This is a genomic window from [Clostridium] aerotolerans DSM 5434 (assembly GCF_000687555.1).
Taxonomy (GTDB): domain Bacteria; phylum Bacillota; class Clostridia; order Lachnospirales; family Lachnospiraceae; genus Lacrimispora; species Lacrimispora aerotolerans.
Map to the genome: position 1 here is coordinate 115,343 of NZ_JHWJ01000012.1, position 57,671 is coordinate 173,013.

General features: G+C 43.9%; 43 protein-coding genes (1 of these 43 cut by a window edge). 6 read left to right on the forward strand and 37 right to left on the reverse strand.

Annotated features, from left to right (window positions below; all coding sequences use genetic code 11):
• The 15 genes from T546_RS0116055 to modA all read right to left on the reverse strand — a co-directional run.
• A protein-coding gene (locus tag T546_RS0116055) for a TCP-1/cpn60 chaperonin family protein (RefSeq protein ID WP_026892501.1) crosses the window boundary here: on the reverse strand, window positions 1–714 show its 5' portion. The gene continues 681 nt to the left of window position 1, outside the view; only the first 714 of its 1,395 coding nucleotides appear in the window; it begins with the start codon at window positions 712–714; its stop codon lies beyond the left edge, outside the window.
• Complete coding sequence (locus T546_RS0116060) at window positions 698–1,519, reverse strand: beta/alpha barrel domain-containing protein (RefSeq protein ID WP_026892502.1); 822 nt, start codon at window positions 1,517–1,519, stop codon at window positions 698–700. The genes T546_RS0116055 and T546_RS0116060 overlap by 17 nt, the downstream gene beginning before the upstream one ends.
• Window positions 1,494–2,477: a homocitrate synthase/isopropylmalate synthase family protein gene (locus tag T546_RS0116065; RefSeq protein WP_026892503.1), complete on the reverse strand. Its 984-nt coding sequence runs from the start codon at window positions 2,475–2,477 to the stop codon at window positions 1,494–1,496. Before T546_RS0116065 ends, T546_RS0116060 begins: the two co-directional genes overlap by 26 nt.
• A 31-nt stretch (window positions 2,478–2,508) precedes the next feature.
• Complete coding sequence (locus T546_RS0116070) at window positions 2,509–2,817, reverse strand: 2Fe-2S ferredoxin (RefSeq protein ID WP_026892504.1); 309 nt, start codon at window positions 2,815–2,817, stop codon at window positions 2,509–2,511.
• Between the two features lie 14 nt (window positions 2,818–2,831).
• On the reverse strand, window positions 2,832–5,477 hold the full coding sequence (locus T546_RS0116075) for a nitrogenase component 1 (RefSeq protein WP_026892505.1): 2,646 nt from the start codon (window positions 5,475–5,477) through the stop codon (window positions 2,832–2,834).
• A gap of 18 nt (window positions 5,478–5,495) precedes the next feature.
• Window positions 5,496–6,851, reverse strand: coding sequence for a nitrogenase iron-molybdenum cofactor biosynthesis protein NifE (gene nifE, locus T546_RS0116080; RefSeq protein WP_026892506.1), 1,356 nt, complete (start codon window positions 6,849–6,851; stop codon window positions 5,496–5,498).
• Between the two features lie 84 nt (window positions 6,852–6,935).
• On the reverse strand, window positions 6,936–8,309 hold the full coding sequence (locus T546_RS0116085) for a nitrogenase component 1 (RefSeq protein WP_026892507.1): 1,374 nt from the start codon (window positions 8,307–8,309) through the stop codon (window positions 6,936–6,938).
• Complete coding sequence (locus T546_RS0116090; RefSeq protein WP_026892508.1) at window positions 8,309–9,907, reverse strand: nitrogenase component I subunit alpha; 1,599 nt, start codon at window positions 9,905–9,907, stop codon at window positions 8,309–8,311. Before T546_RS0116090 ends, T546_RS0116085 begins: the two co-directional genes overlap by 1 nt.
• 15 nt (window positions 9,908–9,922) lie before the next feature.
• Window positions 9,923–10,306 carry a P-II family nitrogen regulator gene (locus T546_RS0116095; RefSeq protein ID WP_026892509.1) on the reverse strand — a complete coding sequence of 128 codons (384 nt, stop codon included), beginning with the start codon at window positions 10,304–10,306 and terminating at the stop codon, window positions 9,923–9,925.
• A gap of 28 nt (window positions 10,307–10,334) precedes the next feature.
• A complete protein-coding gene (locus T546_RS0116100) occupies window positions 10,335–10,658 on the reverse strand; it encodes a P-II family nitrogen regulator (RefSeq protein ID WP_026892510.1) in 324 nt (107 codons plus the stop codon).
• A 24-nt stretch (window positions 10,659–10,682) separates the two neighbouring features.
• Window positions 10,683–11,501 carry a nitrogenase iron protein gene (gene nifH, locus T546_RS0116105; RefSeq protein WP_026892511.1) on the reverse strand — a complete coding sequence of 273 codons (819 nt, stop codon included), beginning with the start codon at window positions 11,499–11,501 and terminating at the stop codon, window positions 10,683–10,685.
• Between the two features lie 260 nt (window positions 11,502–11,761).
• Window positions 11,762–11,968: a TOBE domain-containing protein gene (locus T546_RS0116110; protein ID WP_026892512.1), complete on the reverse strand. Its 207-nt coding sequence runs from the start codon at window positions 11,966–11,968 to the stop codon at window positions 11,762–11,764.
• Window positions 11,969–12,084: 116 nt separating this feature from the next.
• Window positions 12,085–13,113: a sulfate/molybdate ABC transporter ATP-binding protein gene (locus tag T546_RS0116115; RefSeq protein WP_026892513.1), complete on the reverse strand. Its 1,029-nt coding sequence runs from the start codon at window positions 13,111–13,113 to the stop codon at window positions 12,085–12,087.
• Between the two features lies 1 nt (window position 13,114).
• Window positions 13,115–13,813, reverse strand: coding sequence for a molybdate ABC transporter permease subunit (gene modB, locus T546_RS0116120; RefSeq protein ID WP_026892514.1), 699 nt, complete (start codon window positions 13,811–13,813; stop codon window positions 13,115–13,117).
• A 29-nt stretch (window positions 13,814–13,842) separates the two neighbouring features.
• Window positions 13,843–14,730: a molybdate ABC transporter substrate-binding protein gene (modA, locus tag T546_RS0116125; protein WP_026892515.1), complete on the reverse strand. Its 888-nt coding sequence runs from the start codon at window positions 14,728–14,730 to the stop codon at window positions 13,843–13,845.
• Window positions 14,731–15,000: 270 nt separating this feature from the next.
• Between modA and T546_RS0116130 the strand changes: the two genes are divergently transcribed.
• Window positions 15,001–16,008, forward strand: a complete 1,008-nt coding sequence (locus tag T546_RS0116130; protein WP_026892516.1) for a substrate-binding domain-containing protein — start codon at window positions 15,001–15,003, stop codon at window positions 16,006–16,008.
• On the opposite strand, the gene T546_RS0116135 is transcribed toward T546_RS0116130, so the two are convergent.
• Complete coding sequence (locus tag T546_RS0116135) at window positions 16,005–17,165, reverse strand: MFS transporter (RefSeq protein ID WP_026892517.1); 1,161 nt, start codon at window positions 17,163–17,165, stop codon at window positions 16,005–16,007. The genes T546_RS0116130 and T546_RS0116135 overlap by 4 nt on opposite strands.
• Before the next feature lie 249 nt (window positions 17,166–17,414).
• On the opposite strand from T546_RS0116135, the gene T546_RS0116140 reads away from it, so the two are divergent.
• From T546_RS0116140 to T546_RS0116150, 3 genes are all read left to right on the forward strand, one after another.
• Window positions 17,415–17,798, forward strand: a complete 384-nt coding sequence (locus tag T546_RS0116140) for a BlaI/MecI/CopY family transcriptional regulator (protein WP_026892518.1) — start codon at window positions 17,415–17,417, stop codon at window positions 17,796–17,798.
• 16 nt (window positions 17,799–17,814) lie between these two features.
• On the forward strand, window positions 17,815–19,590 hold the full coding sequence (locus T546_RS0116145; RefSeq protein ID WP_026892519.1) for a BlaR1 family beta-lactam sensor/signal transducer: 1,776 nt from the start codon (window positions 17,815–17,817) through the stop codon (window positions 19,588–19,590).
• 114 nt (window positions 19,591–19,704) lie between these two features.
• Window positions 19,705–20,742 (forward strand): alpha/beta fold hydrolase, encoded by a 1,038-nt coding sequence (locus T546_RS0116150; protein WP_026892520.1) that lies wholly within the window; start codon window positions 19,705–19,707, stop codon window positions 20,740–20,742.
• Window positions 20,743–20,844: 102 nt separating this feature from the next.
• Here T546_RS0116150 and ascB read toward each other — a convergent pair whose 3' ends face one another.
• The 21 genes from ascB to T546_RS0116260 all read right to left on the reverse strand — a co-directional run bounded on the left by ascB (window position 20,845) and on the right by T546_RS0116260 (window position 53,681).
• Entirely contained in the window at window positions 20,845–22,257 is a 1,413-nt protein-coding gene (ascB, locus tag T546_RS0116155) for a 6-phospho-beta-glucosidase (RefSeq protein ID WP_026892521.1), read from the reverse strand.
• Between the two features lie 15 nt (window positions 22,258–22,272).
• Entirely contained in the window at window positions 22,273–24,123 is a 1,851-nt protein-coding gene (locus T546_RS0116160; protein ID WP_026892522.1) for a beta-glucoside-specific PTS transporter subunit IIABC, read from the reverse strand.
• A gap of 51 nt (window positions 24,124–24,174) precedes the next feature.
• Window positions 24,175–25,029, reverse strand: a complete 855-nt coding sequence (gene licT, locus T546_RS0116165) for a BglG family transcription antiterminator LicT (protein ID WP_026892523.1) — start codon at window positions 25,027–25,029, stop codon at window positions 24,175–24,177.
• Between the two features lie 366 nt (window positions 25,030–25,395).
• A complete protein-coding gene (locus tag T546_RS0116170) occupies window positions 25,396–27,510 on the reverse strand; it encodes a penicillin-binding transpeptidase domain-containing protein (RefSeq protein WP_026892524.1) in 2,115 nt (704 codons plus the stop codon).
• A gap of 12 nt (window positions 27,511–27,522) precedes the next feature.
• The gene (locus T546_RS0116175; RefSeq protein WP_051629897.1) at window positions 27,523–30,387 is read right to left on the reverse strand and encodes a penicillin-binding transpeptidase domain-containing protein; all 2,865 of its coding nucleotides are present in this window, start codon (window positions 30,385–30,387) and stop codon (window positions 27,523–27,525) included.
• Window positions 30,388–30,757: 370 nt separating this feature from the next.
• On the reverse strand, window positions 30,758–31,555 hold the full coding sequence (locus tag T546_RS23765) for a helix-turn-helix domain-containing protein (protein WP_051629899.1): 798 nt from the start codon (window positions 31,553–31,555) through the stop codon (window positions 30,758–30,760).
• A gap of 260 nt (window positions 31,556–31,815) precedes the next feature.
• Window positions 31,816–33,645 carry a family 43 glycosylhydrolase gene (locus tag T546_RS0116190; protein ID WP_026892527.1) on the reverse strand — a complete coding sequence of 610 codons (1,830 nt, stop codon included), beginning with the start codon at window positions 33,643–33,645 and terminating at the stop codon, window positions 31,816–31,818.
• Window positions 33,642–35,180: a carboxylesterase/lipase family protein gene (locus tag T546_RS0116195; RefSeq protein WP_026892528.1), complete on the reverse strand. Its 1,539-nt coding sequence runs from the start codon at window positions 35,178–35,180 to the stop codon at window positions 33,642–33,644. Before T546_RS0116195 ends, T546_RS0116190 begins: the two co-directional genes overlap by 4 nt.
• A 31-nt stretch (window positions 35,181–35,211) precedes the next feature.
• Window positions 35,212–36,300 carry an alpha/beta hydrolase gene (locus T546_RS23770; RefSeq protein WP_051629909.1) on the reverse strand — a complete coding sequence of 363 codons (1,089 nt, stop codon included), beginning with the start codon at window positions 36,298–36,300 and terminating at the stop codon, window positions 35,212–35,214.
• Window positions 36,301–36,331: 31 nt separating this feature from the next.
• A complete protein-coding gene (locus T546_RS0116205) occupies window positions 36,332–37,846 on the reverse strand; it encodes a GH39 family glycosyl hydrolase (RefSeq protein WP_026892529.1) in 1,515 nt (504 codons plus the stop codon).
• Window positions 37,824–39,683: a family 43 glycosylhydrolase gene (locus T546_RS0116210; protein ID WP_034599629.1), complete on the reverse strand. Its 1,860-nt coding sequence runs from the start codon at window positions 39,681–39,683 to the stop codon at window positions 37,824–37,826. The genes T546_RS0116205 and T546_RS0116210 overlap by 23 nt, the downstream gene beginning before the upstream one ends.
• Window positions 39,684–39,932: 249 nt before the next feature.
• Entirely contained in the window at window positions 39,933–41,711 is a 1,779-nt protein-coding gene (locus T546_RS0116215) for a type 2 periplasmic-binding domain-containing protein (RefSeq protein ID WP_026892531.1), read from the reverse strand.
• Window positions 41,712–41,764: 53 nt separating this feature from the next.
• Window positions 41,765–42,685 carry a carbohydrate ABC transporter permease gene (locus T546_RS0116220; RefSeq protein WP_026892532.1) on the reverse strand — a complete coding sequence of 307 codons (921 nt, stop codon included), beginning with the start codon at window positions 42,683–42,685 and terminating at the stop codon, window positions 41,765–41,767.
• Window positions 42,686–42,704: 19 nt separating this feature from the next.
• Window positions 42,705–43,625 carry an ABC transporter permease subunit gene (locus T546_RS0116225; protein WP_024838801.1) on the reverse strand — a complete coding sequence of 307 codons (921 nt, stop codon included), beginning with the start codon at window positions 43,623–43,625 and terminating at the stop codon, window positions 42,705–42,707.
• Window positions 43,626–43,649: 24 nt separating this feature from the next.
• Complete coding sequence (locus tag T546_RS0116230) at window positions 43,650–45,608, reverse strand: right-handed parallel beta-helix repeat-containing protein (protein WP_026892533.1); 1,959 nt, start codon at window positions 45,606–45,608, stop codon at window positions 43,650–43,652.
• A gap of 688 nt (window positions 45,609–46,296) precedes the next feature.
• Window positions 46,297–46,977: a rhamnogalacturonan acetylesterase gene (locus T546_RS0116235; protein WP_026892534.1), complete on the reverse strand. Its 681-nt coding sequence runs from the start codon at window positions 46,975–46,977 to the stop codon at window positions 46,297–46,299.
• Window positions 46,931–48,706, reverse strand: coding sequence for a family 43 glycosylhydrolase (locus T546_RS23775; protein WP_051629901.1), 1,776 nt, complete (start codon window positions 48,704–48,706; stop codon window positions 46,931–46,933). Before T546_RS23775 ends, T546_RS0116235 begins: the two co-directional genes overlap by 47 nt.
• Entirely contained in the window at window positions 48,669–50,189 is a 1,521-nt protein-coding gene (locus T546_RS0116245) for a glycoside hydrolase family 43 protein (protein WP_034599632.1), read from the reverse strand. The genes T546_RS23775 and T546_RS0116245 overlap by 38 nt, the downstream gene beginning before the upstream one ends.
• A 77-nt stretch (window positions 50,190–50,266) precedes the next feature.
• The gene (locus T546_RS0116250; protein WP_026892536.1) at window positions 50,267–51,103 is read right to left on the reverse strand and encodes a carbohydrate ABC transporter permease; all 837 of its coding nucleotides are present in this window, start codon (window positions 51,101–51,103) and stop codon (window positions 50,267–50,269) included.
• Window positions 51,104–51,115: 12 nt separating this feature from the next.
• The gene (locus tag T546_RS0116255; RefSeq protein WP_051629902.1) at window positions 51,116–52,075 is read right to left on the reverse strand and encodes an ABC transporter permease; all 960 of its coding nucleotides are present in this window, start codon (window positions 52,073–52,075) and stop codon (window positions 51,116–51,118) included.
• A 19-nt stretch (window positions 52,076–52,094) separates the two neighbouring features.
• Complete coding sequence (locus T546_RS0116260; protein WP_026892538.1) at window positions 52,095–53,681, reverse strand: extracellular solute-binding protein; 1,587 nt, start codon at window positions 53,679–53,681, stop codon at window positions 52,095–52,097.
• Window positions 53,682–54,002: 321 nt separating this feature from the next.
• Here T546_RS0116260 and T546_RS0116265 point away from each other — a divergent pair, with 321 nt between their 5' ends.
• Both T546_RS0116265 and T546_RS23780 read left to right on the forward strand, forming a co-directional pair.
• Window positions 54,003–56,279: an AraC family transcriptional regulator gene (locus T546_RS0116265; protein ID WP_026892539.1), complete on the forward strand. Its 2,277-nt coding sequence runs from the start codon at window positions 54,003–54,005 to the stop codon at window positions 56,277–56,279.
• Window positions 56,239–57,603, forward strand: a complete 1,365-nt coding sequence (locus T546_RS23780) for a serine hydrolase domain-containing protein (RefSeq protein WP_051629904.1) — start codon at window positions 56,239–56,241, stop codon at window positions 57,601–57,603. Before T546_RS0116265 ends, T546_RS23780 begins: the two co-directional genes overlap by 41 nt.
• The last annotated feature ends 68 nt before the right edge of the window (window positions 57,604–57,671 follow it).

Below are 57,671 nucleotides of genomic sequence, written 5' to 3' on the forward strand. Positions count from 1 at the left end.
TTTTACATTGGCAGTGAGAAGAGACAGTGCCTCTCCTTCTATCTGATCTGCTATTAAAAAGAGTTTTCTATCCCTCAGCCTTTCTAAAAGGGGATAAAGCTCTGTAAAGGAAGAAAGTGTGCGGTTTATGATGAGTACAAAGACCTCTGTCATGGTTGATGCTTCTCCCACGGAAAGAGGGCCGTCAAGGCGCATCCCCCTTGTGATCTCCAGCCTTGTTTCGGCATACATGGATTCCTTTACTACCAGCTCTCCTTCTTTACTGCCTTCCAGTACCATATGGGCAGTTTTATCATCCTTTGTGATCTGACGGATTAAATTCACTTTAGAATGGGGAGAGGAAAAGGCATGGGATAGGATAGCTTCTTCCAGCCTTTCTGATGAATTCCTTAAGTCTCTTGCCAGTACAATCGGGTTTTCCCCGGAAGCTGATTTTCTTTGACAAAAAGTAAGCAGGGAAAGAATCATGGAAGCAGTTTCCTTTGTGCCGCATCCTGTAATGGAATTGATTTCACCAATGGCGGCGGCAGCCAGACGGATTCCCTGATTGAAATAGAGATCCTCTCCCTCCAGCTCCTTTGCCACCTGACTGGCGGAAAAGGTGTAGCTTCCTTTGACTAAAATGCCCCCTTCCAGGGAAAGGACATTGCAAAGGCACCGGATTCCATCCGCCATTTTTTCTCTTCCGTCCTGATACTTAATCTGACGTATCATCCTTTACACCTCCTGCCATAATATTCCTTAATAAATCTTCTGCTTTCCTGATGTCCTGGCTGGTCAAACCCAACTCGAATTTCCGGTTGGCGCCATGGACAAACTCGTAGAGGTTACAGTTTCCAGCCCGCTCCCCTATTCCCAGTAAGGTCCCATCCACCATGTCGGCCCCGGCCAGTGCCATGACCATGGAATTAGCAACTGCCATGCCAAAATCATTGTGCTCATGGACCTCCACCTGGATGCCGGTCTGTTTGATTTCCTGAATGAGGGTTCTTGCCCTTCTTGGAAATAAGACTCCTACGGTATCGGCAAGGCGTATGACCTCCACCCCCTGCTGTTTCATCATTCGGATTAAGGAAATTAGGAATGCAACATCAGCCCTGGAGGCATCCTCTAAGCCAACGGTTAAGGGAATATTATAATCCTTTGCCACCTGAATGCATTCCATTAGTGTATTTTCAATCCATTTTTTGTTCTTTCCGATTTTATTATATATTTGTGAGTAGGAAACAGGAGTTCCAACATGGATCAGGTCCGGTTTTTGTCTGGCGGACTCTTCAATATCTCCTGCATTCAGACGGGACCAGACGGAAACAATTGCCTGTTTTTTCTGCTTCATGATCTCACTTAAGTAATTAACTCCTTCTGTTCCGGTGTCATAGATGCCCGCTTCTATTTCATGGATTCCGATGCGGTCTAAATAAAGAGCCAGTCTGATCTTATCCGATGGAGAAAAAACGATGCCAGGGCACTGCTCCCCGTCACGAAGGGTAGTATCAACTATTTTGATTCGTCTCTTCATATTTATCACACTCGCTCAATATTATTAAAAACTCTTCATCGGTTACTTCTCCGCCCTTTTTCATGCTCTTTCGTTTTACCATATCTAAAAGCTGACCAACATCATATTTTCCCTCGCAGTCAAACTCTTTCAGCTTATAGCGAATGGAGGTGCCGCCGGAGTGCTTACCTAATACCACCTTTCTGGAGGCACCCACCAACTCAGGCGCAAAGGACTCGTAATTGGATGGCTTTTTTAATACTCCATCCACGTGAATGCCGGATTCAATGTGAAATATCTTCCGGCCGATGACTGGCGTATGATCAGGAATTTCTGTCTTTGTCATTTCTTCAAATAAATCTCTAAGGAGGGTGAGCTTTTCAAAGCTGTGATTGGGTTTATACCGCTCCACCACCCTCATGGCCAGGAGCACCTGTTCTGTTGCTGCCTTATTGCCAATGCCTGTAAAGGTGGTCATGACCGTACCATTGTGATGGTACTGGAGATAATCAGCCGCAATGGCTGATGCACAGTAGTAGGAGTCCTCCGGGTAAAGTATAGGGGATACTGCCATTAAAAGCTTCATACCCCGCTCATAGATGTCCCGGCTTTCATAGATCAGCAGATCGTCGAGGCCGGTCAGCCTCAGCTTTTTATCCGCTTCGATGTCTTCTAACCCTTTTAGCTCCCATAAGTCGTTGACCTGAATGTTTCTGATGCTCCTTCCCGTACCGTCGCAGAAGGAAGATAAGAAAAAATGAACTCCAGGATACTTCTGATTTTCCGCCAGACTGGGAAGCTCCATATAATAAACGATTCCCTCCGGCAAATCTCCATTTAACAGGCGGTAGACTTTGGGGGACAAGACTACCCCTGAAACAGAAAGATTTTTAAGCCCTTCGATAAAACCAAAAGCCAGTTCCTTTGTCAGTGCAAAATCATCAAGCATTGTCAGTGTGGCATCAATTATCTTCATCATCCTACAGCCCCTCCTTTTGCGTGTGAATTTCTTAGATCATCAGATCACGGACTGGCACTCCTCCCTCAAAATGTTCCTCCACAATCCGTTCTACATCATCTTCTGAGACACTGCCGTACCAGACTCCTTCTGGATAGACCACTACCACCGGCCCTTTGTCACAGATGCCGAAACATCCGGTATTATTAATGACTACTTCCCCGGACAGATCTCTGTCTTCGATTTCCTGCATAAAGCTCTGGATTATATCCACGCTGCCTTTTTGAAAACAATAGCCTTTTTGTGTTCCATTGATTCTGCAACTGGTGCAGATGAATACATGATATTTTGGCTGTACCATTTGACTCCTCCTCTTTACATGGCAGCGGCTGCCTTTTTCACCGCATCTTCAATCATGTCATAGGTATTCACTGGTTTGATTCCCAGCTCTGCCAGCTTTCTCGTTGGCTCCATACCGATCCGCATGGCAATGACTCCATTGCAGCCCTCAATTGCCGCCATAATTCCTTCCATCTTATTTTCATTTTCCCCGCATTCCTCTTCCCCCATGCAGTATTGTTCGACCTTTCTTTTTCCGGCGAAACGAACCTCTCCGTTTAAGTAATCATAAAGATAAAACTCCTTTGCATGACCGAAATGAGTATCTACGATGACTCCGCTTTTTGACGCTACCGCAAAACGGTACTTTGTGGTGACTGGCTGGGGATTTTTGGGCTCTTCCATTAGGTATCCTTTCAGCTCAATGGATTTATCATCGGTTAAGGTTCCTACGGCATCTGCCCGACAATGCTGGCAGTGATACATCTGGGGCATGATTTCCTCACACTGCTTCCTGATCTCCGTCAGATGCTTATTGGATATAGGCTCTACCTGTTCAAATATACTTCCCTCTACAGGAATCATCTGCATGATGTTGGTAATAAAACACCCCAGGTCTTTTACTGTTTTCACCACTTCTGGTACATGGCAGTCATTGATTCCCCTGACGGTTACAATGTTTACCTTAACAAGGACACCGCTTGCAACAAGGAGACGGATTCCTGCCAGCTGGTTTGCCACCATAATGGCCCCTGCTGCATCTCCCGTATATTCCTTTCCCATGAACCGGATGTACTGATACATCTGACCGCTGATATGAGGGTCCACCGCATTTAAGGTTACAGTTACGTGGGAGACAGAGAGCTTAGCCAGTTCCTCCGCATAAAGGGGAAGCTTTAAGCCGTTGGTGGACAAACAAAAGGTAACATGTGGATCATGAGCCCGGATCAGTTCAAACAGGGACTTTACGCTCTCCCAGTTTTCCAGCGCCTCGCCTGGCCCGGCAATCCCTACCACTGTTAAGTTTGGCATCTTTTCCTTTACCGCCAGATAACGGTTCAGTCCTTCCTCCGGGGTGAGGATCACAGAGGTGACTCCCGGACGGCTTTCATTGGGGCAGTCAAATTTTCTGACACAGTATTTGCACTGGACGTTGCAGGCCGGTGCCACCGGAAGATGAATCCTTGCAAACTTATGGCCCTTGCAGTTGTAGCAGGGATGCTCCAGGGTCTTTCGTCTCATTTCCTCTTCTCTCGTACTTATCATTGGCTCCACTTCCTTTTCCTTGGTGTCGATTAAAGTATCTTTATAATAGTCATTGTAAAGGGTTTCCCGAAAACTTGTTTCTGTGGTATCAATCAGATGGTTGGATATTTCATCCATATATTCCATGGAGCCTTCGTACCCCAGCATCTTTAATCTCTGGCCTCCTACGTGGTCGTGAATGGGAAATCCTCTCCGGACCAGGGGAAGCTTTAAATCCTCTGCGATCCTTCTGCCATCGGAATTCCCAACCAGTATATTCGCCTTGCATTCAACCACCATGGCCTCAATATCTTTAAAATCTGCTTTATCTATAACCTTATATTCTTCCTCCAGATAAAGGTCCGCCAGCTTTTCTATCTCAGGACCAGCTTTTTTCGCCAGCTCCGGACAGGCCGTTCCGGTGGCGCACACCACTGGAAGAATTCCGGATTCACACATGAGCCGGACCGTGGAATACACCATATCCGGTTCTCCAAAGACAGCGGCTCTTCCGGCAGAGTTGTATTTGTGGGAGTCGATCATGGAATCCAGATACCGGCCTCTTTCCTTTTTAAGCTCCTCAGGAATCTCCTTTCCTGAAATCTCTGAGAGAGCATTTAAAAAGGTATCGGTATCTCTTAATCCCACAGGGAGGGGGATTCTTGCAAACGGAACCCCATAGGTCTCCTGCAAATATTCCCCCACAGAATTCTTTCTTTCAAAATCGCAGATCTCCAGGGTAATTTTCGCTCCGCCCATTTTCTTTAACTCGGAGATACTGGTTCCATAGTGGGGAAGCCGGTTATACTCCTTATGGTGCTCCCCATCCAGATTTTCAGAAAGGTCAGGAAGGAGTATGGCTTCCAGTCCAAACAGCTTTAGCATGGATTTTATGTATCTGGTATCCCCAGGGCTTATCGGGGCAGTCACCACATTGACCAGGTTGTTTTTCCCGCCATCCATTATAATAGAAGAAACCATGGAATAGAGTGCTCCGAAATACCCGTCGTACTGACTCCCGCCATATCCTGGGGAAGGACATGAGATGAGTGTGATATCCTTATACTCCGGATACTCCTCTTTAAAATCATCTAAGATTCCGGGTACATCTTCGCCAATGGTCTCGGCTAAGCATGTGGTCATGACTCCAATGATATCCGGATGGTAAAGCTCGATTAAATTTTTCAGGCCTTTCTTTAAATTCTCACTTCCCCCGTAAACAGTTCCTTCCTCTGTGAGGGAAGAAGAAGCAATGTCCACAGGTTCATTGTAATGGGTCGCCATATGTCTGCGGATGTAGGTCGCACACCCCTGAGAGCCATGAAGAATGGTCATGGAATTTTTCAGACCATAAAATGCAGTCGCACTTCCCATTGGCATACACATCTTACAAGGATTGATATTTAGGTTTACCAGAGGTTCTACCTTACTTTTCATTCTCATTCCGCCTTTCTGTCAGCTTACAAATTCCCATACCGGACTGTTTATGCTTTTATTGATTTCCATGGTAAAGTTGTAAACCCCCTCAAAGCCTGCCAAAGGTATCTTCCGCTCGTGATTGTGATCGCAAAAGGCAATGCCCAGCTTATAAGCCAGGGGCCGTTCCTTTACTCCCCCCACCAGGATATCAGCTCCTTTTTCCCGCATAAAGGTCTCAAGCTCCGCAGGATTTGCATCGTCAAGGATTACGGTATCCGGCTCCACCAGACTCTCTATAATTTCGTAATCTTCCTTTTTTCCTGTCTGAGTCCCTACAACCACGGTTTCAATTCCCATGGCTTTAAACTGGCGGATCAAAGATATGGCCTTAAAGCCTCCCCCTACATAAATTGCTGCTTTTTTCCCCTCCAGATGCTTCCGGTACTTTGCAAGAAAGCTGTTTAGCTCCGCCTCTTTTTTAGAGCAGAAGGCAACTGCCTTTTTCCTTGCTTCTTCATCATTCAGGGCTTCTGCCACCCGGATCAATGAAGCCGTGGTATCCTCGATTCCAAAGAAGCTGACCTTTAAAAATGGAATGCCAAATTCCTCCTCCATCCGATTCGCCAGATAAGTGCTGGACCCTGCGCACTGGACAATGTTTAAGGAAGCTTCCGGCGCCTTTATCATCTGCCCATAGCTGCTATCCCCCGTAAGCCCGGATATGACATCAATCCCCATTTCCTTGAAATAATTCTTAATAATCCACATTTCCCCGGCAAGATTAAAGTCTCCTAAGATATTGATGGCCTTTCTTTTCTTCTTCCCCTTAAAAGGAAGAATCACCTTCATAATGGCATCGCAGGCCATACGGTAGCCGGTGGATTTATTCCCGGAGAAACCGGGGGATTTTACAGGAATGACCGGAATGTTATATTGTTCCGACTTCATCCTGCAAAGAGCGTCCACATCATCTCCGATGACTCCTACGATACAGGTGGCGTAGATAAAAATCAGCTTTACCTTCTCTTCTTTTTCCATTAACTCATCCACTGCTGCCTCCAGCTTTCTGATCCCCCCGAAAATGATATCTGTTTCCTGCAGATCCGTAGAAAAGCTGTTGCGGTAAATATCTTCTCCGCTTGTTAAGGACCCTCTGATATCCCAGGTATAGCTGGAACAGCCAATGGGGCCGTGGACGATATGATAAGCATCTGTAATGGGATTTAAGACAACCCTGGCTCCGCAGTATACACAGGCCCTTTGGGACACGGAACCGGATATACTGTTGCTGTCACAGCAGATCCCGCCTTTTGGGCCGTTGCATCCCTGGGTTACGACAATGGAACTTTTCCTGGCATCCAATATATTTTTGTTGCAGCTCTCCGCTTCCATGACCATGCTCCTTTCAAACCGCTGACGGTAAAATACCACAATAGGGAGGGGTCGGCTCCCTCCCTGGTTCCTTTGTTCTCTGGTTTACATTACTACTTCAAAATCTTCATCTGCCACATCCCGGTCCAGACGGTCCATTAAGGTATCTACGATTTTTTCTACGTAGCGGATTCCTCCTGCATAACCAACGGTGGCCTGAATGGGGTTGCCATACCGGTCAAGCACTGGAAATCCCATCCGCACCATTGGAATGTCCTCTGCCTTTGCAATCTGCTTTCCATAGCTGGACCCAAGAAGGAGATCGACAGTCTCGTTCTTAATCAGCTGATGAAGGTAGAATAGATCGGTATCCGCCTTAACCACATACTCGCTTTCATCCACTCCGTACTGATCCATAAGTGCCTTGATTTCCTTCTCCCACCGTTCCTTTGGTGTTCCGGTGATGATATACTTAGGGCTCATACCAAGCTCCAGACACAGGGAGGTAAATGCGTACACAATATCAGGATCGCCGTAGATGGCTGCCTTTTTCTTATAAACATACTGATGGGCATCTAACATTAAATCCACCAGACGGCCCCTCTCATCCTCAAGAGCAGAGGGAACTTCTTTCTTCGTAAACTTCTGAAGCTCCAGAATGTACTGATCGGTAAGCTTCACTCCCACTGGAACCGGAATGTTAGAAAATGGAACCTTATATTCCTTTTTCATATGCTCTGACGGCTCCAGACTGCAGTAAATTCCCATGGAAATAAGCTTTTCACAATCCCCAAGAGCTGCAATGTCCGCACCACTGGTTCCTGCGTTACTATGAAAATATTCATTTTTACCATCCATAGGATGATCCAGGATTCCATCGTGATCCGGGAAGTAGATGTATTCCGCCCCCATAAGACCCGCAATCCTCTTTAATTCTCTGTCATCTCCAGGATTGACCCAGCCTGGGAAAATAGCAACCTTCCCATTTGGCACTCCCGTTTTCTTTGTCATATATTTCATGAAGCCAATCATCATATTGGCATAGCCCTGAATATGAGAACCTTCATAAGAAGGGGTACTGGCATATAAGACGGTCTTTCCTTCCGGCACTTCCACATCGAAAATATAGGAACCAACGTCATCTCCAATGGTCTCGGAAAGGCATGTGGTATGTATTGCCATGATATCAGGATTATAGATATCAAATACATTTTTCACAGCCGTAGTGATATTGCTTCTTCCGCCAAATACGGACGCTCCCTCTGTAAATGAGCTGCTGGATGCAATGGCCGGTTCTTTAAAATGTCTGCTAAGCACGGTTCTGTGATAGGAGCAGCAGCCCTGAGACCCATGGGAATGGGGCATACATTTTTCTGCACCAAGGGCACAGAACATGGCACCTACAGGTTCACAGGTCTTGCATGGGTTTATGGTCATTTTGCGTTTTTCCATAATTTCTTTTGGGGTCAATTCAAGCATCAGCCTACACCTCCTAACGTTCCTTCCAGCATTGGGGTTACCTTCCACGGTGGCTTAACCAGCGCCCAGGCATTGGTATACAAACTCATGGAAACATCTCTTCCAAAAATCACAGCTCCCCGAAATCCAGCATAGGGACCGGAATAATCATAGGAATGCATCTGTCTGGATACCACACCGCCATGCTGAATGGCGTATTTATCCTTGATTCCTGAGAAGAAAATGTCAGGTTTAAATTCTTCGATCAACTGGTCTGTCTCAAACATGTTATAGTCATCCACGACCACATAGCCTTTTTTCATATCTGGTATCATACCATTATAGGTGTCAAGCTCTACTCCTGACGTTCTCATGGTATCCATTACTTCTTCCGAGTAACGATCCTCAAATCCTGGTTCTCGCTCTACTGTGATCTCTTCGATATTTTTGGAATCTGCATCTGCCTTGATCTGAGGAATGATTTCCCGTCCTTCATAATCATCCCGGTGAGCGAACTCATAGCCTGCAATGGTGGTTTCCATCCCAAAATCCCTTAAAAGCATCTGGTAATGGTGGGAACGGGATCCTCCTACAAAGATACCGGCTGTCTTTCCCTTTAATTTGGATTTGTAATATTCCATATCCTCATTGATTTCCGCCAGCTCCTCTGCAATGACTTCCTCTGTCCTCTGTGTAAGCTCCGGATCATTAAAATAAGTAGCAATCATTCGCAAGGATTTACAGGTGGACCCTACTCCGATAAAGTTTACCTTAATCCAGTCCACACCGTATTTGGTCTTCATCATCTCTGCAATATAATTGATGGACCGGTGGCACATGACCAGGTTTAAATCTGCCAGATGGGAATTTTTAATGGTCTCATAAGAACCGTCGCCAGTAAATACGGAAACCACCTCATACCCGATTTTCTTTAAGATACGTTCCTGCTCCCAGCCATCACCGCCGATGTTATATTCCCCAAGCAGGTTTACACTGTATTTGCCCTTTGGTGCTTCTTCCCCTTTTCCGATGACATAGCGCATCAGGCCGTTGTTTGCAATGTGGTGTCCGGCGGACTGGGAAACTCCCTTATAGCCCTCGCAGGAATAACCGATTGCTGTGATTCCATACTTTTCTTCCACCCGTCTTGCCACTGCCTGCACATCATCACCAATCAGACCGATGGGACAGGTGGAGCAGATAAAGATACACTTGGGGCTAAAAAGCTTCATGATCTCGTCAATTCCCTCTTCCAGCTTTTTCTCTCCCCCGAACACGATATCAGATGGCCTCATATCCGTACAAAAGGAATAAGGTACAAAATTTGGCTCTCCTTCATAGGAAGGCTTTGCCTTGTTTCTTCTGGTAGACCAGGAATAAAATGCACAGCCAATGGGTCCGTGGGTAATGACCACAGAGTCCTTCATGGGTCCTACCACAACGCCCTTACATCCGGCATAGCAGCATCCTCTAGCTGTTATAATTCCTGGTATTGCCCTTGTATTGGCAGCAATTTCGTCTGGCTTCTCTGCAAATTCCAGCTGCGTAATGTGACTCTTTCGATTCTTAAATACTCTGGATGAATATTTATCCAGCAATATATCTCGTTCTTTTGCCATTGCCTTCACCTCCTGTCAAAAAGCATCCATGGTGTGCTCGCCGCTTCTTACGGTATAAGCCTCGTATATGGGGAGCACAAATATCTTTCCATCCCCTGGATTTCCTGTCTGGTTCGTCTTTATAAGGATGTTTACCACATCCTCTACCTCTTCATCTTCCACAATCAGAGTGATCAGCCGCTTTGGTATCCACCGAAAGGACTCTGTCAAATGTTCTCCCTGGGAAGACAAGGGAAGCTCACCGCTTTCTATGACCAGACTGATAAGCTCCGGATCAATCCGTTTCTTTCCTCTGCCAAGCACCGACCGGCAGGTAAAAGCTGGAAAACCGCCTTCTGCCAAGGCTTTTTTGGTGGGATTGATTTTATTGACCCGGATAAATGCCATTACCTCTTTCATAATAATCATTCCTTTCTTAAAAGCCCTTTTACAGTCCTTTTTTGCCTGTGCTGACGGTATAAGCCTCTTCTATGGGTGATATAAAAATCCTTCCGTCTCCGTAATTGCCCTCGCCGGTTCTGGCTGTTCTTAAAATCACCTTTACCAAATCTTCTTTATCTTCATCATTGCAGAAGAATAACAACATTTCCTTTGGGATCTCGTCATAGTGAATCTCTCCTACTGTGATTCCCTTTTGCTTTCCACGTCCATAAACGTCCATTTTGGTCACTGCCTGGAATCCTGCTTCTGCTGCCTCTTTCATTACGTGATCCGCCTTCTCCGGACGGACGATCGCTCTCACCAATACCATATTTTTTCTCCTCTCCCTGTCTGGTTAGTCCATAACGCCGTACTGCATCAGAATCTCTTCCAATTCATCGATATTCATCGGATTTGGAATGACGAACATCTCATTGTTATCCACTTTTCTTGCCAGGTTACGGTATTCGTCAGCCTGAAGCTCATCCGGGGAATAGTCAATGACGGTTCTTTTTCTGATCTCTGCTCTCTGTACCGCATTATCACGGGGAACAAAATGGATCATCTGGGTTCCGATTTTAGCAGCTACCGCTTCCACCAGATCCTGCTCCTTATCTACCTTTCTGGAATTACAGATAAGTCCGCCAAGTCTTACCCCTCCGGTCTTGGCATATTTGGTGATACCTTTGGAAATATTGTTGGCTGCGTAAAGAGCCATCATTTCTCCGGAGCATACGATATAAATTTCCTGCGCCTTTCCTTCTCTGATTGGCATTGCAAAGCCTCCGCATACAACGTCTCCAAGTACGTCATAAAATACGTAATCCAGATCGTCGGTATAGGCACCAAGCTGTTCCAAAAGATTAATAGAAGTAATGATTCCTCGTCCGGCACATCCGACGCCTGGCTCAGGACCGCCGGACTCCACGCCCTTGATTCCGCCGTAGCCTTCCTTCATAACTGCATCCAGTTCGATATCATCGCCTTCATCACGAAGGGTATCAAGAACTGTTTTCTGGGCCAGACCTCCAAGAACCAATCGGGTGGAGTCTGCCTTTGGATCGCATCCTACAATCATAATGTGTTTTCCCATTTCGGCAAGACCAGCCGTTAAGTTCTGGGTCGTTGTAGATTTACCGATACCACCTTTTCCATAAATAGCAACCTGTCTCATAGCTAATTCCTCCTTACATTAAGAAAAGAGGCAGAAGGCAGATACATACGTATCCTGCCATTCCACCTCTTCGTGAATAGAATAGAAAACAAAACCACTTAGGTTGCTACTACTATATCTGTTTTAAACGTCCAATTCAATACAGCACTATGTACAAATGAAAGATGGGCTATGGGGAGCATTCTATACAAATATTACTTATATGCCACTGAAGCCTTCGAAAAAAGAGCTGGATCACCAGCTCCTTCTTCTGAAGTTACTTAGACCCCGATCATCACGGAGGTCGCTTTCATTACAGCATAGGCATCTTTTCCTACTTCCAGTTCCAAGTCCTTTACCGCTGCCATGGATATGGTGGCTGATATCAGATTGCCGCCACCGATATCAAGGGTCACAATTGCATTTACAGCCCCTTCTTCGATTCCTATTATTTTTCCTTTTAACTGATTTCTTGCACTTAATCTCATGGGCACCGTCTCCTCCGATTGTCTTAGAAAAAAAAGGGGTCCTTGCATTTTCCTTTTGGAACATCTTACGCACTTTCCTCGTAAAAGTCAATTTATATTCAATAAAACTAATATTATTAAGACAAAAGCAGGATTTCTTCTTTGGGAAACTGAATAAATAATGGTATATCTTCTTTTTTATCCTGTATGAGCCAGATTTGTTTGGAATCGCTTTCCTCCCCGTTATGGAAAATGACCTGACGCTCAAAGGGAGTATCCGTTACTCCTCTCAGCCTGATCTTCATGGTATTCTCTCCTGGCTGGCTTACGGGAATTAAGGTGTGCCCCCTGATTCCAATGTAGCCAATGGAATCCTCTATCCTTTCAGCTGTTTTAAGCCTTATGTTCCAGTCACAGGCATACAGCTCATAATCTCCCAGTCGTTCTATAGCTGAAATATTCTTACAGCCAGTCAGCCTTGCCGCTTCCATGGTGCCGGGATTTTGAAAGATATCTCTTGTATTTCCCTGGAGCAGGCTCTTTCCTTCTGACATGACCACCATTTGATTGCAAAAGGTATAGATTTCGTCTCTGGAATGGGATACCATGAGCACATCCTTTCCATAATCCCGGATAAACTCCAGCATCTCATTTTGTAATATATCCTTTAAGAATCCATCCAGAGCAGAAAATGGTTCATCCAGGAGAATGACTTCCGGAGTGCTTAAAAGCATACGGGCCAGTGCCACCCTCTGCTGCTGTCCCCCGGATAACTGGGAAGGATATCTCTTTTTTAAACCGGAAAGCTGAAACCTTTGTAAAATTTCATCAATGACCGGCCCTTTTTCCTTTTTCTTTCCGGGAATTACGATTCCTAAGTTATCTTCCACCGTCATGGCAGGAAAGAGGGCGTAATTTTGAAACAGATATCCGATGTGACGGTCTCTGGCGGGAACATTGATGCCTTTCTTTGAATCAAAGAGCACTCTATCATTTAACACAATACGGCCTTTATCTGGCTTCTCGATTCCAGCAATGCATTTTAATGTCATGCTTTTGCCGCAGCCGGACGCCCCTAAGATTCCCAGGCAGCCGCCGTCCATCTCAAATTCCACCTTCATCTGAAAGCCGGAAAACTTTTTACTGATATTTACCTGCAATGCCATATTATCTCCACCCGCTAAAATCCTTGCTGCCTTCCCCAGACACCAGATTAATAAGTACCACCATTAGAAACGATATGACAACAATCACAAGCACCCAGAATCCTGCTACCTCCCAGTTACCGGCTGCCACCTCTGTGGCAATGGCCACAGAAATGGTCCGGGTCTTTCCAAGGATGTTTCCTGCCAGCATGGTGGTAGCCCCATACTCGCCAATGGCTCTTGAAAAGGAAAGTACAGTTCCTGATGCAAGTCCCGGCCCTGCCATGGGAACAATGATTTTCCAGAATATCTTCCGTTCCGATAGTCCCAGGGTCCGCCCCGCATAAATCATGGTCACATCCACCTGTTCAAAAGCCGCTCTTGCATTACGGTACATGAGAGGAAAGGCGATGACAAAAGCAGCCATGACACATCCAAGCCAGGTCTGAACCAGCTTCACCTCATAATGCTCCCATAAATAAGCACCAAGGGGCCGCCGCAGGCTGAACAGGAACAGGAGAATAAAACCGGCCACCGTAGGCGGAAGCACCAGAGGGAGGGTAAGGATTCCATCTACAACAGACTTGGCCCGGTGGTTCAGCCTCATGACTCCCCTGGCCGCAGCCGTTCCCAGAAAAAAGGTGAGCACCGTTGCCAGAATCCCCGATTTCAGAGAGAGAAACAGAGGACTGAAATCTATGGTATGTAGTAAAGTCTCCATGGCCTCTTCACTCCTTTCCAAGTATGTATCTACTTATATAATTCAAATCCTGCATCCAAAAACAGTTTTTTCACCTCTTCCGATCCGGTCAAATATTGAAAGAATTCTTCTGCTGCCTCTTTTTCTGCCTGTGATGCCTCTTTATCCTCTGTAAGTCCTACGGGATAAATGGCCGGGTCAAGCATATCTTTTTCCACCGTTGCAATTACTTCCACTTTGTCGGCCATGGAAGCGGCGTCCGTGGCATACACGATTCCTACTTCATTGCTGCCTTCTGCTACGGCTGTGAGCACTGCGGTCACATTTGGTCCCTGGTTGATTTCCATTGCCATGACTTTGTCAAGAATCCCCATTTTCTCAAAAAGCTTTCTGGCATATTGGCCCACCGGCACGTCTTCCCCTGCAAGAGCGAGGCTGGAGGCATTTGTTATATTGTCAAATCCGGTCACTGTGGTTTTTCCGCCCTTTGGTTTTATGAGCACCATCTGATTGACCAGTAAATTCTTTACCGAATCTTCCTTTACAAAGCCACTCTTTTTAAGCTCATCCATCTGTTTGGTAGCCGCGGAAAAGAAGATATCACATCTGGCCCCTTCTTCAATCTGGGTCTTTAAGGTTCCGGAGCTGTCCGAATTGTAAATCACCGTAACTCCCGGATGCTTGCTTTCATATTCCTTTTTCACTTCTTCCATGGTATTTTTCAGACTTGCTGCAATGAATACGTATAGTTCTGCTGGCTTAGAAGCGGTTGTTTCTGTTTCTGTTACTGTTACTGCTTGTGTTACTGCTTCTGTTACTGTTTCTGTTTTCGTATCTGCCTTCCCGGTTTTTACATCTGCTGTTCCCTGACAGCCTGTGACCTGTAAGGCGGCAAATGCAGCCAGCAACAGGGCAAATAGTTTTTTACTTCTTTTCATTTTTCTTCCTCCTGAATTTTATTTGAATAACATAGAAATGTTGTTCATTCTTATTGTGTTTTGTTCTGTCTTTTTCTGTTTCGTTCATTTTAGAAGATAATGGCATCAAAATCAATGTTCATATATTCACAGTATATCAAGTTATAATCAGACACTTTTTATCAATATAGCACAATAGTTCGTCTGAATATCCTTTCATTGACAATGATTCAAAATATGATATAACTAATTATAACTGACAGTAACCATAAGAAATTAAGAGGGTCTTGTATGGAGAAAATATACACGCCACAGGAAGTGGCAGACCGGCTGCTGATAAAGAAAGCAACGGTTTATGAGCTGATTAAACGGGGTGAACTGAACGCCACCAAAATAGGCAGACAGATAAGAGTCAGCCAGGAGCAGCTTGACAGTTATTTAAAAGGATCTTCGAAATCGGCTGAAAGGTCCTACACTGAAAGGTCCTATGCCGAAAGGTCCTATATAGAGGAAGCTCTGCCACAGGTCACGGATATTCCACGCTTTACTTCTGTATCAGGAGGCCAGCAGACGGATTATTTATTAAACAACAGCGGTCTTGTTATCAGCAGCCAGGAGTCCAGAGTGGTGGAACTGCTCCGGGGACAGCTAGGTAAGGAAAGGAACAGCCTTCCCATATTACATTCTTATATGAATGATTATAACAGTTTGTACTCTCTGTATTATGAGAAGACCCATCTGGCTCTTACCTGTTTTTTGTCTGATGGGGAGAGTTGGGATAGGAAACAGATTAAAAATCTAATGCCGGGAAAGGAAGTGGCGGTTCTTTCTGTGTGCAGTCTCTTATGGGGGTTTTATGTAAAAAAGGGAAACCCGCTTCTTCTTCGCTCCATGGATGATCTGACTCGTCCGGAAGTTCGTTTCTTAAACCGGGAGCTGGGAAGCGGCTCCCGTATGTATCTGGATTCTTCTCTGCTGGAAAAGAGGATTTCGAAAGATTTAATTTATGGATATGAAAAGGACTGTTTATCCAATATGTCAGCCGCCCATGGAGTCGCATCAGGGGCTGCCGATATAAGCATAGGGGATATCTCCCTGTTGTCCTCTTACCCTCAACTGGAATCTTTCCCCTTTGCTCATGGATTTCTTGATTTAGTTTTCCTTAAATCAGACTTAGACCACCCTGCGTTCCAGTCCATCTGCAACGCCGTGAATTCTGAAGAATTCAAAAGCAGTCTACAGCATTTTAAAGGCTATGATACAAGTCATACAGGTAACATCACCATAATTACAAATTAAATCTCCAGTCTTCGCCCCTCCCTCCGATAAAACAGATAAAACATCATGGCTCCAGCCAGGCAAAGAATGGCTCCACAGCCCATAGCCCAGGAAATATTTTTTTGTGCGGCCTGTCCGAAGATCACATTGGTGACAACACCCGTCCCCTCAAGAAGCACGGCATAAATACTTAGAGCGGTAGCCCGGTCCTCGGTTTTTATGCGGCGGTTCTGCAACTGGGTGGAAAATGGTGCAAAAAGACTGGCACATAGACGCAACATGACAATGGCTGCTACCGATACCACCGCCTGACTGGTCACAGCCAATACCACACAGGATATCCCTCCGCCAAGAAACATGGTCAGACTAAAAGAGATTCCTCCCATCTTTTTCGTAAACCAGTGAGACCACATCCCAGCCATTCCGCATAAGGTGACCAGAATATAGATAAGTCCCATTGTTTTTACATCTATCCCTGCTTTCACGTATTGAATCTGATTTAAAAATACGGTAATCGTCTGGTTCGTTTCAGCCAAAAGTCCCATGCCAATGACTGCCAGAAGAAACCGTCTATCCGCCACTGTTGCCAAAAATACACGTATAAAATTCTGATTGTTCCCTCTCCCTAATTCTGCAGGTTTCACCTCCCGAATTCCAAAAGCCAGCGCTGCTGCTGCCCCATAAGAGACCATGGTCAAAAATCCAGCCAGCCGGTAATTTTCTCCAATGGATACAGAATACAAAAGAGAAGCACCCAATAGTCCAGCCATATTAAAAAACTGATAAATCCCGAATACCTTCTGGCTCTCCTCTTCCTTACAGGACAAATACAGAAGGCTCACGTCACACCCGGAGAATCCAGCCAACACTACACTAAGTAAAATCCGCTCCAATAAAAAATCGAAAAAGCTGTCTGCTCTCCAGAATACAATTTTTGACAGAAAATAAATTCCTGAGCAGACAATCAATGTTTTCCGATATCCAATCCGGTCAGCCACCATGCCCCAGGGCATCTCAAGGCCAATGCAAAGCGCCAGGCTTAAGCTTTCGATTAAGGTGATCTGTAAAACGCTCACCCCTGCTGCCTGCCGGTAAAGGGTCGCAATTGGTCCATAAAATACCATTCCATGTAAAAAAGAAATGGCAAACATAATATATATATTTCGTCTCGTTTTCATTTTCTCTATTTCTCCCTGTTTTTTCCTACGAAAAATAAGCCCTGCTCTGCAGCGCCTGTTTAGACTCATATTCGCAATCAACTACGTGGGATCGTTTAAGAGAAACATGAAACGTGACATGGTAATCAGACCTTCCTGAATTTTTCAAATATTATAACACACCATACAAGACGTGTAAAGAGTATTGACATCCCCCTCTCCCTCTTTGTATAATGTATGTATTACAGTTGTAAGAATAGGAGATTTTCAATGAACCATCTGCCTCAGATTTCCGAAGCTGAATATGAAGTAATGAAGGTGCTGTGGAAACATGCCCCCATCAACACCAATGAAGTGACAGACATGCTTACAAAGACCATTGGCTGGAATCCCAAGACAATACACACACTTTTAAAGCGTCTGGCCCAAAAGGGTGCCATTACCTATGAAAAGGAAGGTCGTGTCTTTGTCTATACTCCTGTGGTCAAGGAAGACGAATATCTAAAAAAGGCCAACGACCACTTTTTAAACCGCTTTTATAATGGCAAGATTTCCAGCATGGTGACCAATTATATGAACAGTGAGCAACTGGAACAGGACGAACTGGAGGAACTGAGAAAGCTTTTGTTTAACGGAAACAGGGAGGACCGCTGACATGCCCTATTCTTTTATGGCACGCCTTTTCCTAAACAGCCTGGCCATCCCTCTATTCTTCATCCTCATCCTCTGTATGAGGAAATTTCTGGGCAGCCATTTAACCAGCAGAGATCGATACCGTTTATGGTTCCCCTTTCTGCTTCTTTTAACGTTTCCATTTCTCCATTTCCTCCACCTTGAGACGTATACAGAATATCTGCCTTCTCATCTTTTTTGGGGAATCCAGCCTAAGGAAGCCCCTCCCATATCTCCAGACGTTTATGAAACAGCAGTTTCTGGAAAGGACCTGTTTTTAGATTTTTCTATTTCAGTGATTTGCAATACCCCTTCCATTCTGCCTGTGATTCTATTTGTTTTGTGGGCTGTTGGTGTGGTATTTATGACAATGGTCACCTTGTATAGTCATCAACAGGTCAGACGGCTAAAGAAATCGTCCCTTCTGCTACAGAATGAAAGAATACGGGCCTTGTTTGAATCCTGTTTAAGAGAATCCGGTATTCGAAGAGAAATACCTATCTACAGCAGTGCCTATGTGAAATCTCCCATTGCAGTAGGTGTCTTATTTCCTTCCGTCATCGTTCCGATCCATATACTTTCCGATATGCCGGAAAAGGATATCCGCTATATCCTGCTTCATGAACTTTCTCATTGCAGACATAAGGATCTTTTGGTCAGCCAGTTGATGGCCCTGGCCCAGATTGTCTATTGGTTTCATCCTGTGGTATGGCTGGCTTTTAAAACCATGGAACATGACCGGGAAATCGCCTGTGACGCTTCCGTCCTTTCCATGCTTCCACCGGAGCAGTATCTGGACTATGGAAATACCTTAATTAACTTTGCAGAAAAACTCTCCCGTTTCCCCTATTGCGCCACAGGGATTGGAGGATCAAAAAAGGAAATTCGTAAGCGTATTATAAGCATTGCCAGCTTTCAAAAGGAAACCAAGAAGCATAGAATGAAAAGCGGAGTCATTGTTATTGCAACTGCCTTATTCATAGCTTTCTTGTCCCCTTATCTTTCTGCAGGCGCCGCCTATGATGGCAACTATGAATTTCACGGTGAGAATATCAATAAGCTGGAGCTTGAATCCTGTTTTTGCGGCAAAAAGGGCAGTTTCGTCTTATATAAAATAAACTCGGACCAATACTCCATTTACAACGAAGACGAGGTGACCAAAAGAATCTCCCCGGATTCCACCTATAAAATATACAGCGCTTTAGCCGCACTGGAAGAAGGCGTCATTGCCCCTTCCTCCTCTAAACTTCCATGGAACGGGAACGCATATCCCTATGAAGCCTGGAATGAGGACCAGACTCTTAACAGCGCCATGAAATATTCGGTAAGCTGGTATTTTACTGAATTGGACAAACAAACCGGATTAAATACATTAAAGAAATACTTTCAGTCCATGGGCTACGGTAATTCTGATTTCAGTGGTGGCTTAGGACGTTTCTGGGCGGAATCCACCTTGAAGATATCCCCAGTGGAACAAGTAGAGCTTTTGACACGCTTCTACCAGGGAGATTTAAACGTTTCCCCTGAAAATCAAAGAGCCGTTAAGGATTCTTTATTTATCTCTTCCTCAAACGGAGCTTCCCTGTATGGCAAAACCGGAACCGGGGCTGTAAATGGTAAACAGGTAAATGGGTGGTTCATCGGGTTCGTGGAAGCGGCTGAGGAGACCTATGTGTTTGCGACCAATATCCAGGATACAGATTCTGCCAGCGGAAGCGCTGCTGCAAAAATTACACTGGAAATTCTTAATGAAAAAAATATTTATGGGAATTAATAAGGGACAAAGTCAATGATTATAAAATCACATATATGTGTATCAATAATCGATACTATATTTTTATCCTTGCTCATGGTATTTTATAAAAATAAGAATTTGTAGGTATAGATAATGAAAAAGAAATCGTTAAAGATAATTAAAATTATACTCATAATAATACTTTTATTTATAGTCATTCGATTGTTTCATCCAACGTGGACGCCTTTCATTAAAGGTGAAAACAGCATTAGTGAATTAACCAAAGTTACTATAAATGGAGTGGGCTTAGAGGTGATGATACGGGGAAATGATAGAAACAATCCCGTTCTGATATTTGTTCACGGCGGACCTTGTTGTTCTGAAATTCCGTATGTAAGAAAGTATCAGAAACATTTAGAAAAGGATTTCACTATAGTACATTACGACCAGCGAGGGAGTGGAAAATCATATAAGTTTGGAGAAGATTATTCCATGGTGACTGCTGCTACTCATACCAATGATTTAATTGCGCTGACAGAATACATGAAAGAATACCTGGGAAAGGAACAGGTTATCCTTATCGGACATTCCTACGGAACCTATATTGCAACAATGGCTGCATCACAGAGACCAGATTTATATCAGGCATATATAGGAATTGGGCAAATGTCAAACACAATTGAAAGCGAATTAAGCAGCTTGGCAAAATGCCTTACAGCGGCTGAAAATGCTGGAAATGAAACGGATGTTAAATATCTTAAAAGCTTAGAAACGGCAATATCAAATGGCGAAAGCATTACACCAAGAAGTTATGTTCGCAAATACGGTTTCGCAGCAAGAAAAATAGATGATAATGGCGATTATTTGAAAGGCTTTTTATTTGGAACAGAATATAATTTGCTTGATGCCATTCGGTTTTATACAGCTTCCATAAAATATCAGGACGCTTTGATTATGGAAGCATTGGACAATCCTATTACTGGCATAGTAACAGAAATCAAGATACCTGTTTATTTTGTAATGGGTAAATACGATGGCATGACATCTCCTGAGACAGCAGAAAACTATTTAAATAGTATCACTGGAGAAGGAACAAAGGAACTTACACTATTTGATGAATCAGCACATTATCCTCAATTCGAAGAAGAGGAAAAATTTCATCAATGGATGAAAGATATTTTTTGTAATTAGCCGCCAACGAATTCCAATTGAATTTGTTGATAGTCTAAAGGGAGGACCATTCTGGCCCTCCCCTTTATATGATTCTCCCCTTATTTTGTTACATCTGGTGCTTTATTCTATATTTCTTTTTATAAAATCCTTATACCAATAAAAAGATTTCTTCTTTTTGCGTTCTAAGGTACCATTTCCCTCATTGTCCTTATCCACATAGATAAAACCGTACCGCTTATCCATCTCTCCGGTTCCTGCACTGACTAAATCAATGCAGCCCCAGGATAAATATCCCAGACAGTCTACACCATCATTGATGGCTTCTTTCATGGCTTCAATATGCTGTTCCATATATTCAATCCGGTAATCATCTGCAATGCTTCCGTCTTCTTCTAAGACATCCTCAGCTCCCAGTCCATTCTCCACCACAAAGAGCGGGATCTGATAACGGTCATATAATTCATTCATGGTGGTCCGAAGTCCCAGGGGGTCAATCTGTCTTCCCCAGGGAGTGATACCAAGATGAGGGTTCCGTAATGTGGTTATGGCATTGCCGTCTGCGACCTGGCCGGAGATCTCAGGACTGACTCCTGCCAGTCTGGTGGAATAATAGCTGAACGCAAGATAGTCCACGGTATTCTGCCTTAGAATCTCTTCATCTCCCGCTTCCATTTGTAGCTCAATGTTTTTTTCTGTCCACATTTTCTTCGCATAACTTGGGTATTTTCCCCTTGCCTGTACGTCGATGAATAAGTAGACCTCCTGATTTTTCTCTACGGCTGACCACACATCCTTTGGATTGCAGCTATAGGGGTAAAAGGAGCCAGCTGCAAGCATACAGCCCATTTGTATCTCCGGATTAATGCTTTTCGCCAGCTTTGTTGCCAATGCACTGGCAACCAGCTGATGGTGGGCCGCCTGAAGAACGATCTGATCCGGATTTTCCTGGTCTTTTATCACCATACCACCGCCAAAGAATGGAATGTGGGTAATCATATTGATTTCGTTAAAGGTGATCCAGTACTTTACTTTATCTCCATACCGTTTAAACAGGACTTCACAGTAGTTTAAATAAAACTCAATCAGTCTGCGGTCAGACCAGCCACCGTATTTCCTGGTCAGAGCAAGAGGGGTATCAAAATGACAGATGGTGACCACCGGCTCCATGCCATACTTACGGCACTCGTCAAATAAATTATCGTAAAAGACCAGACCGGCCTCATTGGGAATGAGGTCATCTCCGTTCGGGAAAATTCTTGCCCAGCTGATGGAGGTACGAAAGGCCTTAAAGCCCATCTCAGCAAGCAGAGCTAAATCCTCTTTGTATCTGTGATAAAAATCAATGGACTGGTGGCTGGGATAATAGCCATAATCTTTTTCCAGTGCAATTTCCGGGTGATACATGGCTTCTTTTCTTCCATACTGCACGGAAGGAAGAATATCCATAGGGGATAATCCTTTCCCATCCTCTAAATAGGCACCCTCGCACTGGTTTGCAGCCATGGCTCCGCCCCATAAAAAATCTTTTCTCATGATATAAACAACTCCTTAAAGAATGGTCAGCAGTTCCTGTCCCATTTCCACATCGCCTTCCTTGCTAGCTAATACCTCCAGATAATTCGAGGTATTGGTCACGATGACTGGAATGATGGTTTCGTATCCGGCTTCTTCAATGGCCTTTTTATCAAATTCCAGGAGTAAATCACCTTTTTTAAAGGTATCTCCATCCTGAACGTGAGGGGTAAAGAATTTCCCTTCTAATTCCACGGTATCAATACCGATATGAATCAGCAGCTCCACTCCCTCTGTACTCTTTAAGCCAATCACATGCTTGGTTCTGAAAATGGTTGCAACCTCTCCGTCAAATGGAGCTGCTATCTTGCCGTCTACAGATTCCACTGCGATTCCTTTTCCAAGAATTTCTTTTGCAAAGGTTTCATCCTTAACTTTTGATATATCTACCTTTTTTCCATTGACCGGGCTGGAGATCACAATTTTCTTTACCATAGATGCCTTTTCTAAAGCTTCTGTTTCTTTTGTTTCTGTCTTTTCATTGGGGTCAGCAGGTTCCTCAAATCCATAGAACCAGGTGGCCGCAAAGGTAACCACAAATCCAATGGCACAAGCGATCAGTGCATGAACCACGTTCATAGGATTTTCACCGATAAAAATAGGAATGGAAAGAAGTCCAGGTGTACCGGAGGTATAACGAACCACGCCCATTAATCCGGCATAGAAGCCTCCCACACCGCCTCCCAGCATAACGGAGAGAAGTATTTTCTTGAATTTAATAGTGACTCCATACATGGCAGGCTCTGTAATACCCATTAATGCGGTAACACCGGCAGAGGAAGCCAACTGCTTTAATTCTTTGTTTTTTGTCTTGATTGATACACATAATGCCGCACTACCCTGGCAGACATTGGATACCAGACTTCCCGGTCCCATGACTGCCTCGTAACCATAGGTGGTGTAAGAGGTCATTAAGACTGGAAGGAAGCTCCAGTGCATACCGGTAAGTACTAAGAGCGGCATAAATGCTCCCATTAAAGTAGGAACCAGCCAGCTTACATGCATATTCAGAAAATCCGTAATTGTAGCAATTCCAGTACCGATATAGGAACCTAAAGGTCCTAAAACAACTAAAACAATGGGAGCAACAATCAATATGGTCAGGGTCGGTTTCATGAAGAACTTTACTGCCTTTGGAGATACCTTATCTGCAAAACGTTCTACGTAGGTCATCAGCCACACTGCCAGTATAATGGGAATAACACTGGAACCGTAGTTGATTAATTTAATCGGGAGTCCAAAAATATGAACCGGTTCCCCAGCCGTTACCAGCTGAGTAAAGGCTGGATGGAGTAAGGCTCCGCCCACCATAGCTGCCAGATACGGATTACATCCCAGCTTTTTAGCAGAGGAAACTGCCAGCATAATTGGGAGGAAATAAAATCCTGCATCTGCGATAAAGCTTAAAACAACGTAAATCTGTGACGTTTTTTCCATGCCTAATAAAACACAGATAACAAGGATGGCCTTGATCATACCGGCTGCTGTAATGGCTGGTATCACAGGGGTAAATATAGCTGCAAAGATATCCATTAAGGCATCTATTTTTCCAACTTTTTTTCCAGTGTTTACAGGGCCTTCACTCAGTCCCATGGCTTTAATTTCATTGCACACATTGGCTACGTCCGTACCAATAATAATCTGATACTGGCCTGATTTTTTAACGGCTCCTAATACTCCAGGAATCTTATTTAACTGGTCTAAATGAACCAGGGATTCATCTTTAAAATTCATTCTAAGTCGTGTTGCACAGTTGACTAATTGTGTAATATTGTTAATTCCGCCTACCTGCTCAAGGATTGCCTGAGCCAATTCTCGATGATTCATAGCAGTTCTCCTATTCTTTTTATTTGATCTATATAAAGGGTGTCGACTTCCCTAATTACCTTTTATTTCCCGTTCTGCGACCCGGTTGATATGAAGCATAAAGTAAATCATTTCTTCCTGTGAGATGGTAACATCGAATTTCTTTATGAAATAATTTTTTACTTTATCGGCACAGGCTTTGGCCTGGGGCATCTTGGTTCTTATCTGTTCGTATAAATACTCGTCGTCTGCCCCATGAAGCTCCTCCCTCAGAAGCCTTCTTGCAAAAAACCGGATATGGGTCACGAACCTGTTATAATTTAAGGAATCTTCATTCAGCTCAATTTGATAGTGATATTTTACAATGCTTAAGATATCACTGACGATTTCCGTTACAATCATGGTAAGCTGAATTTCCTCTCCCTCCTGCTGGGCATTGACAAAATGAAGGGCGATAAATCCGGTCTCATCGTCGCTTAAATCAATTTTTTCGTAGTATTTAATCAGATTTAAGGCATTCTTCGCTGCCTGATATTCTTTGGGATAATAATTCTGTATTTCCCAAAGCAAGGCATTTTTCATGGTCATTCCAGCTTTATACCTGGATATGGTATAGCTGATGTGATCCGTCAAGCCGATGTAAATGCTGTCGTGAAACGTAACATTTAACTCTTTTTGAGCCTGGGCAATGATTTTACTGCTTAACTCTACTTGGTTCAAAGGTACTTCTGTTAGTAAAGTCATAAATTTGGAAGAGGATTCAGAAGACTCAAATACAAATTTTTTATCAATGAGAGCTTCATCGATCAAATCTCCTGGTCTTTTTTGAAACGCAATTCCTTTTCCCAGCAATATGACCTCTGACCATTTTTCATCTTCTGCTAAAATAATATTGTTGTTATATATTTTTTTAACACGGTAGCTCATCTCCCGATCAATCCTCCTTATCATAATGAATTTGGCTCGCCATATACATTCTGCCCGATGTAACTTTTTTATATCATAAGACACAATTATTTCGGATAAAACAACTCTACAATAAGAGCATCATGGGCTTCCTGCCCGGCAGGGTATATTTGAGTCATAGGAAGCAACTTTTAGAAATAAAAAACACCCAAATTAATAAACACATGTACAAACATGTATCTATTAATCTAGGTGTTGCCTGCCGAACAGTTACAATCCCGATATATTTTCTTTATTATAACATAATTCGACATCATATAACAATGGTGCTTTCTAATAGTTTACTTCTTCTGTTTTTGTGCACATTGTCCAATTTCCACGTTCCAGCTACTGCTTCTTAGTAAAATAAGCATCTAATACTACTTTATCTTTTCTGACCACATATCCGCTGCCGCCGCGATTTTTCACATCCTCTACCATACTGACTAATAGAATTGGCTTCTCCACCGCTTGGTCTGTGGTGAAAACGGAAAACCAGCCAAGCTCTGTTCCAGTGGTATCACTTTTTGATGCTTTAATCTCCGCCGTTCCTGTCTTTCCGGCTAGCTGGATGTCACTTCGGTTTATGGCATGACCGGTTCCATGTTCAGAGCTTACCACCTTTACAAGATCAGATGCTACGGTTTCTGCTATCTCAGGAGTGGTGGCATCTTTTAGCCAAATTTCGGAAGCAGGCTCTTTTTTATATAACAGATAAGGCTTTATTACATTTCCCTTATTGGTGAACATGGTATAAAGAGAGGCAAGATGTACGGGGTTCATTAAGATCTGGCCCTGTCCGTACCCGCTGTCAGCCAACTGGACCTCCGAGTCAATGGTATCTCCATTGGAGTACTGGGATTTTGCCACGGTGATTTCAAAGGGCAAGTCTTCCTTAAAACCAAGCTTATCCAGTCCAGCCATAAAATCCTTGGCACCGATTTTTAATGCGGCCTTGGCAAAATATATGTTGTTGGAATAGATTAAGGCGTTCTCCAGATTGAGAGGACTGCTGTCATGAAGGGTGGTCACGTAGTAATTGCCCCAGCTTTCATCCTTTCTCCATTTTAGCCCGCTGCTTATGTAATCCTCATTGGGGTCAATGGCTCCGGTATTAAGTCCTATGACCGCTGTAATTGGCTTTAGAGAGGAGCCGGGAGCAAATTTCTGGCGGAACCGGTTAAACATGGGCTTTCTCTCATCCGTATTCAGTGCATTCCATGTATCATTTGACATACCAAGGATGAAGTCATTGTCATCAAAGGACGGCGTACTTACAAGGGCCAAAATTTCTCCCGTAACCGGATTCATGGCGACCGTGGTACTTTTGTCCTCTGAAAAGGTGTTGTAAATGCTGGCTTGAAGCTCACTGTCAATGGTCAGGGTAATGTCTTTTCCGTCCATCCTCGATTTGGCTGCCAGAATTTTCTTTTCTGTGCCATTTCCATCCACAATGGACACGGTTCTTCCGTTGATTCCCTTTAAATCTTTTTCATAGAGAGCTTCCATTCCGCTGCGCCCGATGACGCTGTCAGTCAGATAATCCTCATCCGGATGCTCCTTAATATCCTCAGCCGTTACATTTTGAACGTACCCGACTAAGTGTGCTCCGCTTTCCATCAGAGGATAAAAGCGGACCGGAGTATCTGAGATTAAAACTCCAGGAATGGCCAGGAGCTTATCCTGCAGCTCTTTATTTTTCACATTATCTTCTCTGGGCTGGGAGGATACTAAGTTAAATTCATCTACCTTTTTTAAAGTTTTAAGAGGAACAAAGGAATCTTCTTTTACCCATTTGGCAGCCAGCTTCTTTTTGATGCTGTCCGCCGGTATTCCAAGCAGACCGGAAAGAGTCTCCATATCACCGGAAGGGTCCTCACTCATCTTTCCAGGAACCAGACCGATGGAAGAGGCGGTTCCTTTTCCAGCCAGGACATTCCCGTTGCGATCATATATGGTTCCCCTTATGGCCTTGTCCACAGATATCCTTACCTTATCTCCCCGAAGGAGCTCAGGAAATATCAGGCTGTCGCTCCAAATAAGCTGGTAGCCCTTCTTTCTATCTCTTTCATACTCTGCTTTGTTTTTAAAGCTGATAGTTCCAGCGGCAGTCTTATACTCCATCTCATAGGATAAGACTGCCTTTTTATCGTTATATTCCACATTTGTGATTTCGGTCTTGATGTCGGAGACTTCAAGCCCTTCATAAATGTTTTTATTTCTGGCAGTAAAATCTTCTTCGCTGATATTAATTCGGCTCTGATCGGTCAGCATTTCGTACATGGCTTTGTAATCAGCCCCTTTTACGCTGTCCATATATTCCGAAAATAGAACATCCGGCTTTTTTCGTTCTGCCAGCTTTTTCTGAATCTGAAAAAAGAGGAAAGCACCTGTCAGACCCGCGAGCAGAATCAAAACAGTTACAATTATACGAAATAAAATTCTATTTCTGGCACGGTTCATAGGTACCTCCTTTTAATCGGTTCTTAAGTTATTGGAAACGTTTGATGCGGTATTTGTGATAATAGCTTCTTTTTCCTTAAGCTGGAAATAATAATCAAAAATACCTCTTCCCACTCCTACTACATTACCAGAGCTATAGCCGTTTGCGATCCGGACTGCAATTGCAATTTTCGGATTCTCAAGAGGCGCATATCCGATAAAGAGACCGTGGTTTGGCTTGCTTTTGGATTCCTCTGCGGTACCGGTCTTACCAGCCGCACTGATTTTTAAATCCTTAAGGCTGGCATTGGAGGTCACCAGCTCATTCATTCCCTTTGCCACTTCTGCCCATACGGTTTCTGACAGCTGGGCGGTATCCTTTAATGCAGGTGCAAAGGACTTTACCAGATTCCCATCGGGATCTGTAATTTTGTATACAAGAGAAAGATCATAGCTCTTTCCATGGTTCGCCAGCATGGTGGTGTATCTGGCAAGCTGGGTGGTGGTATAGTTATGAGTTCCCTGTCCGATGGAGGAAGGGATTGCAAACTGGTCGGTTACGTGAGGCTGAGCCTCTCCGATTTCAATGCCTGTCTTTTTATCAAGATCCATAATGCCTGCATACTTTTGAAGCTTCTGCAATCCATCTGCTTCAGAAAAAGTTCCATCCGCTGTACTTCCCATACGGTATGTGATTTCTGATAAATATACGTTACAGGAATTTTTCAGAGCATCGGCCGGGGAATTGATGACCCCGTGTCCATTTCTCTTCCAGCAGCGAAGTGCCGGCTGCACCTTATCAAAAATACCGTTACATACAATGCTGGTATCAGAATTGATGACACCCTCGCTCATTCCTGCAATGACGGTCACCGGTTTAAAGGTAGAACCAGGAGCCGTCAGCTGGCTGGTGGCACGGTTAAAGAGGGGCAGGGAAAGATCATTTGACAGCTGCTTATAATACTGGGCATCCATCTGATTGGCAAGCCGGTTGTTATCATAACCAGGATAGCTGACACAGGCCAGTACCTCTCCATCCTGAGGGTCTACAATAACAGCAGAACCAGAGCATGGGTTCAGTGCCAGCTGGGCCGGTGTGATTTCCAGATTTTTAATTTTCTTCTGGATAAATGCCCAGGCGCTTAGCTGACCGCTGTTTAAGAGCCCGCGGTCCGGATCTTCCGGGGATAAGACACCCTGGTCGTAAAGAAGATTTTCTATGGTCTCTCCGTTTAGAGAGCCTTCTGAAATCATTGCCTCGTAGATTTTTAAATCAAATTCCTGGCTGTTCTTTAAATCAGCCAGCATCTTTTCCTCCACAAGACGCACTTCATCTTCGATTGCCACATATGCTTCGTTGTTCTGAATCTTGCTTAAGTCTACCATTCCCCCTGCAATGCAGTCGGTAAGATACTGGCGGAAGCTTTTATTCTTCCAGTCAGGAGAACCTGCATTTCCGATAATCAGCTTGGATTTCTTTCCTTCGCTTACAAGATAATCAAGATACCCTTTCATCTCATCGCTTAAGCCGTCATATCCTGGTCCTGCTGCGTCAAAGGAAGCGGATAACTGGGTAAATACCCGTTCCTTCTTTTGAGTAAAGGCTCCGTAGACTGATTTTTCAAGGTCTGTACTGGAGTCTTCCTTTAACCGCTCGGTATCAATGACATGGTTTTTAAACAGAGCGAAATAAACTTCATCAGAGGAGATACGAATCTGGGCTGCATTTTCAGCCTTGGGCATTTCGGAACGCTTTGTATCTACCATATTGGAAAGAAGAATTCCTGCAATCTGCTGCTCCAGCATCTGATAGACCGCATCCTGCAAATCCTTATCTATGGTAAGGTATAGATTTTTTCCGGTTCCAGGTGCTTTTGTAATGACTGGCTCGGTTTTCTTGTTTCCTACTACATCGGTATAGAACTGCTCGGTACCGTCGTCTCCCCGCAGCCAGCTCTCCATGGATTTTTCAATTCCGCTCTTTCCTACGATTGACTGGTTGGTATAAATGCTTTCTCCCTGGTTTAAGGCGTCCAGCTCATCGGAGGAGATAGCACCGGTGTATCCTAAGATAGATGCCATGCTCTCTCCTCCCTCATACGTTCTGATGCTGCTCTCCTGAACATCAGCTCCCGGAAGGTTTATTTTATTTTCAATGACTGCTGCCATGGTCTCTTCGGATACATCGGAAGCCACCATGTAAGGCAGGTATTTCCGGTAGGAATTTAAGGAAAGTCCATAGCGGATATTGGCGATCTGCAGCGCCTGCTGTGGTGTTAAGGATTCTGGCATGCCGAACTGCTTTTGTTCTTCCTCTGTATAGGAAAGATCAATCATGAATTTTTTCTTACCAGTCAATTCATTCATCAGCGCTTCTGCGGTTACCGCCTTTTGCTCCTCCGTCAGCTCTTCTACTTCCATCTTACCGTAAAAATCGGCTTTAAAACGGCTGAGCTTCCAGCCATCTGCGGTAAATTCGTAGGTCCCATCGTCACTGATACCGATGGGTAGAACGACATTTAACTTTTTATCATCATGGATCATCTGAATCAGGCGATAGGCAATTCCATTTAAGGATCTCTGCCGTTCCTTGGTTGTTTTATAATTCATGGAATCTTCTAAGGTGACATCATAGGATAATCGGTTGGAAGCCAGAAGCTTTCCATTCCTGTCATAGATGTTTCCTCTGCTGCCAGACAGCTTCTGGGTCTTTACAATGGAGCTCATAAATGCTTCCTGATTGGTAGCTCCCTCCATGATCTGGAGACGATACAGCCGAAAGATAAGTGAACCGAATAAAAATCCAAAGAAAAGTCCCAGGATGGCCAGTCTCGGAATCTTTTCAAAAAATGGAATTTCCGGAAATTGATTGTCTTTATATGATCTATGTTTACGCAACGTTATTCTCCTTTTAATCTTACGTTTGTAATATTTTGCTGATAAAAAAACAGGGAATCCCTTATGACAGCTCCCCCTACTGTATGATTCATGTCTAAAATACTACGTATGTAAGACACAATTATACACCGGTTTATACCCCCTGTAAACTCTTTTTTATAAGATTTCACAGGGAAATAAAACGGCCCTGAATTCGCCATCAATACTCCAATATTTACTTTATTATCTATAGTTTATCCATTAAAATGCTATTATTTCAAGCGTATGTAATTTCTCACTTCATAAAACAAATCTTTTTTATTGTATCAGATCAGGCTTTCCCTGAAGGTTCCAATAATTGGTAAAAGATGATAATGCCTTGTCCATGGGCCTACTTCGTTATCTTTTCCTTCTTCTTATATAGCTGGTAGGGACTTTTCCGAAACTGATTGGGTGTCAGTCCTGTGATTTTCTTAAACTGGCGGAAAAAATGTTCCATATTGCTGTAGCCGCATAATGTTACAATTTCTGCAATGGTATAATTATGATACACCAGATATTTTTTTGCAAGGTTAATCCGGCTGTTTATCACATCATTCATGCAGGAAACGCCGAAGGTGCTTTTATAGATGTCTTCCAGGTAACCAACGCTGATATTTAACATCTCAGCCATTTTGGATACGGTCCACTCTTTGTTTGGGTTATGGTAAATGTCTAATTTTAATTCATTTAAGTCATGGAACAGCGGGGATACCGCTTTATAATTATAAGATTCCAGCAGCTTGTTAAACAGGATCCGAAGTAAATGATCCACGGAGATATCTTTAAAATTATTGTTTAAGACATGCTCTGTCACAAGCAGCTTGTAGATATTATGGCAATAGGTCGGATCATGAATGACAAAGGGAACTCCACAGGGAAGGGGCGCAGTGGTCACATAGGATTCATCGGTATAAAAACGAATCCAGTCATTGGCATAGCTTTCTGCACACGCACGGTAATAAATCTTCTGCCCTGGCCGATAGAGTATGGCACAATTGGGAGGATATTTCCTGCATTCACCGTCCACGGAAAAGACAGCAGGCGTCTGGGTCAGCAAAAGCAGCCAGCAGTCATGCCCTTCTGGGATATCAAATACAAAGTCTTCTGAATGGCAAGCATCATATTCTGCATAATCAATATGAATCATGGTTTTCCTCCGTGCTTAAATAGTTATAATTTAAGTCTCACTGCTTTTTTCATTCTATCATAAATCATCATTTCGTTGAAGCAATAATCATCGCATTGAAAAAAATAGTTGTCCTGGACGTTCATGCCTCATCTGCTTATCATTTTATGACCTCATGCTCCCGCTGATGATAAGAGCTTAAAAAAAGCTCCTTTTGCTGTTATCAGTTGTAAAACTGATTACGGCAAAAGGAGCCTTTTTTATTGGATAGAACATATCTGTTATTTATTAAATGATGGAATGACCACCTGCATGGTAACTTCGGCCAGTTCTCTGTTTAAATCTCTCTCAGGTACTAAATCAAAAACCGGCACGCCTTTACGGTTTATATGGACCCGGTGCATGGCACTGCATCTGGTTCCCGACGGGGTGAGCACGGTTTCTCCATGATACATGATCATAATCGTACCGTCATAATCACGGAAGAAAGAATTGTGACCGGGTCCATACACATCATTTCTGGAATAGTAGGAAAGCACTGGTGTACTCGATTTCTTCCATGCGTTTGGATCCAGATAGTTACCGCCCCTTGGAATACTGAGAAGTCCAATGGCATAGGTATAACCCCCTGCTGCTCCGCCGGAATACGTAATATACACGGTATCATCTGTAACCAAAGGATAAGGACCTTCATTGTTTATGGTGCCCTGAATATTTTCCCAGCCGTACAAGGGCCTGGATAATAGCACCGGTTCACTGGTCAATGTGGTTGGATTTCTTTCATCCACCGTTGCAATGCAGAGCATGGAGCCGGTATCCAGGGGAGAGCCGATTCCCTTTCGGTAGGACCAGACTAGACAGGAAACTCCGTCCGCCCGAAAATATGTCATATCCAGGGTAATGCCGTCCAGGGTGAGAGGGCTTCCGTCGGATCTCTTTACCCGGATTGGTTCTTCCCAGTCTTCTGCGCTTAAAATCTCTCCGCCCTTTTTTAACTTCATCATATGGCACTGAGGTCCCCATGCCTTACCGCTGAGGGCAAAAAGCAAATATAAATCTTCCCCGATCACATGGAACTCCGGCGCCCAGAAGGTCTGGACATAACCTTTTTCTTCATTATAATCCAGTATGATACGTTCTTCATATCCTGGTGAAAATAAGCCCTTTATGGTGTTTGACTTTCTGACATAGATTCCAATATCATTTTTATTGTCATTGGTCGCAACATAATAATACTTCCCATTCCAGGGTAAAATCACAGGGTCCGCATAACCAGAGGCAAGAGGGAACTGGTACTCTTCCTGAATCACTCTGCCTTTTACATGGTAAGTCCCTGGCTTTGTATCATCGATTCCACTGACGTCCCAGAAAACATGCTTTTCTCTTGTGGAACCATCGGTATAGACGGCAATTGCCTTTACTTCTTCTATTTGACTCTTTGAGGTGACACATACGCTTTCCGGAATGCGAATTTCTTTATTAAAAAGAGGAATCCATCGCGACTTGATTGCTCTTCCCACCTCTTCCGTAACCGAAATGATATTTCCAGGAGTAATATTTGGTATCCCCACCTCCATTTGTGCCGGCTGGTATGGCTCTGACGGTTCTGGCAGTGATATGCTGTTAAGATCCTCTAAGCTTGTTAACCGATTGCAGTAACAGTCTCCCTCCCTGCTGAACCAGCGTATTACATAGGTTCCTGTCTTCTCCTCATAATCACATACCGCTTCCCGGATAAATAAATCTCTATGAAGCCTTATAAGCCCTACGGAATGAAATGTAATCAGATCTTTTGAAGTCCAGAGAAGAAGCTGCCCTCTGCTTTCCTCATCCTCATTCCCATTCTTATTGACCCTGATGGCAATAATACCAAACCCACCGTCAGCTTTATGAAAGATATAAGGATGTTTTAAGCCCTTTTCCTGAATGACGTTCTTCTGATTCACCGTAGCAAGTGGAAATAAAATGCCATAATTCTCATTCAATGGCCGAAAATCACCCGTTCCATCATCATAAGCAAAATGAATGCTGTTGCTTAAGGAATTGGTATAATCCTCATTGGGCTTTCTGGTGTAAATCAATATTTTATTATGTAATTCCTGATTTTTCATTGAATTCCCTCATTTTGTCCCTTTTTGAAATACTCCTTTAGCAGAAACTTCATAATTTCTTCCGGCTCTTTCTTGACGAATTCCGCGGCTTCTCCAAAATACATTCCGTAAGGAGCATCCGTTTCATATGGAGCCCAATGGGGCATTTCTTCCCCATCGGCATCCGTTCCATTGGGATCCCCTGAGCGGATAAAATTAGCCCAGTAGTTACACATGAGCCTGGCAAGGTCGTAATGCTTTCCCGTAAATGGCCTCCAGCACTTAGCCAGTGTTTCAAAAAAGAACCAAAGGTCCACGGAATGAAAGGTTCCCGGATTATCCCAGCCAGGAATCTGGGCATCAAAGTTGTAGTAATATATAGGTTCTTTCTTACCAGAATGGGAATTTGCCTGGGCCATGATTCGGTTTGCGTGCTCTACCATTCTGATGGAAGCCTTTTGTTTCATTTCCTCCAGGCTGCCGGAATCGGACTTGCAGATAGAGAGAAATTCTTCCCCGTCGCTGCCAAATAAAGAGAACGCCAGCTGACGAAATTCCTCCATGCTACCCACCTGTGGTGTGGCGTGAAACTCGTCAGAAGTATGACCAAGGAGCAAGGGAACCATAAGACGCTTATTTTGAACCATCAGGTCGAATGCGTAACCCGTACTAAACACTTGATCCACAGCAGGCAGCCAGAACTTATTATATTCCACCCCTTTGCGGTTCACATACTCTGCATCAAGCTTACGTGCTTCCTCTAATGTGGAAACACCTAACAGCTCAAAGAATTTTACCCCTTCTTCCTCTGCCTCGGATAAGGTCAAACGGTCATTGAATAAAATGGTTCCAGGATAAAGCTCGGTAAACATTCCGCTTTCAATGATTGCTTTTTGGAAAAGTCCTTCGTTCTTTTGACACGTCAATTGTCTTAAAACGCTGCCGCCTCCCGCAGACTGACCGCCTATGGTGATGTTATCCGGGTCCCCTCCAAAGGAGGCTATGTTACGTTTGACCCAACGGGTACCTGCCTGCTGATCCAGAAGGCCAAAGTTTGCCGGTGCCTCTGGTGCTTCCCTGGTTATGTCCGGGTGGCACAAGAATCCAAATACATTCAAACGGTAATTGACCGTTACTACCACAATTCCCCGGCGGGCAAGGCGCTCCCCGTCAAATTCCATCTCAGCCGTATTGCCGACCTGATAACCTCCGCCAAAATACCATACAAATACAGGCAGTTTTTCATCAGCACTCAAAGCAGGAGTCCAGACATTTAAGTACAAACAATCTTCACTCATTGGCACATCCGGGTCTACGGCCCATTCTCTGGTATAGAGATTATCCTTGTCAACTCCCACCGGAGCCTGCATGGATATGGGGGCGAATTCAAATGCTTTTAATTCACCGGACCAATCCTTAGCAGGCTGGGGAGCACGAAAACGGTTCCTGCCGATTGGCGGTGCTGCAAAGGGAATCCCCTTGAAGCTTGTAATACGAGGATCGGCCGCCGGCAATCCCCGTATCTTACCATTTTCAGTTGTCACTGCTCGAATCATAATTTACATCTCCTTTACGAAGACTACATGGTTACCAGTTTCGTCCATTGATGGTGGTATTTATTTTGTAAGGATTGGAATGAGGCATCACATTTTCAAAGGATAACCGAAGGAAATTATAGGCTCCGTTATTCCAAACATCAAAGTTATGGTCACCGCTCTTAATCAGGACTCTGTAATCATCCTTTAGATTGTTTCCTGCTGTACTGGAAAGGTTATCTACTGCTCTTAGATAGCCATCACGGTAGGCGATAGAATCGGCATCGCCGCAGGTCAGGTAGAGAACATTTAACGGACGGCCGCTGCTTGCAACGCTTCCTCCCAGAGTCTTTCCGTCACTGGAAGTAGGAGCATTGGAAAATCCACCGGCATATGCGAATAAATCCAGCATGCCAGGAACTTTTACCGTTTGTGACAGGCCGTTGTTCCACTCACTTTTTTTACCTGTGATCGTGGAGGAGTCGCACCGATAGCCGCCAAGAGCCATATTAAGGGTCTGCATTCCACCGATGGAAAGGCCAGCAATGGCTCTGTGAAGCCGGTTGTTTGCCACTCCATTTTGAGATTTGTCCCTGATATCTGCTTTGGTATTGAATTCTGATTCAATGAAAGGAATCAGATCGTATCTCATTTCATAATCAAAGTAATAAAAGCCCAGCATGTTGGTTCCATTGGCATTAAAGGAACGGTCCGTCCAGTCGTGAGAGCTTCTGCCTTCCGGGAATACAACGATAAGCGGATTGATATCGCCCTTTGCAATCATATTGTCAAGAAGATTGCAGATGTTATACTGATTGTCTGTTTTTCCGTTGTCTGACAGCCACTCATAAGAATTTCCACCTACTCCATGAAGTAAATATAATACATCGTATTTCTTATCCTTCTGGTTTTTATTGTAGCCAGCCGGCAGATAGACATTGCATTTCTTTCTGATTGCCGATCCGCTTACGGTATCCCTTCCTGCTTCATTCTTACTGATATTCTGATTGGTTACAAGCTGACGGGACCGGTTGATATAATTTCTCACATCGTAGGAAACTTCTGTTAATGTCCCCCGCCGTCCCTGCTCTACCGCCCTTTTGTATTCATAAGGTAACATTACTACATTGCTGTTATTCATACCTGATATCTCCTTTTCCATGATCATTCCATCATGACATTGCCCCCCTGATACGCTCCGGCCGAAAACCTCTGTCCGCTTTCGGGTAAATCCGTTGGATCTCAAAATAACATACTGCATTGGCTGATAAAGGAATCTCTATTTGCGCAGCATCGTCCATCACCCGAAACTGCTTCACGTTTGTCTGGGGTCTGGCACAATCTAAGAGCAACTCTGATTGCTCTTTGTTAAGATATGCCGGGGTCCCCATATTGGTCCATGCCCTCAAAGGATTGCAGGTGCTTTCATCCACCATTTTTGTGACGATTATATAGTCCCCGTGGGTAAGATCCAGAGAGAATGTAAGGGCTAATTCCTTATCCTCCATCTCTTCTACGGGATTCCAGGCAACTCCATAAATATTGTTATCATTGTCCCTGGTCAATACAAAATGCTCGCTTCTTGCAATGGCGTTTTCCTTTAGATGCTTAAAGAAGACAAAGGTCCAATAGGTCGGCTTTGGAATCGATCCATTGGCTAACAGTCCAAAGCAGCCGGAAAATGGCGTGTAGGCAACTCCTGTTTCTTCAAACACATCACCAAAGGTCCAATAGGAATAGGAGGCACAGACATCCCCCATCTCACTTAAAAGACGGGCTGTGTAAGCCGCATTTAAGTTGGTATCATGGATGGGATTACGTGGTGTATAAGAGGTATTGAACTCTGTAATATGCATCTCCATACCTTTGTACTCTGAAAAACTGTCTATGATCCGGCGGCTTTCCCTTAGTTCCTCCATGAAATCTTCTGGTTTCCTAAGCTTCTGGTACTCATAATGACCATCTGATTCTGGTGAATCCGTGGCATATGCGTGCCTTGTTACAAAATCCAGAGGCACCTTATGTTTCCTGCAATGCTCTAAGAAGCAGGTCAGCCATCTCTTATCATCCACACCACAGATGGCAGGACCGCCTACCCGTAAACGGGTATCACATTCCTTCAATGCCTTTGCCGTCACTTCATACAGACGAAAATATTCATCCATGCTGGCGTCCTTCCAGAAGCCAGGCAGATTTGGCTCATTCCACACCTCAAACGGCCAGGTAACCACTTCTTCTCTGCCATACCGGTCAAAGAAATGGCTGACCAGCGCCGTAATTAAGTCCGCCCATTTGTTATAATCCGCAGGCGGTGTCACATTTCCCTTCCAGTAAAATATGGTCTGCCTTCCCGATGCCAAGGCTTCCGGCATAAATCCTAATTCCACAAAGGGCTTTAAGCCCATAGAAAGATAATCATCAAAAACCAGATCAATATATGTAAAGTTATATTCCGTCTTCACTTCCCCGTCTTCTTCGTAGGTGTGATAAACAGCCATATCATCACATAATAAACCGTGTCCCCGGATGTAGGAAAAATGTATCTCATCCTGAACCTTCATAAGCTGATCGTGGTACTCTTTTCTTAAGGCAAGATTCATCCTTCCGGTCCCCACGCAGAACAGGGCGTTATTGGTAAAGGGAGCATTGTCCTTAAGACTGACTTTATACGGTAACGGCTGCTTCATAAATCTCCTTCCCGGCAAGGTCTCGTTCGGGAACACATACTGTGGTGTGAACGGTTGCCAGTTCTTTGTTTAAATCCTTATCTTCCGTCAAATCCAGGACCGGATATCCGTCTATGTCAAAATGAACTCGTCGGATTCCGGAGCTTCTAGGCTCTCCGATTCCAAACCGTGCATGGTACGCATTCCATACGATGCCATCTTCATCCGTAACATAGGAATTGTGACCAGGACCGTATTCTCCCGGTACACTTCTGGAGGTCAAAATAGGATAATTTTCTTTTATCCAGCTAGCAGGATTCATTAAATCCGCTCCCAAATCCGCACTTAAAAGCCCTACGGTATATGTCTCATCAATCAATGCACTGGCAAAGGTAAGAAAGATTTTCTTATTGGTCATTAAGGTGAAAGGCCCTTCATCCACAAATACATGATTGTTTGCCCAGCCATAATCCGGCTTTGATAAAAGGACTGGGTCCGTAATGAGCTTCCATGGTTCTTCTGGTGACACCTTTGCGATATAGAGCCAGGAGCCTTGGTCCACTGGAGTGAACTGCCTTTGAGCCCAGACTACAAACACATCTTCGCCCAGTTCAAAACAGGTCATGTCAAGGGTGATTCCGTCCTCGTATAAATAGCTTCCATCCTTTTTTAAAACCCTTACAGGCATTTCCCAGTCCTCTGCTTTGACCGGATTTCCGCCCTTTTTAAGCTTCATTACATGGGATTGCTCCTTAACAAATTCCCCAGGAGTTCCTGCATGGAAGATATAAAGTTCTCCCCTTACGATGTGAAATTCCGGTGCCCATAGAAGGTTACCTAAGTGTTCATACATGGTGGTATCCAGGATTTTTATTTCTTCTGCCTGAACCAGGTCAGGGATATTATCCGCTTCCCGGATAAAGAGAGAATGGTTATTATCCGCATCATTGGTAGCAATAAAGTAATACTTCCCGTTCCATCTCCCAATACAGGGATCCGCACGGTGTATGGCAATGGGATTTTCAAAATGATCCTGATGGACCCTTCCTGTGATTGGGTACGTCCCTGCTACATTCCAGTCTATGTAAGAAGTATCCCAGTCAATATTTTTACTTGTGGTTGTTCCGTCCGTATAATAAGCGGTTGCTTTTACCTTCTTTAAATCCTCCTCACAAGAAGCCTGGCACTCCGCTGGAACTTCAATCCTGTCATTTTCAGGGACAAGAAGCTTTCCTGCCAGCCTGCGTGCGGTCTCTTTTGAAATAGAAATTACATTCCGGGGCACGATTCCCTGGATGTCAGCGGTCACTTCCTCCAGGGTGAAAGGTTCCGTTTTCTTTGGTTTTGAACATTCCGCCAGGGAACTTAAATCACTTGTTTTGTTCTGATAGTAAGCTCCCTCATCATCTCTAAAGCGGATGATGTATTTCATCTGAGACATATCATAATGACAGGCAATATCAGTAACAAAGGTGTCTCCTTTTAAATCAATCAGCCCCTCCTCTTTATAGTGGAGAAGGTCTTTTGATGTAAAGAAAAGCACACTGCCCTTGCAGCTTTCATCCTCACTTCCATCTGCTTCTGTCCGTATGGCAAGGACACCAAAGCTTCCATCTTTTAAATAAAAAAGATATGGTTTTTTCAAACTTTTTGCATTTAAAGTACCATCGGAATTATCCGTGGCTTTGGCAAATAATACTCCGGAATTGTGATTAAACGGCTGGAAATCGGCCTTGTTTGCGCTCCATGCAAGATGCATGCTGTAGGCAAGCTTTGGGGCATAGGTTGTTTCATCCACTGGTAATCTGGTATAACAAAGTAAATAATAGGAATCCTGGTTCATTTCAGATAGCTTCATCATATCTCCTTTATCCCTGTTTCTTTATGGCGGGCCGCTTCACAGACAATGGAAAGTGGCTTACATCAATTAGTTACACGTATAAATAAATTATAAAATATGGTACTACCTCTTACAATGACGTATCTTACCGATTCATTGACGTATTCTAATATCCCTGATAAGGGTAGAAAAAAGTCCCAGGCAGACGAATGAAACTCCTACCTGGGACCCCTGTTTTTCCTGGATTCACCGGAAAGGTGAACTCATTTATTTCTGAACGGATGCTCTGGCATCAATGACTTTCTGGAATTTGGCTTTATCAAATTCCACCAATTGTGCCCAGTCAAATCCATCAAGCTGAGTCTTCATATCAGCCCACATGCTCTTAAATTCTTCCTCGCTCTTTGCATATACCATTCTCCAGGAGGTATCACAGATTAAGGTTGCACACTGGCTGCGGATCAGTGCCACATCTGTAGTATCACTTGGGAGGATGATGTTTACATTAGGCACCGGCTTTAATTGTCCTGTTCCTTCCAGATAAGCCACCTGATTGACCGCACCGTACTTTTCACTCCATTCGTTGGTCATGGTCGTCTTGTTGGCTTCCAGATAGGAGTGCCAGTAATTGTTATTATACGGTTCTTTTGTGTTAGGATTAATGGATACGCTTGCCATTGGCCACTGATTGATCTTACAGTTTCCATCGTCGAATCCGCCGCCGCCCCATTCCTCTGGTACGGTACGATTTTCCATGAGTCCATAGAGACCGTTTTCGGTCAGGGTATACTTTCCATCATCACCTTTCGTATAACTCCAATCAGGAATTCCGTGATGGATATACTGAAGTCCTTCGGGACTGATTAACCAATCCATAAATTCAATGGCTCTTGCCCTGTCATTGCCTTCCATATGGCTTCCAAGAGCAAAGGCTCTTCCGTCACCAAAGTAAGGATCGGATGGCTGGAAGAAGTTCATATCCTTGACCGGTGCATAGATATAGGCATTTTTCTCCTGAGCACGATCCGGGGTGTTCCAGAAGCCTCTCTGCCAGTTATACCAGAATAACAGCACCTGTTTGTTCTTCATCTTATTACATGCATTATCCCAGTTCTGTGTCCCGGAATCCGGGTCAATAAGACCTTTTTGATTTGCCTGGAAGAAGAAGTGGAGCATCTTATAATAGGCACCATCATCTTCGGTGACCTCTTTCATATCACCGGTGTTACCTACCATAACAGCACCATTTACTTCGTAGCCATACATTTTGGTCAGCTGGGCGGCATTCTCCATGGTAATCTGGGTTCCCCCCTTATCCCAGTCTCTCCATAAGGAAATAGCGTAGTTGGCATCTCCCTTGCTGTTCTTTGGATGTGCCTTTTGAATCTGCTCTAACACATTTAACAGATCATCGGTATTCTTCATCTCCGGAGCACCGATTTCTGTATAGTAATCCCATGGGAGCAGTGGACTGATATACAGCGTATCATCGGAATACGTGGTTGGGGAAGTATTGGTAATCTGGCAGGGCATACCGTAGATCTTGCCTTCACTGTTGCCTTCCAGACCTTCATTAAATGTTTTATACTGCTCGTAATACTGGCTTAAATTCTTGCTGTTTTGTACATCACTGGAGATATCTGCGATCAAACCAGCTTTAATGCAATCCTGAAGTGGTGAATTGTCCAAAAGGATAATATCTCCAAGCTTTCCGGATGCGGAACGGGTCTGATAAAGTGCTTCTCCGTCTCCCGATGCCTGGGGCGCAATGATATTTAACTCCAGGTTGAACTTATCCTTTATTACCTTTCCAAACCAGCCGCTTTGTACCCCCTGGTAATTAGCAGCAACATCATAGACCTCCAGAGTAAGGGTATTCGTGTGGTCAATTTCTGACGTTGCAGCTCCTGTCGTGCCTGCTCCGCCGGAATCTTTGGTGCCAGTCTCAGTGGAGCCTGCTTTCTTGGATCCGGAGCATCCGGATAACACGAGAGAAAGTACGCAGACCACAGCCAGCATCGATGAAAAAAATCTTCTTTTTTTCATAAATCAATCCTCCATTCTTTGATAAGTTATAAAAAGGGCTACTACTCCCATATTTAACCTTTTACCGCTCCAATCATAATACCCCTTACAAAATACCGCTGGAAAATGGGGTATATAAGCAAAATAGGTGCCACTACAATAATGGTCACTGTCATTCGTATGGAAGTGGCTGTCTGTACCGTTGCCACGCTTTGAGCTACGGCTGCGCCGCTGGAAGAATTGACAAGCTGCTTTAGAGAACTGGCCTGATTGATGTACTGATATAAGATAAACTGTAAGCTGTACAGCTTGTTATCCGTCATCAAAAGCAGGGTATCCTGAAACGCATTCCACTGTGCCACTGCAGCAAATATGGCTACGGTTGCCAGAATGGGCTTAATGACCGGAAGAATCACCCGGTAAAACATGGTAAGGGTTCCTGCCCCATCAATCTCTGCTGCCTGCTGCAGCTCTTTTGGAATGGATTCCACAAAGGTCTTAGCCAGGATGATATAAAACGGAGATACAATGGTAGGAAGAATATATCCCCAGAAATTATTGGTCAGATGAAGGTTACGCATGGTCAAAAACCAGGGGATAATTCCTGCATTGAAATACATGGTCACAATGACGAACCGATACCAGAATTTCCTGTGCCACAAGCTTTCTCTTGTAAACATATATCCCATAAATGCCGTTGAGATGGTGGTAAGCAAAGTACCGATCACGGTTCTGCTAATGGAAATAATAGCAGCATTTAATAGCCCAGGGATCTTAATCGCTTTGATATAATTTTCAAAATGAATCCCATGGGGAAGAAAAATAATCAGCCCCTTCTGGCTTAAATCATTGTTGCTGATGGTATTAATGAAAATATAGTAAAAGGGATACACGCAGATAAAGGCAAATGCAGCGTAAAAGATATAAATCACCACGCTGATGAGCGCATCTCCAAAGCTTTGCTTTTGACGTTTTCTTTTTTTGACGCTTTCCATAGTCTTTCCCCTCTCTGCCTTATAAAAAGCTCTCGCCTCTTACCAGCTTTGAAATCCCGTTCGCTGCGGTAAGAAGAACCAGGCTGATGATACTTTTTAAAATACTAAGTGCGGTTGCAACGGAATAGCTTCCGCTTCCCATTGCCAGGTTAAATACATAAAGATCCAGAACCTGAATGTGCTCTTTGTTAAATGCATTCTGGAATACATAATACTGCTCCATACCGTTGGATAAAAAGCTGGCAATGGCGAGCATCAATAATACAAAATACGTTGGCAGGATGCTTGGAATGGTAATATACCGAATCCTCTGCATTCTGGTGGCTCCGTCGACCTTGGCAGCCTCAAACATCTGCTCATCGATTCCTGTAATGGCCGCAATATACATAATGGCAGCCCACCCCAGGTTTTTCCACGTCAGCCACAGCCACTGGGTAATCCATACGTGATCTGACTTCTGGAGAAACTGAACCGGCGCATCTAAGATTCCCCAAGCCACCAGCACATGATTTACCACGCCTGTATTATTAAATATATTAAATGCCACAGAATACACCAGTACCCAGCTGATGAAGTTAGGAATGGTGGTTACGGTCTGAACGGTCTTCCGAAATGGAACACACTTGATTTCATTTAAGAACACAGCGAAAAACATAGGAAGCCAGGAGGTTCCTACGGTGATTCCGCTCATGACCAGAGTATTTACCATAACACTTACAATCTGCTTTGTTTTTACAGGATTTGCTACTAAGGATTGAAACCATTTTAAACCTACAAAATTACTTGATGTCAATGGCTGAGGCGGCCTGTAATCAAAGAACGCATACATCCAGCCGTACAGCGGATAGTAGCAAAATACTCCGACCAGTAAAATAAATGGGAGAATATAAAGAAATTCCTTGATTGATCTTAACTTTCTTTTATTTTGAAACAGATTCATTCTCATTCTCCTTTCTAGTAACCCTTAATACATTCGGGGATCTATGGATATCACCTGATTTTCCGGCAATGTGAAAAATGGACCTGGAAGCCTTCTCTCCTTCAAAGTCTTCATGCCGAAGAAATCACTGGTTACCATGGATTTTACCGATACCTTACTGATATCCTCTGTGCTGCGGATGAATCTGTTTCCTTCCGGATGAAGGGGAGAAAACGATGAATTTATTGGAGATTTTTTAATCTCCATGGTAAAATGCTCCGTATCCACTGAAATATCAAATCGGCCTTCCTGTCCTTCCTGATCAAATCCGTAAAATTCCTTCCAGGCCTGTAAATCAAGACATACCGCAGGAGCTGGATAGAGAATTCTTAAATAGCCTCCTGGCATGTTTAAATACAAGTTTCCTTCTGATTCATTGTGCTCTGTGGGCATTTTAATGGCAGCCTCTTTGCAGTCATAAAATACGTTATTATAGATTCTGGCGTCCCTCGCTGTTCCGCCTCTCGTGTCCCAGGTGATTCGAAACGCCACGGTTTTTGCATAGTAGCCGGCACTTTTGCATTTTCCGATGAAATTATTTACAATATGCAGATGGTCGGTTCCTTCTCCGTATACCGCATATCCATTTACCACACTGTTCTCTTCCATCTTGTACCAGCCAGAGGAGCCAGGCTCTTTTGGTATGTCTGCCGGGTCAAAACGCCCCTCCACATTCCAGAAGATGTTATTATCAATGAGATTCACATCATCACGGCTGCACTCAATAAAGATTGCTTCTCTCTGGTTGATTCCATCTAAAAAGAGATTCCTTGTAATCCGGTTATTTTCATTGCTCATATCCATCCAAAGATGATCCGCCCGTATGGTACCTTTAAAGATATTACGGCGGATGAGGCTGTTTGTGCAGTCGTGGACCTTGATTCCACCCGCTTCCCAGGACAGCTCCATCTTCTGCCACCCAGTTCCCTGTATGAGATTGTCTTCAATCAAAAGATGTTTGGCGAAGAGTCCTGCAATTGCACATACTCCTGCGTCAAAAATCTTACACCCACGGATGATTGTTTCACCAATTACCTGACCCTCTTTGAGAGTATGATGCCAGCATTCATTTCCAATATCAATTCCTACCCCATTGGCCCAGTCTATGGTACAATCCTCAATGATCCAGTGGTGCCCTCGATAACAGGAGAGGGAACCCCTCTGGGGTACCGGTGCTCCGGTGGCAGCATGGGCGCATGTGATCCCCTTAACTTTAATATAAGATAAGAACGGAACCTTGGGAGCAAAGCACTGTTCTCTGTTTGTTAGCTCTATGGTATGATTCCAGGGCTCATCATCGTCTTTCAGTCTGAAATGCACCGTCTGCCCGTTTGCCTCCACCCAATAGGTTCCGGCCTGGTCTCCAAGCTGAGGGTACAGTGCCACCTGCTGTAACGGCTTTCCATCACAAAACACCATGCCCCTGCGGTTTAAATAAGTCGTCATATCTGTTTTGTCATATTCGATAAATAACCGGTCATGAAGGATATTGACCGCGCAAAATGGGTTATATCCACGGAATTCATCAGGATCCAGTGTTACTTCCCATACCCTTGCATTGTTTTCCCTTTGTTTAACTTCCGGGGAATACCGGGTAATATTCCAGCTTTCACTTTTCTTAAAGTCTTTTGCCTCATAAGAAGCTTTAATTACTACCTCTCCGTCTCCAAAGGCTTCATATGTAATCATCCTATCTGGTCCGCTTCCCCCTCTTACAGGTGCAACACATTCTCTGTATAAGCCCCCATGAATCAGTACCCTGGTGCCTGGGGTTGCAAGCTTTGCAGCTGCATTTATTGTTTTAAATGGGTGATCATAAGTGCCGTCATTTTCATCCGATGCATCTGGGTGATTCCTATTCACGTGCAGTTCTCTGCTATAGTTCTGCTCTTTTTCCCATGACTCAAAAATTTGGCCGTTGGGTAACATCATATCCTGGTCCATATTTCCTCCCGTTCGTACTTGATGATATTCATAAAATTCCTATCGGAACTGTATTTGTTGTATATTTTTTGTATGTTATTTGAATTTTTAGTGTAAAATAATAATATTTTAGTTGAAAATGCCCAATAAATTAATTATAAGAAAATATTCATTAGGAAACAATGACATATACTAAGTTCAATATGAACTATTTTCAGACATATACGACATATCTTCAGGTGTTTATGATGTATTCTCATCTATTATCATAGTTTCTTTAAGAAACGAATATGATATTATCCATTTTCTTCCTTATAGCTGTTTTTCACCCCCTAGACTATGGTAGTTCATAGGCTTGTCTCATTGCCCCTCTCTGCAAAATAGATATAAGCACTTCCGTGTATATTCATCTTGCAAACTTATGGTATATTCCCTCACGGTACATCTTCTGATTTGTCCCTATTCTTTCAAGAACACAAAAAAGAGTCTCCAGGTCTGATTGTTGCAAACCTGAAAACTCTTATCTTTTCCAATCTTCTTATCTTAAAGCCATCTGCATCCGTTCCATCACATAAAACTCACCCTTTAACGCCACCATCTCCTCATTGCTTCCCTCTTTTCGAATTTCCTCCCATACAGTACACCCATCTGGTCTGCTCCCCCGGATTGTGAAACGCTAGTGGACTACGATAAACGTGAGATTCCTCTTCTAAGATACATCAAGCCCTTCATTTTCCTCTACGAGGATTCCGTCTTCTAAAAGAGCCGAATAAGGAGAGCCAAGCTTTTTCAGCTCCTGACAGAGAAATCCTGCCATTAACACAGCTCCCTCCGGCTTTAGATGAGTATTATCTCCCGGCCACATAAAATAGGCCTTAGACGCCAAGTCCCCGACGGACGCCAGATACGCCTCCGTAATAGCCGTTAAGTCAATGACCGGCACTCCTTCTTTTTTTCCTGTCCGCCTTACCGCATCCGGATAGGCACCATGACTTCCTGGCAAGAAGTCTCCCTTGTTATTAAAAAGTCGTCTTGCAATGGGGGTAATCAAAACTGGATAAGCTCCTTTGTCCCTTGCTGCATCAATAAAACGAAGGAGGTTTTCCGGAAACGTAGTCTCTGGATCGGTGTGCCGCTCTGCGTCATCTTTTTCATCGTTATGACCGAATTGGATAAACAGAAAGTCTCCTTGTTTCATTTCCCTTTCTATGTGAGAAAGCCGTCCTTCGTCCAGAAATGACTTTGTGCTGCGCCCGTTCTGGGCAAAGCTTTTCATGTCCACAGAGTCTTTCAGATACCAGAGCATGGCCTGGGAAATACCTGTCTGCGGGTAGGTTGCTATTTTATTGAATTTCACTGTGCTGTCTCCAGCATAAAAGATTGCTGCCATTTACGTACACTCCATACATCGCCCCTGTAAAGCGTTTGCCTTTCACTAGTCCCTCGGAACAGATTGATGTTACATCCGGCCAATGCCACAGGTAGCTGTTATTGAAATAAAAGGTTCGGTGAAGTCCCTTCGTCTCCACCCGAAAGGTAACAGATTTCTGGAAGGAGAAGGGCTTTTGTTCTGTTCTTACATAAGCATTGTTCACATATTCGGAGACAAAGACCATGTCCCTTGTGATGCCGAATTTGATGTAAGTATTCTCATCGTAATAAAGGGTCACCCCTGCATCGGAGGTGAATTCTGTCTCCTCCTCCACAATGTCCATGGTAAATTCCATGGTAAACTGAAAGTCTGGCTGGCATTTCAAAAGCAGGCTTCTGCACCCTTTTTCCCAAAGGTCCATGCCATCTCCCCGAATCCAGACAGAGCCGTCCTCTTCCTCCCGAATACGGCTATCATCCCTTGTCCTGGGCGATAGCCAGGCTTCTTTTTGTTTTACTGAAGTTTCATTCTTCCCCTGGTCCGGATAAGGCAGGGCTGCCAGATAGGAAGGGCCTTTTCCCTTATTGATCACAGGCCAGCCGTCTGATGTCCATTGTATCTCATCCAGGCAGGTTTCCCTACCTAACATTCCCCACTGTCCATCGATAAATCTGGAACAAAGATATGCGATGAACCACCGCCCATCAGCCGTCTGCACCGGCTTTCCATGGCCGCAGCACTGAATAATAGCCATGGCGTCTTTCTGGTGCAGAATGGGATTAAAGGGACACGGTTCATAAGGGCCGTATAGATTCCTGGATCTGGAAACTGTAATCATATGACCTTTCCCAGTTCCCCCTTCGGCCAGAAAGCAGTAATAATATCCATCCTTTTTAACTAGGTGAGGTCCTTCCGGCGCATGGCCCGAATATCCGTACCAGATTAGCACAGGCTCAGATAAGATTTCTTTCCCATCCTCTGAAATCTCCATGATTCTGGCTCCACGATTTAACAGCATATAACGTTTTCCGTCGTCATCTGTAAATATGGAAGGGTCAATGCCAAGCACATCATGAATCACAGGAGTCTCATAAGGGCCCTGGGGAAATTCTGAGCTGGTGACCATCTGGGTCTGAATGAATGGGGCATCATCGTTCTGCCTTAAGGTGGCACAGAGGTAAAACCGGCCGTTGTGATAACTGATATCCGGTGCCCAAAATCCTCTTCCACCTTCCAGACCTCCCAGATGCTCTTCTGCCCATTTGGAATCCGTTACCCCATAGCCAATGACCTTCCAGTGGACCAGGTCCCTGGAATGGGATATGGGCAGGGCCGGGAAATAGAGGAAGCTGGAATGGACCATATAGTAGTCCTCTCCTACCCTAAGAATGCTGGGGTCCGGGTGCATTCCCCTTAATACGGGATTCCGGTAGCAATTCTCTAACCCAAAGCCGCAGACGGTTTTAAAATATTCTTCTATGGGTGTTCCTTTGGAAAGGTCATAAGGTGTTACCATACTCTGATTCGCCCACGCCGGATCCATTCCGCAATATTCCACCAGATAAGCCGTAAGGGATGCATTCTTTCCCATGACCGCATAATGAAGGAGACTGTTTCCCTCCTGGTCACAGTCCTCAATATTAAAAGAATGATCAATCAGGCTTCGGACCTTTGATTCATCTCCTGATTTTGCCGCTTCATACGCCTGCTTAGCTGTTGCTTCTGTCTTCGATGTGTATAAATTCATACTCTCCATACCCTTCCGATAAGCAGTTTAATTTGTTCCCGCTCCAGAGGCAAAGCTTAGCACCTGTCCAACTGGCCCTGGTAAGGGGCTGGCTTTCTCCCAGGAAGTTGAATCGGACGCCATCGGTGGACCAGGCAAACCGGTACATTTTCGATTCAAACACCTCCAGCCTTAGAGTAACCGTATCTCCCTCGTAAGGGAGGGAAACACTTAAGGTCTCAACAGCCTTTCCTTCAAAGTTTTTCTCCGTAACCGTTCCCGTATAAAGACTGAGCGCATGACCACTTTCTGTCTTTTCCATTCCCAGATAAGCATATTTATGACCGATTATTCCAATGGCAGCCATATCTCCCTTTTTATGTCCCTGGAGCCGCACCTTAGCCGTCATGGAAAATGCCTGGTGCTGGGGAATCTGGGTAAGGGCGTTGGGCGCATACCACAAAAGATTATCTCTCGTCTCATTGGACAAGCAGAAAAGGCGGAGGCCCTTATGTCCTTTTACGGAATAAAAGAAATCTTTGGGGTTTGCCTGCCACTGCCACTGAAGCCCAAGACGATCTTCGGTAAAATCATCAGAGGTAGCTATCTTGTATTCTGACTCTCCCATGGCAGGAAGCCGCCACTTCCTTACCGGTTCTCCAATTCCGTCTCCATTTTGCTCGGCTCCTATAAAGGGCCAGCCATTGTTAAAGCACATGGGCTGCAAGTGAATGATTCTTCCAAGCTCATGAACATCCTGGAAATGTAAAAACCAGTGCTTCCCATCCACGGCCGTGACCCAGCCGCCCTGATGAGGTCCGTTGATATCGGTATTTCCCTGATGCATGACGATCCGGTACTCATAAGGGCCCTTTATGGATTTGGACCGAAGCACAGACTGCCAGCCCGTTGCCACGCCGCCGGAAGGCATCAGTATGTAATAATATCCCTCATATTGATAAAGCTTTGGTCCTTCCGTAGTCGGTGCCAGCTGTTCTCCATCAAATATTGTCATAGGCTCAGATAGAACCTTGGTACACTGGGGATCAATCTCCACCAGATCCAGGCGGTGCTTGATCCCGCACCGGCTGTTCGCATAAGCAAAGACCATATATGCCCTGCCATCCTCGTCCCAGAAGGGACAGGGATCAATCCAGCCTTTGACCTCATGCAGGCAGTGCAGCTTAAACTCTCCATAAGGATCCGTGCTTGTTGCCACGTAAATACCTTCATCCGGCAGAGGAATAAACACATAGAAGGTTCCTTCATGAAAACGTATGGACGGAGCCCAGGTTCCGGAGCCATGGGAAGGCCGGTTATACTTTTCAAATGGTAGTGACCGTACACAATAGTTAATAATCTCCCAGTGGACCAAATCTCTGGAATGAAGAAGCGGAACTCCTGGTAAATAAGTGAAGGAGGAAGCTACCATATAGTAGTCTTCTCCCACCCGAATCACATCCGGGTCAGAATAATCTGCATATAAAATGGGATTCTGATACATTCCCTTACCCCCAAAATTTATTGTTTTATACATAGAAAAAGAGGCAAAACTTCTGCCCCTTTTTTCTGCCGTAAGGATTATTCCTTTACAGCTCCGATATTAACGCCTTGGATGAAATACTTTTGGCAGAACGGATAAATAATCATAAAAGGAAGGATTGCAACGATGACCGCAGCATTTTTTACTGTATTCTCCGTAGCTCCGCCAATTGCCTGGGGCAGGTCACTTCCCATAATAACAGACCTAAGCTTCATTTGGAAGTTATATAAATTATCATTCGTAATATAAAGCTTATAATGGGTATAATCATTCCAATAAGAAACGGCATACATTAAGCCAATGGCGGTCAATGCTGCTTTTGATAGCGGAAGTACGATTTTAATAAATACTCCCATAGGTGAACATCCATCAATTTCTGCTGATTCAAACAGACTGGAGGGAATTCCTTCAAAAAAGTTTCTCATAAGAACAATATTGTAAACATTAATGGCCGGCATAAGGATAACTACCCATAAAGTATTCGTAATATGAATTGCCTTCATTACCAGATAGGTAGGAATCATACCACCACTAAAAATCATGGTAAATAAAAGCATATTGGCAAAAAGTGTTCTTCCCGGCATCTTCCACTGAATCAGAACATAGGCACCAAGGGTTGCAATGGTAAGGCCCGTAAAGGTTCCTACGATCGTCGTAAAGCAGGACACCAGAAATGGTTTGTAAAGTGTTGGGTTTGTAAATACGGAAACGTATCCCGCCAAACCAAATTTTTCAGGAAACAGCTTCATACCATAAGCTGTTTTTAAATCAAGCGAGTCAATCAGTACTTTATAAATAGGGATAATCATGACAAGGCTTATAAGCACGAATATTATCACCAGCGCATAATCAAATGCTGTTGCTTTCTTTTTCACGTTTTCCTCCCCCTAAACAATTCCTCTTCCTCTGACTTTATGACTTGCCTTGTTACATACAAGAACAAACAGACAACCAACCAGAGAGGCTGTAAGCCCTACTGCAGTCGTATAACCATAATCAGGAAGAGCACCGGAATTAAATGTTTGTGTATAGATATATGTATGGAGTACATCTGATTTTTGAATAACAGCATCATTTTGCATTACGAAAACTGATTCAAATAAATTCATGACCTTAGCAAGGTTTAATATAAGCACTGTTATAATGGTGTTATAAAGAGCTGGCATAGTAATGTAGCGCAACCTGCTAAAGCGGCCTGCACCATCCATGGACGCAGCCTCATAAAGCTCTGGATTGATTCCGGACAGCGTCGCTATGAAAATGATGGTGCCCCACCCCGTATCTTTCCACACGTTGATGGTATAAAACATTCCCCGCCACCATTCCTTATCCGCCAGAAAATAAATCCCTTCATTGACAATGCCAAGCTTTACTAACACGGAGTTGACTAATCCTGCACTTGTTGGGGAAAGTATTAAGGTAAATACAGAGGCAGTTACAACCCATGACATAAAATGAGGCAGATATACAATGGTCTGAGTTATCTTCTTAAACGTTACGGACCTTAGCTCATTGAGCATAAGAGAAAGAGCAACAGCCGTAAAAGTATTCAACAGGAGCTTAACAACACTTAATGTAATTGTATTGCCAAAAGCATTCCAAAACCCTGACATTTTCATCATTTTCTCAAAATGCTGAAGGCCTACGAATACAGGCTCCTTAATTCCTTTATAAGAATAAAAAGCATATCGGATACCAAACATGGGAAGATAGTTAAATACTATCGCAAAAATCAGCACCGGTAAGAACATCAAGTAAAATCCCTTGTAGTACCGAAGCGAAACCAGCAACGGCCGTTTATTTTCGCCTGCAGAATTCACTGCAGGCCCTTTCTTCTTTACATTCATATGCCAAACCTTCCTAAATCTATTTTGCAGCTCCAGCTTCATTCAGAGAGTCTACGATCAGCTTAGACCATTCAGCTCCGCCTTCGCTTTCAAACCGCTTGTAAGCCTCATCAATGGATAAGCCCTGAACCACCACATCAGCAACAATAGAGTTCTTTAATGTCGTTAAATCGCCGTTATAAGTAGCCATTGCCTCGGTAGATGGAATGATAACAGCCGCATGGGAATTTTCATTAAATAATTCCTGAGATACTCTTGCCTCTTCTTTTACATTGTTCTTACCAGGATCATTGTCCCAGGTCACAATTGCCAGGGTAGGATCAAGGTGCTGCTTGGTATACTGTGTTCCTGGCTTCTCAATGCTTTCCTTTGTATGGAACTCACCCTCTGCATAGGTATTTCCAAGAATAGTTTCAGCCTTTGTAGACCAGTGTACATCCTCAACTCCATAGCTCCAGAGCATCTGCATATCACCGCCGTCAAGCATGTTTTCAATAAAATATTTAAATACGCCTTCGGGATTTTCACAGGCAGAAGTAATGGCCCAAACAGGTGCGGTTCCTTCTTCATAGGTTCCAACCTCTTTAATCGGCTTTAACGGAATCAGCTCTCCGTCTTTTCCATTGGCTTCCAGATTGTTCTTTAAATTGGTGGCCCAGGTACCTGCCCAGTATGTAAATGCTCCAAATTTATCTTCATAGAACTTATTTCTGCAGTCATTGGTTCCGTTGGTCAGAGTTTCTTTATCAATATATCCTTTGGAATAAGCATCTCTTAAACGCTCCAGGGCGCCTTTGAAGTTTTCTTTTGTAAAGCCGTCATACCAGACGCCATCTTCGCCCAATGCAAAGTTTGGCTGTGCATCCTGATAAAATTCAGGAAGGTAATTAGAGGAAGGATCTCCGCCTTTTGCCCCAACCAGTCCGGCTGCGGAAACACCATAGGTATCTCCATTCACACCGTTTCCATCAGGATCGCCCTCTGTAAATGCCTTCAGCATATTTAAGTACTCATCATAAGTGGTAGGTGCTTCTAATCCACAATTATCTAACCATTTTTTCTTTACATAGGTAAGACATCCGCCTCTTCTTGCATTAGGGAATCCATAAAGCTTTCCGTTAAGCTTTGTGGCTTCAATGACATCTTCCCCTTTTACACGGCCGGAAGCCTTTAACTCTGAATTATTCCAGGCCTCTGTCATATCCCAAAGAGCACCCTCTTCTGCATAACCGGTATAATAACTACCATTTAAGATAATGACATCTGGCCAGTTCTCTGGACCGGAAGCAAAGCTTTGACCCAAAACGTCAAAGTAAGCATCGTGATCTGGCTGAATGATTTCTAAATCAATGCCGGTCAATTCTTCCCACTTTTTCTCGAAAGCATCTCTGTTGTTTGCTTTTGTGGTCACGGTACCGTTTACCATAATCGTGATTTTTTCCGGCTTCTTTACCTCACTTTTTCCAGTTGTCTCCCCAGTTGCGGAACTGGACTCCGCACTTTCAGCTGTGCCGCTCGTCTTTGAACCAGCCGAACATCCACTTAACGCCATGGTCGCTGCCATGGTCATGGCCATACCTGCTGCCAGCATTTTCTTTACTCTCATCTGAAACCTCCCAATATATTATTTGTGTACGTCTTCGACGCTACGCCATCATATCATTGGAAGTCTGTGATATCAACAGACACTTTTTCATTTCATTGTTCATTTTTATCTTATTGCTGTTTTACATCCTTTTTTTCTTATGCAGTTTACACATCGCTTTTACTTGAAATCCATTTTTTTCTTGATTCTCTTATCAAATATCCCATTTTATAACGTACATTATTTACTTTCAGTGTACAGTTTTTAAATATTGGGGTGGTTTTATTGCTTTTACGACTGTTTCATACTATAATTTCCTCATACGAAAAAGGAACGGTGCTCATGAAAACTTACAACAAGCAGACTCAGGACATACCATACAAAAATCACTTAATGTTCTCCTACACCATCTTTCTGGCAATGATTCTCGTCATCGGCATCATACTGTATTACAATTCCTCCGGACAGGTCAAAAAAGGAATCAATCAGCAAAACCGTCTTACTCTGTCAGCTTCGGTCACACAGCTTGACAGTTCTATGGAACTGATGAATGCAGCGGTAAAGCAGGTCTCCTCCAACCGTTTTTTCAACAATTTGTCAAACCTTTCCGGAACGGAAGACAATGACTTTTATTATCTGGGCTACCAGACCCAGCTAAGTTTAAAAGCCATCACTCCTGTGGAGGTGCTGCTGCCAATCAGCAACTCTTTTATTTTTATGGAAAAAAGCAGGTACGTGGTTTCCTCTACCTTGTTTTCTGACTTTCGTTTTTTTGTGATGAACAATGCAAAATATCGGTTAGATCCAGAAGCCTTCTCTAATGCTCTGTTAGACGAAAAGCAATGGAACCGTTTTATTCCCATGTCCGACTTTAAAGGAGACTCGAAAAACTATCTTTTCGTTTATCCCCTTTTAAATCCCCTTCGTTCTGAGAATAAGCCAGTCTCCGTTTTATGCTATCTGTTTGACTATGACCTGATCAATGAATTTTTTTCCGGTATCAACTTATACGGAGACGGATACTTAACCGCCTATAATAAAAATGGATCCCAGATGTTCTTTTTATCTGACGGCAGCCCATCAGACTCCTATGAGACCCTGAATAAGCTGGAGTATACAGACCAGATCGCTCATATGATCTCAAGGGAAAACCGCCAGGAAATGCTTGTTACAACCGTTTCTTCCTCTTATAATGGCTGGACGTATTATCTGGTTCAGCCAGAGGACAGCGCATATTATTCCATCACCTCGTCCCAGCGCTTCTTTACTATAATCACCATTTTCGCTTTTGTTTTCGGGGGCGTGATTACTATCATATTCTCATCCAAAGGAAGCCGGTATTTAGCCCAGCTTTACAATGAGCTGGTATTGAAGGAATCCGTGGCCTCCTCTCTGAACCAGATTGTAGAAAAACAAAAGCCAATGGTCATAGAATCCTATATGAGACGGATCATGGAGGGAAGCATTACCACCAATGAAGAAAAGGAATACATAATCAATGAGCTTGGCTTAGAACAGCCAGAGGTGAAATACCATGTCCTTTATACCGAGGTGTCTCCTTCTGAGTCAGGAAACATTCATTCCAGGGATATGGAGCTTTTGATCCAGAATTATGATACCCTGGTGCGAGAGGCCCTTACCCGCTACTATCCGAATACCGGATATATTTACAAGCCTTCGGACCGGGTATTCGCCACTCTTATTTCTTCGGATAGATCAGTTCCCTATGAAACCATTGCAGGAAAGAATAAAGCTACCTTTATAGAGCTTCACAATGAGCTTCTGGAAAAATACGGCATCTGGATTCAGGGAGGCCTTGGAGACAGAAACAGTATGATTTCCTATACCTGGAAATCATATCAGCAGGCAAAGGAAACGAAATCCATCACCACCAAGGACCAATATGTCCTAAGCTGTGATATCAATCAATCCAATGATGTTTACTACTATCCGGAAAGTCTTTCCGTCCAGCTCAGCGGATTTATCTCCAGCGGAAACAAGGATCAGGTTCAGGAGCTGTTTAAGCTGATTCGAAATGAAAACACAAAAAAGAAAAACTTATCCTATACCCAGAAGGGGTGGCTGGTATCTGACGTGCGGGCAACGGTATTTAAAAAACGGCACAACATTCTTACGGCAGGGATGCCCCAGGAAAAGCTACAGCTATTGGATATCATTGACAAGCAGTTTGAAGGGGAAATGAGCTTAAGCATTTTAGAGACCATTGCCCTGGAGCTTTGCGATGTGTGCCGTTCCGAGGGCAACGAGCTGATTTTAAGTATTCAGGAGTACATCAACAGCAATTACCATGATCCGGATCTGTGCCTGACAAAGATTTCCGATGAATTTGGAATTTCAGAAAATTATTTCAGCTATCTCTTTAAAAAAGAGGTATCGGAGAATTTCTCCATTTATTTAGAACGGCTTCGAATGGCGAAAGCAAAGGAGATCATCACAGAATCCGATGCTGGCCTGTCTACCTTATACCAGTATATCGGCTATAACAATGCGGCCTCCTTCCGCCGTGCATTTAAGAAAAATTTTGGTGTATCACCAAAGGAAATGAGGGATAACGTCAATGCAAAACAACATGGAAACCATCCTGAAAAAAACGTCTGAGGAGATATGGAACAGCCTCTTAAATAGCGGACTTCCCATTCACAGCTTTCTTATGGACTGGAACGGACAGCTGATAAAGGAAGTATATCAGGCTCCCTATGAAAAAGAAGATTACCACCGCATGTTCTCCATTACCAAAAGTCTTACTTCCATTGCCATTGGATTTCTCCTTGATGATGGAAGGATTACTCTGGAGGACAAAATCACCGATTATTTTCCGGAATACTGCTTATCAGGTAGTGCCCATCCCTGGTTACTGGACATGACTATACGCCATATGCTGACCATGGAAACCTGCCATGCTTCTACTACGTATAAAAGAAACCGGGAGAATCACTGGGTAGAAAGCTTTTTTATTACCCCTCCCTCCCACCGCAGCGGCCAGATTTTCCTATACGATACCTCAGCTAGCCACACCCTGGCGGCTCTTGTTAAGAAGCTGACAGGCTATAGCCTCTTAGACTATTTAAGAGAAAAGTGTCTGGATGGGATCGGCTTTTCCAAAGAAGCTTATATCATGAAGGATCCTTTTGGCTCAGATATGGGCGGCACCGGCCTTATGGCTCTTCCCTCCGATCTTATAAAGCTGGGACGTTTTTGTATGGATACCCTTTATAAAGGACAAGGGGTTTTTGCCAATTACCTTCGGGAAGCGGTTTCCCTTCAGGTTCCTACCCTTCACTTTGGACAGACCTTGGAAGAACAGCTGGGATATGGCTATCAGTTTTGGCGCATCCGCGATGGCTTTGCCATGTATGGACTGGGTGGACAGTATGTCCTTTTCTACCCGGAACAGAATCTGGTGTTTGCTATAACGGCTGACACGCAAAACATCAAAGGCGGAAACCAGACAATACTGAATATAATTGGGGATCGTGTGAGAAAACTGGAATCAATAAAGACAGATATGGGGACGCTTCCATATGAGACAGAACAAAAGTTAAGTGATAACCCTCTAAAGGAATGGAACAGCTCTTACCGGCTTCTGGATAATGAGAAGGAATTTGAGACATTGATTCTCTCTTTTAACCAGTCGGAAGGCCTTCTCATTCTCTCCAGCGTTAGGAACAGCTTTTCTATCCCATTTTCCTTTACAGAGCTTAAAGTAAGTACTTTACAGGGGTATAACGAAAGGATTGCTGTAAAAGCGGTCTGGGCTGACAGCCATACTTTGTACCTGCCAGTACAGATTGTAGGGGAAAGTGTGGGCTCCATTCACATAATGCTCAGTGTCTCAGAAAAGAATATTACTGTCTTTATGAGGAAAGCGGAGGAATCTCTTTTTACTGAATTTCAGGGATTTTTAGAGGGAATGGTTATTTAAGTTTCGTTGGCTTAAAATAGAATTACTTATATGCAGCATTCTAAGATATTGTTTCTCAATTATAATTT

Coding starts and splice junctions, on each gene's coding strand:
- T546_RS0116060 (WP_026892502.1), bottom strand. CDS start 1,519: ATGAAGAGACGAATCAAAATAGTTGATACTACCCTTCGTGACGGGGAG.
- T546_RS0116065 (WP_026892503.1), bottom strand. CDS start 2,477: ATGATGAAGATAATTGATGCCACACTGACAATGCTTGATGATTTTGCA.
- T546_RS0116070 (WP_026892504.1), bottom strand. CDS start 2,817: ATGGTACAGCCAAAATATCATGTATTCATCTGCACCAGTTGCAGAATC.
- T546_RS0116075 (WP_026892505.1), bottom strand. CDS start 5,477: ATGAAAAGTAAGGTAGAACCTCTGGTAAACCTAAATATCAATCCTTGT.
- nifE (WP_026892506.1), bottom strand. CDS start 6,851: ATGGAAGCGGAGAGCTGCAACAAAAATATATTGGATGCCAGGAAAAGT.
- T546_RS0116085 (WP_026892507.1), bottom strand. CDS start 8,309: ATGCTTGAATTGACCCCAAAAGAAATTATGGAAAAACGCAAAATGACC.
- T546_RS0116090 (WP_026892508.1), bottom strand. CDS start 9,907: ATGGCAAAAGAACGAGATATATTGCTGGATAAATATTCATCCAGAGTA.
- T546_RS0116095 (WP_026892509.1), bottom strand. CDS start 10,306: ATGAAAGAGGTAATGGCATTTATCCGGGTCAATAAAATCAATCCCACC.
- T546_RS0116100 (WP_026892510.1), bottom strand. CDS start 10,658: ATGGTATTGGTGAGAGCGATCGTCCGTCCGGAGAAGGCGGATCACGTA.
- nifH (WP_026892511.1), bottom strand. CDS start 11,501: ATGAGACAGGTTGCTATTTATGGAAAAGGTGGTATCGGTAAATCTACA.
- T546_RS0116110 (WP_026892512.1), bottom strand. CDS start 11,968: ATGAGATTAAGTGCAAGAAATCAGTTAAAAGGAAAAATAATAGGAATC.
- T546_RS0116115 (WP_026892513.1), bottom strand. CDS start 13,113: ATGGCATTGCAGGTAAATATCAGTAAAAAGTTTTCCGGCTTTCAGATG.
- modB (WP_026892514.1), bottom strand. CDS start 13,813: ATGGAGACTTTACTACATACCATAGATTTCAGTCCTCTGTTTCTCTCT.
- modA (WP_026892515.1), bottom strand. CDS start 14,730: ATGAAAAGAAGTAAAAAACTATTTGCCCTGTTGCTGGCTGCATTTGCC.
- T546_RS0116130 (WP_026892516.1), top strand. CDS start 15,001: ATGGAGAAAATATACACGCCACAGGAAGTGGCAGACCGGCTGCTGATA.
- T546_RS0116135 (WP_026892517.1), bottom strand. CDS start 17,165: ATGAAAACGAGACGAAATATATATATTATGTTTGCCATTTCTTTTTTA.
- T546_RS0116140 (WP_026892518.1), top strand. CDS start 17,415: ATGAACCATCTGCCTCAGATTTCCGAAGCTGAATATGAAGTAATGAAG.
- T546_RS0116145 (WP_026892519.1), top strand. CDS start 17,815: ATGGCACGCCTTTTCCTAAACAGCCTGGCCATCCCTCTATTCTTCATC.
- T546_RS0116150 (WP_026892520.1), top strand. CDS start 19,705: ATGAAAAAGAAATCGTTAAAGATAATTAAAATTATACTCATAATAATA.
- ascB (WP_026892521.1), bottom strand. CDS start 22,257: ATGAGAAAAGATTTTTTATGGGGCGGAGCCATGGCTGCAAACCAGTGC.
- T546_RS0116160 (WP_026892522.1), bottom strand. CDS start 24,123: ATGAATCATCGAGAATTGGCTCAGGCAATCCTTGAGCAGGTAGGCGGA.
- licT (WP_026892523.1), bottom strand. CDS start 25,029: ATGAGCTACCGTGTTAAAAAAATATATAACAACAATATTATTTTAGCA.
- T546_RS0116170 (WP_026892524.1), bottom strand. CDS start 27,510: ATGAACCGTGCCAGAAATAGAATTTTATTTCGTATAATTGTAACTGTT.
- T546_RS23765 (WP_051629899.1), bottom strand. CDS start 31,555: ATGATTCATATTGATTATGCAGAATATGATGCTTGCCATTCAGAAGAC.
- T546_RS0116190 (WP_026892527.1), bottom strand. CDS start 33,645: ATGAAAAATCAGGAATTACATAATAAAATATTGATTTACACCAGAAAG.
- T546_RS0116195 (WP_026892528.1), bottom strand. CDS start 35,180: ATGATTCGAGCAGTGACAACTGAAAATGGTAAGATACGGGGATTGCCG.
- T546_RS23770 (WP_051629909.1), bottom strand. CDS start 36,300: ATGAATAACAGCAATGTAGTAATGTTACCTTATGAATACAAAAGGGCG.
- T546_RS0116205 (WP_026892529.1), bottom strand. CDS start 37,846: ATGAAGCAGCCGTTACCGTATAAAGTCAGTCTTAAGGACAATGCTCCC.
- T546_RS0116210 (WP_034599629.1), bottom strand. CDS start 39,683: ATGAAGCTATCTGAAATGAACCAGGATTCCTATTATTTACTTTGTTAT.
- T546_RS0116215 (WP_026892531.1), bottom strand. CDS start 41,711: ATGAAAAAAAGAAGATTTTTTTCATCGATGCTGGCTGTGGTCTGCGTA.
- T546_RS0116220 (WP_026892532.1), bottom strand. CDS start 42,685: ATGGAAAGCGTCAAAAAAAGAAAACGTCAAAAGCAAAGCTTTGGAGAT.
- T546_RS0116225 (WP_024838801.1), bottom strand. CDS start 43,625: ATGAATCTGTTTCAAAATAAAAGAAAGTTAAGATCAATCAAGGAATTT.
- T546_RS0116230 (WP_026892533.1), bottom strand. CDS start 45,608: ATGGACCAGGATATGATGTTACCCAACGGCCAAATTTTTGAGTCATGG.
- T546_RS0116235 (WP_026892534.1), bottom strand. CDS start 46,977: ATGGCAGCAATCTTTTATGCTGGAGACAGCACAGTGAAATTCAATAAA.
- T546_RS23775 (WP_051629901.1), bottom strand. CDS start 48,706: ATGAATTTATACACATCGAAGACAGAAGCAACAGCTAAGCAGGCGTAT.
- T546_RS0116245 (WP_034599632.1), bottom strand. CDS start 50,189: ATGTATCAGAATCCCATTTTATATGCAGATTATTCTGACCCGGATGTG.
- T546_RS0116255 (WP_051629902.1), bottom strand. CDS start 52,075: ATGAATGTAAAGAAGAAAGGGCCTGCAGTGAATTCTGCAGGCGAAAAT.
- T546_RS0116260 (WP_026892538.1), bottom strand. CDS start 53,681: ATGAGAGTAAAGAAAATGCTGGCAGCAGGTATGGCCATGACCATGGCA.
- T546_RS0116265 (WP_026892539.1), top strand. CDS start 54,003: ATGAAAACTTACAACAAGCAGACTCAGGACATACCATACAAAAATCAC.
- T546_RS23780 (WP_051629904.1), top strand. CDS start 56,239: ATGCAAAACAACATGGAAACCATCCTGAAAAAAACGTCTGAGGAGATA.